Here is a 53,552-nt window from a genome sequence, read left to right on the forward strand (position 1 = left end):
AGCCAGTCACGTATCTGCTGTCGTTCAGCGATGGCTATATCCATCATAGCTTGGCGGGATGGGTGGGTCATATCGATAGGTGGCTATGATGTTGGATGACCTTTTTAATGGCTAGTAAGAATAATAAAACCAAATAGAAATTGTGCTCAAAACAAGTATGTAAAAGATTACTGCCTGGCGATTATTTCTTTTTTTTAGCGCTTCAAGAGCGGCTACCTGAGCAGCTTTCTCAGCAGCGGCTCGTTCCTGATCTAATTTATCTCTCTCGAACTTGGCAGCCTCAATATCATAGCAATAGGCTAGAGCGGCATCTAGCGTTTCAAACGTCCGGCCACCTGTTACAAACCGATCAAAGACATCATTGCGTTGAATTTGGTAACGCTCAGCTAACCAAAGACGGTAGGCATCGGACGTGAAATTTCTTTCACCACCAAAATCAACATCGTGTTCATTTCGACTATCTTCGTTAGCCGCAGAAGTGGTTACCGCTCTTGATGGATTGAGCAGCGCAACGATTATCAAGCCGATTGGTCCAAGGAATGCGCCGAGCAGAAAACCCGCTAACCCATCAACATTCTTATTGCTTGCGATAGCAACGCCGACAGCGCCAAAGATTAGCCCCATTAAAAATAGAAAGACCAAAATCTCCACAAGCACCCCCAACATACAAATTCAAACGCCGTTTCTAACAGAGGAGCCGACTGGTACAAGCCAGTGGTTGTGATTGACATTTTCTAATGCTCGTAGACACTGAGGACCACTCAGGGGAGTAAGTTATGAAGAAGATTGGCTACCTGAATTTTATTCTGATCGCCTCATTGGCATTGTCCGGTTGTCAAAGTCCCGAAGACGTAGCCGTAGAAGCTTGTTCAAATAGCATAAAAAGGGATCTCAAAGCTCCGTCAACGTTTAGCATAGCTGACCAAAGCGTTTACTATTCCCCCGCTGCTCCGCTTGGAGGTGATGCCAAAACGTCAAAGTATCAATATTTGCACCTCACAATATCGTATGATGCAGAAAATTCGTATGGGGCACCGCTGCGTTCGGAACAGAAGTGTGACTTCTTGGTAAAGGACGGGGAGATACCAGACGTTTCGAAGCTGAATTTTCAGAGGGCTCTCAACAGCGGCGTAAACGCTTTGACTTGTTCAGAAAAAACTAAGGCATCGCAATCGTCTGACCAACCAGTGGTTTGCATTGCTCCACCAGAATTGAAAAAAGAATGCTGCCTACCTTCGGAGCATTACAAAACACAAACTGGGGCTATACTCTGGAAGTAGGTTAGGAGCACCTGACTTCACCATCAGGTGGGTCATAGGTTTCCGGCATATCGGAGTATTGCCATTACGACGAGCTTATCCCTCTTGCCTCTCAGTTTCTAAATTTTATTTTGGTAATTTGGCTTAGCGATAATATGCCCGTAAGGCAGCTTAAAAGCTCATTTTCGAGGAACAAACTATGGAGCGGGGACCTAAAATATTCTTTGGCGCTACTGCTGTTGCTGCCATCTTTGTAGGCATTATCAGCGCCGTCAGCGTCACTAAGGATGACCAGTCAAAGTGTGACGATGCCATTCATAGCTGGAAGATGGCGCTTATCGATAAAGACCTCGGCATCGCAGAATTGAGAGTGGCCACGGCGCTTGGAAAGGAGCCAACCAAAGCTAGCATCACACGGGCAGCCAGCAACGATATTAGCGAGCGCAGTGAGATGATGAGGAGCTGCGATCCTGAGAGATATCTGAATGCGCTTGAGACCCAAGCTGCAGAAGAGCAAATTGACCGAATGACTGCTTTTTAAGCTACTTAAGCTACCCATCAATCCACCTTCCAAAGTGAAACATCGGTCCCATCTCCATCCAGAAACAAGCCCAATAAATCACACCAACTATCTGTAAAACCAATAGAATATGTCAATTTTTGCACGTCTAAAAAATGCACAAAACGTGCACACGAACCAGAAATACATCACAAAGTATTGATTTATAACGATTATTTTAATCATTAAGTGCCCTCCGAAGGCAGAGGCCAGAGGTTCGAATCCTCTTGGGTGCGCCATTCAAACCATTGATATATAACAATATTTAAACGCAGCGATGTGCCAGTTGCGGCTTAAATAAAGCTTTTTAGCTATGCACAAATCGTGCACAAATTTCTGTGTTCATCCGCCAACGTCCTGATTAGGCTGAGAAAGTCGGATGAAGGCAGTTTGTGGCTATGCCGGGAACGAGCAGAATATCAATTGGATCAACAGAATTTTGACAGGTGCGGCGGTGCATCGGCTGGAACGATTTCAGGATAACCCAAGGAACCGCTCACTTATGGTGCTTTAGTTACATATGGATGCGCATCGAGCCTGATTTGCTGTTCCGGTCCCCCTCAATGTCTGGCGCGTACTGCATCAAATTTCCATCAAATCACGACCAATGATCAGCTCGCCTTTAAAAAATGGTCGTACAGCGTCATACCAAATATTGTCGGCGAGGAACGGATATCCACCCGGCACGAAATGGGAGAGGACGAGCGTTTTAACACCAGCATCAGTCGCAACCTTACCGACCTGATCAGTGCTGGTATGGCTGGCGATCAAATGCTCCCGCAATGTCTTTGCATTTGGTTCGGTTGCAATGAGTTTTTCTAGCGACGGTAAATGCATGACCTCATGCACCATGATATCCGCACCTTGCGCCAATGTGACTAGATTTTCGCTTGGCGCTGTATCCCCCGAAAACACGATTGACCGGTTCGGCGTTTCGATCCGGTAGGCAAACGCGTTTACAACTGGTGGGTGATTGACCCGTGCCGCAGTCACTTTCACCAGATCGTCCTGATAGATCACTCCGGGTTTTGTAAATTCCTTCAACTGGACAATTTTCTTCAAGTCCTGCCGACCTTCGTCGGCCATACGGGTTTGGATATCAAACGCATTCATTTCAAAAAACTTCGCCATGGCATCTCGAAGCGGGGGAGGTCCGGCCACGGTTACCGGCGTTGCCAGATTCGCTGCCCAGCCGAGCAACAACACATTGCCGATATCGGCGTTATGGTCGGAATGATGGTGCGTCAGGAACAATGCCTTTAGCTTGCCGATGTCTAAGCCAGCCATCGCCAGCTGCCGCGCAACGCCATTTCCAGCATCAAAAACATACAAGCGGTCGTTGACGACAACGACTTGTGCTGGCGCTGCACGGTTCGATTTAGGCGTCGGCCCACCGGCCGTGCCTAATAAAATCAATCGCGTTTTTGCCGATAGATCCGCTGCCCCTCTCGCGGGTGATGGCACAATCTGTCCTGCTAACGCAGCAAATGCGCAAACGCCCAACAGGCATTGTCGTCGGCTATAGGCTTGATCCAGTTCTATGCTATTTTCGCAAGCAATGGATCGGTTGATATTGTGCGTTTTGGCCATGGTGTCGTTATCTTCTTCACAGTTGCAGTTACTGCTCTGCTCCTAAGAAGACCGGTGCCCGAGCCCTTGGAGCGGAATATGTGACATTGCGGCCTAACAATATATCCAGGACGTGGCTTCAATCCAGAAAAAAGTCTAATATCAGAAAGTCTTAAACAACGCGCTGTTCAGAATGATTGCGCCAAAACCAGCCATGCGTCTTATTGCTGGCGCGTTTCCCGACCATATAAACCATAAGCGGCGACCAAGCGATGCAGCCTCGGCCTTATCCCTGTCGCGTCAATCCGACCGTCAATGCCCCAAGTCAGAGACGCCTGCTGCCGATAATTGAGCCGACTATGCCTGCGTCGGTTTTCCAAAAGCGCGATACCCCAGACCAAGCAGCGCGATCATGACGGCTTCAATTATCATGGGTGGGAATGTCGTCGGCGCAATTCCATCGAACGCAATGCTCACGAAACGCCCAAGAAGCGCAAATGTGATAAGCGTCAATGGCACCAACAGGGGGGTACGGTCCGCACGCCAAGCACCGATCAACGAAAAGATAGCGCCTGTCAGAAAGAAAGCGGGGAAGTCGGCGCGCATCGTCGCCATTCCCTGCGTCCCCAGCGGCGAAAGCGCGAATTCGGCTGCCATTTTCGTCGGATTGAATAAGAAGCTCAAACCAATAACGATATTCAAAAGACCCACGAGGCCAATGAGAATTTGCATTGTTCTTTTCATATATTCTATCCCCGAAAATTGGCGAAGGGCAAACAAATGTTGGCCCTCACCACATCATATGGCATTGATAATGTCATTAGATTGCGTCAAACATCATGACAAGACAATTTAATGTAAGGACCATCTCCCATGTACGCGATTAACGGAGCACTGGGTTCACCTTATTCCATGAAGATGCGCGCGCTTATGCGGTATCGGCGCATTCCGCATATGTGGGTGCATGGTCCAGACACGCGCGATGCTCTCGGCAAGGTCAAGGCCCCTGTCATTCCAGTAATGGAATATCCCGATGGGACATTTCACAATGATTCAACGCCTTTAATCTATGATCTGGAGGCGCGGCACGCCGAACGCTCGGTTATCCCGCCCGATCCGGCGCACGCCTTTATCGCCCATTTGATTGAGGATTTTGCCGACGAATGGGTGACAAAGGCCATGTTTGGGTATCGCTGGCTGGAAGAGGTGGACCAGATCCAGATGAGCCGCTGGCTCGCGTTTGACGCGATGAATGGCGGCGGACTGGCGAGCAGTCAGGCCTTTGCCGAACAGTTCCGCGCACGCCAGGTCGGGCGCATGGCGATTGTCGGCTGCGCGGCTGAAAACTTCCCGCTGATCGAGGCCTCAACCCGCGCGATTTTAGGTGCGCTGGAGACGCATGTGGTGGACAATCACTGCTTTTTTGGTACACGGCCCAGCATGGCGGAATTCGGGATGTACGGGCAATTGTCACAACTTGGCGTTGATCCAACCGCACAGACAATGATGCGCGCAGATTATCCCTATAGTTTCCGATGGCTGCTCCATATTGACGATATGTCGGGGATCAACGGGCAATGGGACACCGAGATCGCAGGCGGGGATGCGCCCTTTGCGCCGATCATTACCGCTTGGCTGGAACAGGTGGGCGAAATCTACATGCCCTTCCTCCTCGCCAACGCCGCTGCGATTGAAGCCGGAGACGCAACATTCAGCATCACCGCCATGGGCCTGCCTTACACACAGGGTGTTTTCAAATATCAGGTAAAGTGCTTGGCTGATTTGCGTGCGCGCTACGCCGCTTTGGACAATGCAGCGCGGGCGAAGGTCGACCCGCTGTTGGCGCAAACGGGCTGCCTTAACGCCTTGCTAGACCCATGCGCCTGAAAGGAGCGGCAACCCTCCTGATGGCGCTGGCGCTGCTGAGCCCGACCACGTTGGGCGCGCAGGCGGCACCAACGAAGCGCCCCAATATTGTCATCCTTCTTGCCGATGATTGGGGCTTTAGCGATGTCGGGGCCTATGGCGGGGAGATTGCAACACCCAATATCGACGCGCTTGCCGCAAAGGGCGTGCGTTTTTCAAACTTCCATGTGGCTGGATCCTGCTCGCCAACACGGGCCATGCTGCAAACGGGCGTGATCAACCACCGCGCTGGCTTGGGCAATATGCCAGAGACCATTCCACCGGAGCATCTGGGCAAACCGGGCTATGAAGCGCGGCTCAACAACCGCGTGGTCACCATTGCTGACCAGCTTCGCAATGTTGGTTACCGCACCTATCTGACCGGAAAATGGCATTTGGGACATACGCCCGATAGCATGCCGACGGCGCGCGGCTATGATCGGGCGCTGGCGCTGGCGCAATCGGGCGCGGACAATTTTGAAGATAAGCCCAATCTGCTGATTTATGACAAGACCAAATGGAGTGAGGATGGAAAGCCTGTAAAGCTACCTAAGCGGTTTTACTCCTCAACCCTGATCGTCGACAGGATGATCCGCTATATCGACGGCGACAAGGCCAGCGGAAGGCCATTTCTGGCATCTGTCAATTTCATTGCCAATCATATTCCGGTGCAGGCAAGCGATGCTGACCTTGCCGCTTATGCCGGCCGCTACACAGATGGCTGGACGGCATTGCGCAACCAACGCCGCGCCGCCGCGATTGCCAAAGGCGTGATGCCCACAGGTGTTGCGATGGTAACCATGGACAGCAGTGGTGACTGGTCGAAATTGACGGCACAGCAGCGGCGGCAACGTGCAGGGGCCATGGCCGCTTATGCCGCCATGGGCACGGCGATGGATCGGGAAATCGGCCGATTAATCGCGCATCTAAAGGCGATAGGCGCATATGAAAATACCATCTTCGTGTTTTTGTCTGACAATGGCGCCGAAGCCACAGACCCCATGGCCATGGGCGCATTCACGCGCTGGAACGCCAATCATCTCTATGACCAAAGCATCGCCCAACAGGGACGCCCGGGTTCGCTGACCGCCCAAGGTGCGGGATTTGCAAGCGCATCAGCCTCGCCGCTGCGGGGATATAAGTTTACCGCGAGCGAAGGTGGTTTGCGTGTGCCGATGATCCTTGCCTGGCCCGGCAATCCTGCGATCAAAGGCGGCAGCGTTGCAACAGGCTTTGCCCATGTCACCGACATGCCGCTGACGTTGCTGAAACTTGCCGGGGTCATGCCACAGCAAGGCAGTTTTGCGGGCCGCCGCGTCGAACCAATGATTGGGATGGACCTATTCCCTATGCTCACCGGGGCGGCATCGTCCGTCCATTCGGCAGACAAGCCTTTGGGATATGAATTGTCCGGCAATGCGGTGTTGTTCAAAGGCGATTACAAGCTCGTCAAAAATCTGCCGCCTTATGGTGATGGCCGCTGGCGGCTTTACAACATCACTGCCGACCCCGGCGAGACCAAAGATCTATCCGTTTCCGACCCGCAACGTTTTGTTGCGATGCAAGAGGATTATGCCGCCTTTGCCAAGGCAAATAAAGTGCTGCCGATGCCCGAAGGGTACACCGCGCCCAAACAGATTTTCGCCAACGCGTTGCGCAGTTTGCTGATCCCGCGACTTATCGCGTTATGGCCAGTGGGCGTCCTATTGATAATCGCAACAGCCGCCGCGATCTGGTGGCGCAGACGGCGGCGGGGGTTCGCGAAACCTTGACGGCTATCGTATTTTTAGGATGCAGTCGACGAAGCCTTGCGGATCATTTTCCTGAATGAAGTGACCGCCCTTCAACGTGCAATGCGGCTGCCCCGCCGTACCGGGAACACGGCCGATAAAACGACTTTCGCCGCCGCGCGTGACAGGATCGCCATCGCTGAAGCAGCATAAGAACGGCTTGTCCCATTGTTCAAATACTTGCCAGGCGCGCTTCTGATCGGGGATCGCGACATTATTCTCAAATGGAACGAAGCTGGGGAATATCCGCGCTCCGGCTTTGTAGCTGCTGTTGGGGAACGGCGCGTCATAAGCGGCAATCTCGGCAGGGCTGAGCGCGCGCTTTGACCCAGCGTTGACGATTCTGCCGATTGGAAAGAAGGGGCTCCATTTGGAAAAGGCGCGCCAAATGGCAAAAGCGCGCGGTGGCGGGCCACCTTCGGGCAATCCGCCATTGGACAGTACGACGCTGGCAAACCGATCCGGCATTTCTGCGACAAGGCGCAGGCCGATCAGCGACCCCCAATCCTGACAGACGAGCGTCATATCATTCAGGTCAAGCGCCTCGATCCACTGCCGCATCCAACCAACATGGCGGGCATAGCTATAGTCGGTTTTTTTGCTTGGCTTGTCCGATTTGCCAAAGCCAATCAGGTCCGGCGCGACCACGCGAAAGCCTGCCGCGACGACTGGGCCAATCATATGGCGATATAGATAACTCCAGCTTGGCTCGCCATGCATCATCAACACGACGGGCGCATCGCGCGGTCCTTCATCGACATAATGCACACGCAAATCTGTGCCGTCCGAGGGATCGGCAATCTGCACATAATGTGGCGCAAAAGGAAAATCATGGATATCGGCAAAGGCGCTATCGGGTGTGCGAAGGACTTTCAAAGCTTAACCCCTAAGATAAATTATATTGACACTTTAAGTGTCATATTATGAATGACAGGTCAAGAAGCTGGCCCAAGCTTCTTTATATCCACCAGCCTAAAGCCGATATGGTCGGTCCCTAGCCCGCGTTCCTGAAACTGGCGCGCGGCGGGGCGATAGCGCGCGCAATAATTGGCGGCGCACAGGTAAGACCCGCCTTTTATGATGTTAACTGGTTCGCTGGCGTCGGAGCGCGATCCGCTGGCGCTCGTCCATTCCCAGACATTGCCGATCATATCATACAGACCAAATCCATTTGGTTGGAAACAGCCCACAGGCGCGCGACCGACATAGCCGTCGGTGTTCAGATTTTTCACCGGAAACACGCCTTGATAATAATTTGCTTGCGGCCGCCCCTTTTTATCAACCGGCTCGGGCAAGGCCGCCGCACCGCCGCGCGCGGCATATTCCCACTGCGCCTCACTCGGCAATTCTTTCCCCACCCATTTCGCATAGGCCTCTGCATCCTGATAGGCGATCTGGACAACCGGTTCGCGGTCCCGCCCGACGATGCTTTCTTGCAATCCAGAAGGGTGCCGCCACTGTGCGCCCGGTACCCAGCGCCACCAAGACGGGTCTGCGTCCGACGGGACATTGAACACAGCAGAGCCCGGAACCAACATTTCCGGCGGCGCATCGGGTAGCTTGGGCGGATTACGTTCCGCCATGGTTTTGTAACCAGTCGCCTGTACAAAGGCCGCGAATTGGGCGTTGGTCACTTCATGTGCATCGATCCAAAACCCCTTGACCGTCACAGTCTGCGGCGGGCCTTCCTCTGAATAATGTGGATCGTCACCCATCACAAAGCTTCCGCCGGGCACCCAAACCATATTGTCGCCGGACTGGCCCGTGCACACAGCCTCGGGCGGCCTGGATGCATCGCTACAGCCAGACAAACCCAGCGCCAGCGCCAGACCGAGAGCGAACCCAAAGCGTTGCATCAATCCTCCGGCATGCCGGCCATAGCATCGCCCAGCAAGCGCCGCACAACAGCCTTGGCATTGTCAACAGTGAGTTCCTGATCATGCCGGAGCAATCGCCATGTGTGGAAACTCAATATGACATTGAGACCATGGGTACCCACCACATCGGCCTTTACCATCACGGGCAGATAGGACTCAATGGTATCAGATTCGAGCCGCAGCATCCGGCGATAGTCCTGCATCAGATAGGGCGACTGAAAACGTTTGAGATTACCCGAAATCCGATAAGGCAAAATGGTTTCGAAAACCATCGCCCGCCGATCCGCGATGTCGAACAATTTTTCCCGCCAAGTCGCGCCCGATGGCGGCTGGAGGATGATGGGCATCACCTGCGCCTCAATCACCTCGCCCATTTCACGGTACAGTTCATCCATATCGTCAAAATGTCGGAAAACCGAGCGCAGCCCGACGCCTGCCACCTCCGCAACACGCGCCGCGCTGGGGGCCACATCGCCCTTGCCAACCAAGTCGAGCAAAGCCGCGACGATTTTCGAACGGCTAGACCGGCTGCGTTCGCGGCGGCCATCGGTGTGCTGCGCCGTCGGGCGTGCTGTCATTTTGTGCGAAATATTGGCCATGCCCCCTATTTTTGCGGCAAACCGACACGGGCGCAAGAGGCAAAAGTGATTGCAAATGTATTTTGGCACAATTAATGCCAATATAATTCTGCGGATAGGTTGGGGATGGTGAAAGATGAAGATGCTCAAAACAACACGCATTGTGGCGGCGTCTGGCCTTTTGTTTTCTGCTGCACCATTATTGGCACAGGACAATGTGCGCGAAGCGTGCATGCCGGACATCCGTAAATATTGCGCCGCCGAATTGGGCAGCTTTAGCCGTGAAAATGTCCGCGCCTGCCTCATCAAAAATATCAAAAAAACGTCACCCGCTTGTCAAAAGGCCGCAAAGGCGCGGCGCGATGCCGAGCGCGCCAAGAAGCAAGGCAGTTAAAGCTATGATGATATGGATAATCTGGGGCACGGCGTTGCTTGCCTATGGTGTATTTCGGCTTTGGTATGACAATATGTCAGGCCCACTGAAACCAGCTGAGATTGATGCGTTTCTGGCACAAGTGGCGGGTCGTTTCGAGGGCACAGGAAATAGCGCGGAGGTTATGCGGGCTTTCCTTGAAGCCGATGATGGCCGCGAATTTGTCATGCTCAATCTGGTCAAAGCGCAGATGGAGCAGGTTGAGGACCCCAAAACGGGGCAAATGGTTCAAGGCTTTGATCTGCTCAAGCGCTATTCGAAACGCTTCATGCCGACTCTGTTCCGTACAGGCGGCCACCCCGGCATGGTCGGGCGCAAGGTCGGCGGCTATATTGATGCGTGGAACACCGAGGCGGATCCCGATTGGACGATCTTTGGCCTGATGCGTTACCGCAGTCGGCGCGATATGATAAAGCTGGTGTTGGACCCCCTATTTACCGAAGGCCATCCCGATAAGCTGCTCGGCACGCTGGCGACTTTTTCTTTCCCAACGCAGCGGGTGGTGTCTTTCTATGTCAGCCCGCGCGTCACGGTGGCGCTGGTGCTGGCGCTGATTGCAGCCTTGGCGCATATCATTTTCCTCACCGTTGCAAGCTGATCAACCTCAAAGTCCGCGAAGGATGAAGCCAAAACAATGAAAAAATGGAAATGGATCGGGGCCTTGGCACTGTTAATCGGCGCGGGCTATTTGGGTTTTCAGCAGTATAAAATCTATCTGCCCGGCATCATCGGTGAATGGCGTGAACCCATTGCCGAAAACCGGCCGATTGCATGGGCGCAGGGTCCTGCGGTCGCACCATCGGGCAAACGTCCGACCAATGTCATCCTGATTGTCGTCGATGATCTAGGGGTGAACGACATTTCGTTGGACGGTGGCGGAGTAGCAGGCGGAGCCGTGCCGACCCCCAATATTGATTCAATCGCCAAGCAGGGCGTCAGCTTTGCCAATGGCTATGCCGCCAATGCCACCTGCTCGCCTTCGCGCGCAGCCTTGATGACGGGGCGTTATCCCACACGCTTCGGTTTTGAATTTACTTCTATTCCAGCCGCTTTTGCGTCGAATCTGGCGCATAATGGCGGAAATTCACCCTATCCGACCATCTATCATGAAGAACTGAACGAGAACCTGCCTGCTTATGCCGATATGGGCGTGCCCAATGCGGAAATCATGTTACCAGAGGTGCTGAAAGCCAAGGGCTATCATAATATCCACATTGGCAAATGGCATCTGGGTGAAGCAAAGCCATTGCGGCCAACGTCGCAGGGTTTTGACGAAAGCCTTGGCATGCGTGCCGGCGGGGATTTGTTCATGGCCGAAGATGACCCGCAGGTCGTCAATGCAAAGCTGCCTTGGGATCCGATTGACCGCTTTTTATGGGCAAATTTGCCATATGCCGTCTATTGGGGGGATAGTCAGCGCTTTCGCCCCAAAGGCCATTTGACCGATTATTTCACCGACAATGCATTGGCCGCGATTGACGCCAATAAGAACCGCCCCTTCTTCATGTATCTTGCGTATAATGCGCCGCACACCCCGTTGCAGGCGCTGAAATCAGATTATGACGCCCTGCCGCAAATCACGGACCATACGCAGCGCGTCTATGGCGCGATGATGCGCCAACTCGACCGGCGGATTGGCGATATCCTGCAAAAATTGAAGGACACAGGGCTCGACAACAATACTTTGGTTATCTTTACCAGCGACAATGGCGGCGCGTGGTACACAGGTATAAAGGACCACAACACACCCTATCGTGGGTATAAAGGCACCTTTTTCGAAGGCGGCATCCGCGTGCCCATGCTGATGCGCTGGCCGGGCAAAATCGCGCCGGGGACGGTTCGCAACGATGTGGCGCAGCATCTGGATATGTTTGCAACGATTGCGGCGGCAACCGGCGCAAACCTGCCCACTGATCGCAAGATGGATAGCTTCAACCTGCTGGGCGCTGGGCCAAAACGCGAAATCACCTTTTGGCGTTCGGGCCATTACCGCGTTGTCCGCGCAGGGGACTGGAAATTGCAAATTTCCAAACGTCCCGAAAAGGCATGGCTGTTCAACCTCGCCACCGACCCGACCGAGCAAATCAATTTAGCCGCTAAAGACCCCGCGCGCGTGGCGGAACTGCGCAAGTTGATTGAAGCGCAAAATGCCGGACTTCCCCAACCGCTCTGGCCCGGCTTGCTCGAAGCCGCCATCCGCATCGATGTGCCGCTCAATGCGCAATGGAAGAAGGATCAGGAATATGTCTATTGGGCCAACTGATCGCGCAGGGATGCGAAGCCTTGGCCACAATATGGCCTAGGCGCAGTTGGGAGGGGGATCACCCGATTCAATTTTATCACGCAAAGCCGCAAAGGCGCCAAGAAGGGGTTTGTTGCGCCGTCTATTCTTTACCTACCCCGTCGTCCTGAAAACCCCGTCATCCCCGAAATAGGCGTTCATCCAACATCCTCGCCCCATCGCTCGTCACCCTGAACTTGTTTCAGGATAACATGCAGCCGTAGTTCGTTATCCTGGAGCCGTAGGCTGGCAGAGCCAAAACAAGTTCAGGATGACGAAAGAGTGGCGGGGTTCATGTTATTATGACGACAGGGGCTATTGTGCATGGCAACAGCCGAAAACCCCCCAACACCCCCATCAACACAGTCTCGACTTTGCCCCTACCCAACGGCTATGGCGTTGGCATGCGTCCGCACACCAAATCTGCAATTGTCCTTTTGTCCGGCGGTATTTTTGCCAACCGGCTGACGCGCGCGCGGCATGGGGTTACGGCGGATATGGAGGCCATATATGCCCGCTCTTGAGGCCGCAGATTATATTATCGTCGGCGCAGGGTCGGCTGGGTGCGTGTTGGCGGACCGGTTAAGCGCCGATGGCGCGCATAAGGTCGCGTTGCTGGAATATGGCGGCAGTGACCGCTCGGTCTTGATTCAGATGCCCGCCGCGCTTGCCTACCCCATGAACACCAAAAGGTGGAATTGGGGTTATGAAAGCGAGCCGGAGCCGCATTTGAACAACCGACGCCTGAACTGCCCGCGCGGCAAGGGGTTGGGGGGTTCCTCCTCGATTAACGGGCTTGTCTATGTGCGCGGCAATGCGCTCGATTTTGAACATTGGAAAGAAGAGGAAGGCGCAACTGGATGGGGCTATGCCGATGTGCTGCCTTATTTCAAACGCGCCGAAGGCCGGGCCGAAGGCGGGGATGCATATCGCGGCGGCGATGGTCCCTTATCGACCAATTATGGCCCGCTCGACAATCCGCTGCATCAGGCTTGGCTCGATTCAGCGCAGCAAGCGGGCTATAGCCTGACCGAGGATTATAATGGCTATGCCCAAGAAGGCTTTGGCCGGATGGACATGACGGTACGGGACGGCACGCGCTGTTCGGCGGCGAAGGCTTATTTATATGACGCGCGCAAACGACCCAATCTGAAAGTCATAGAAAAGGCGCTTGTCACCCGCATCCTGTTTGACGGCACGCGCGCCATTGGGGTGGAGTATGAACGCGCAGGCCAATTGCATCAGGTGCACGCGGCCCGCGAAGTCATCCTGTCGGGCGGTCCTATCAATTCGGTTCAGCTGCTGAAGCTTTCTGGCATTGGCCCCGCCGAAGAGTTAAAAGCGCATGGCATAGAAGTGCGCGCCGACCGGCCGGGTGTGGGCGCGAACTTGCAGGATCATCTGGAATTCTATTTCCAAATGGCCTGCACACAGCCAATCACTTTATACGGCAAGGCCAATCTTCTTGGTAAAGCGATGGTCGGTGCGCAATGGCTATTGGGTCGGTCGGGATTGGGGGCGTCAAACCAGTTTGAAAGCTGCGGCTTTATCCGCAGCCGCGCCGGTATCAAATATCCTGATATCCAATATCATTTCTTTCCCATGGCGATCAATTATGACGGGTCGTCGCTGGCATCCGAACATGGTTTTCAAGCCCATGTCGGCCCGATGCGGTCCAAAAGCCGTGGCACGGTCACGCTCAAAAGCGCAGACCCGCATGACAAGCCCAAAATCCTGTTCAATTATATGAGCCATCCCGATGATTGGACAGACATGCGGGCCTGCGTGCGGTTGACGCGGGAGATTTTTCAACAGCCCGCCTTTGCGCCATTTCGCGGACGTGAAATAAAACCCGGCGCGGACATTGTCACCGATGCGCAGATTGACGCCTTCATTGCCGAACATGTCGAAAGCGCGCTGCACCCCAGTTGCACATGCAAGATGGGCAGCCCGCGTGACCCAATGGCCGTGGTCGACCCCGAATTGCGTGTCATCGGTGTCCAAGGGCTGCGCGTTGTGGATAGCGGCGTGATGCCGACCATCACCACGGGCAATCTGAATGCGCCGACGATCATGATCGGGGAAAAGGCGGCCGATCATATCTTGGGCAAACCCATGCTCGCCCCGTCGAATGCGCCATTTTACGTCGCGCCAAATTGGGATATTGCGCAACGATGATAGAAACCATACTCGAACCTGCCCGCAATATTGATGTGATCCGCCACACCGACGTTCTCGTCGTGGGTTCGGGCCCCGGTGGCCTTGCCGCAGCTTTGGCATCGGCGCGCGCGGGCGTCGAGACAACCTTGCTCGAACGTTATGGCTGTTTTGGCGGCAATATCACGCAGGTCGGCGTGGAGGGCTTTGCATGGTATCGGCACCCTGCGACGATCGACAGCGAGGGCATCGGGCGCGAATTTGAAGACCGCGCGAAATTGATGGGCGCAGCCATGCCAGAGCCGCAATCGATCAGCCACAGTCTGGATGCCGAAGCGTTCAAATTTGTCGCAGATACGTTGGTTGAAGAAGCAGGCGTCATCCCCATGCTGCACCGATTATGTGTGGCCCCGATCATGGATGGCAACGTGATCCGCGGCGTGATTGTGGAGAGCAAGGCGGGCCGTGAAGCGATTCTTGCCAAACGTGTGATTGACGCAACAGGGGACGCCGACATTGCCCATAGGGCTGGCGCGCCAACGCATATGCACCCTGTCGACGAAATGATGTCAGTCTCAGTCATGTTTTCAATGTGCGGCGTGAACAAAACGCGGTTCATTGATGCGGTGAAGGCCGACCCGCAAACCTATGGCGATTGGGCTGTGGGCGGGGAATGGGAAGTGATCACCAGCGGCAAAGAGGATGCGATGTTCTCGCCCTTTTTACGCAAGCCGTTTCAAAAAGCGTTGGAGGCGGGCCTGATACCGGACAGCGTCAAGACGATGGCCGGCACTTGGGGCACAGTGTCGGATCAGGGGGATTTGACCTATCTCAACATGTGTCATTTATATCTGGACGGCACCGATCCCGATGCGCTGACACATGGCGAAATGGCAGGGCGTAAGCAGGCGATGCACGCCATATCAGCATTGCAGGCGTTCATGCCGGGTTGCGAGGACGCCAAGCTGCGAAACTTTGGCATGACGCTGGGTATTCGCGATACGCGCAAGATTGATGCGGTCTACAACATGACCGCCGACGATGTGATGGAACAAGGCCGTTTTGACGATAGCATCGGCATCTTTCCGGAATTTATCGATGGCTATGGCTATCTTATTTTGCCGACCACTGGCCGCTATTTCCAATTGCCTTATCGGTCGATGTTACCCAAAAATGTGCGGCATTTGATTACCACTGGCCGTGTAATTGGCGGCGATAAGGTCAGCCATGCTGCGGTCCGCAACATGATGTGTTGCGCGGTTGCGGGGCAAGGCGCAGGCGTTGCCGCCGCGTTGGCTGTCAAATCCGACCGCGACTTTTGCGCGGTCGACATCAGCGCCGTGCAACAAGAACTCCGCCGCCAAGGCGCGCGCATTTTCTAAGGCTTAGGGTTGGTTGGCGCAGTTAAGTCGTGACATCAGATTCCAGCGCCGCTTGGAGGCGTTTGCGGAACAGCAAAATGAGAATGCCGCCTGCCAGCGCGATGGCAGAATCCATGATCCAAAAAGTCGACGGGTGCATTTGGTCAAAATAGCTGCCTATCCATCCCGCCAACACATGGCCGATAAAGGGGGAAAGGAACGCAACGCCCATCAGGAAAGAGCCCATGCCCGCAGGCGCGGCCCTGCTGACGATGGCCAAAGTCGTTGGCCAATAATATATCCAAGCCAGCCCCATGATCAGCCAGCCGGCGATGGCCCATCCGGCGTCCACACTGTCCGGCGCGCTTTGTCCCCAATTACCATACGCGAAAAGAAGGGCGGCAAAGGCAATGATGGCGGACCCAATACCGACCTTGGTCACGCTGCTGGGTTCGCTGCCGCGCTTTGCCTGCCATGCCCAAAACATCACCAACGCAGGGGCCGCCAATATCGCGCCGATGGAATCCATCGATGCAAACCAAGTCGATGGCACCTCGCCCAGCGATGTCGCCAAATTCACATATTGATCGACCCACAAGATGCCGATGCTCCACACCATCGGATAGGCGATTTCCGCAGGTATCGTCAGCGCAATAACCAATAAGAGGACCGCTAAGCGTTTCTTCTCTTGGCGTGTTAATGGCGGATTGCTCTCGCGCTTGCGTGCCACCGGACGATCATCGGGCAAATGGCGCTGCCCCAAGACATAAGCGAGCAAGGCAATCAACATCAAGGCCGCGGCAACCGCAAACCCAGCATGCCAGCCATAGATGGCAGCAACCAATCCGGTGACGAGCGGCCCGCTCGCCGCGCCGATGCAAATACCTGTCGAGAAAATGGTAAAGCCGCGTGACCGCATGGATTCATCCGATTTGGGGTATAATGCGCCGACCTGCGCAGAAATATTCCCCTTCAAAAATCCCGACCCAAGGATCAGAAGCAAGAGCGCGAACAGAAAGCTGGCATAAAAGGACATCGCCAGATGCCCCGCGCTCATCAATATGACGCCGAGCATTACCGTGCGCTTTGCCCCCAATATCCGGTCGGCAACCCATCCCCCGACAATCGGGGTAAAATAGACAAGGCCGGCATACCAACCATAAATGATCGCCGAAAAAGCAACGTCGCTCATCGCTCCGCGAAATTCGAACATATTGCGCAGTGCGGCCAGCCCAATGACCTGCGCCGCATTTTCCGGCAGCAGCAGTTCTTTCACCATATACAGCGTGAGCAGCGCAGACATGCCGTAAAAGGAAAAACGTTCCCACATCTCGGTAAAGGATAAATAATATAAGCCTTTGGGGTGACCAGATGGCTGGCCAATTGCGGTTTGTTCGATCCTACCCACGCTTATTCCCCCCCAGATATGCACCGCGCCCCTAGCCGCGCCTGTATCTATGCCCGCTTAGAACAGAGGCGCAAGGGAATGATGAGGGAGGCGATCTTTGCGCGCGAAGCATCTACAAGACACTATCAAAAATATAGTTGTTTTCGGACATATTCTCCTCGGCGCGCCATTCCACGCCATTGCGCCACTGCGGAGGATCATATATGGACCAACTATACACGCTAATTTATAAAAATAGCGTTGATGGTCAAATGTTTGACGCTAAAGATAAAATAAGGGACAAAGCATAATCGCGGTCCAGGTCGTTAGTATCTTGAAATCAAATTCGGGCGTGAGAAAATTTGATGGACGTCAGCAACGCAAACAGTGACATGGCCATTGGCAATTTATCCAAGGGTTGCACCATTCTTATCGTTGACGATGATCCGGCCTGTCTTGATGAATATTGCGATGCGATAGAAAATTTGGGGTATAAAGTGATCCCCGCCAAAAGCGCACCCGACGCATTAAAGCAAATCGCGGAATCGCCCGAAATCGGTGTTGTGATAACGGACCTTGAAATGCCAGCCATGGATGGCATCTCTTTATTGTCGGAGATTTCCAACCGCTTCTCGCCACATCGACCGATTGTTACCTTAGCATTGACGGGGCATTCGAGTTTGCAGATCGCGACCAAGGCGATGCAGTAACAAGCGATAGATTTGCTCAGTAAGCCTGTGTCGATGGAACAATTGGCCGAAGCATTGCGCCGGGCATCCGTGCATTATTTTGCGACGGCTTATCGGTTCCAGATCACAGCCCTGACCAAACGGCTTGATCCGCCCGTCTTGCACGACCCCCTGGCAAAACAAGAGGGGACACCTACAGAAGAAGAGCTGCAGGCGTTCACGCGCATGCTGTTAAAATTCCAGCATAATAGATCAAAATTTTTCGACCCAGCAGTGCTTACGGGCCCGTCTTGGGAAATATTGCTGGATATTGGGGAAGCCACTTTGCGCGGAGAATCTGTGCCGGCTTCCAGCGCGTCGGCTTCTACACATGTTCCGCTCAGCACGGCGTTGCGTCATGTCAATAATCTTGTGGATGCCGGTCTCGTCCGGCGCTGGACTGACCCAACGGACAAGCGCCGCACATTGTTAGAGCTGGAGCCCATCGCCGCTACTGCGATGCAGCGTTATTTGGAAACAGCTTGGAAATTGCACCCGCAAAGCGAATAATCATTATCCTGCCCGCTAGGAAATGATGCCGCGTTAGCCGCCTTCGGCTGCCCCATTGTCGTCCACTTGCGTCTCCAAATTCTGCAAAAGTTCGGTGGCACGGACCACCTGCTCTTCGATACGCATCACCTTAGCGATCAGATATTCTGCCTCGTCGGTCGACGCGTTTTCCATTCGCGCACGGATATTTCCACATGACAGCCGGATGATGTTCAACGGCTGCATAATGTCATGCAAAATCTTGGCGTCCACATTCTGAAGTTTCTTCATATGGACATCATAAGGATTTGCGAAAATGTGTGAACTAAATTCATGCACGTCCCATTATGATAACAACAATCGCGGCATCCTATCGCGCACGATATCCGCATAGAAGTGCATCGCCCAGTTTGGGACCGATGGTTATGAGGCAATCGCCATATCTCGAAAATCGTCGGTCAACAATGTGCGCTGGATTTCGGCACTGGCTTCTTCCGTCAGCCTTAGGAAAATACGGCGCTGATCCACTGGGTCATATTCCCGCTCGATGATTTTACGCTCTGTCAAAACCGCAAGATGCCGCAGCGCGGTTGTCACCGGGGAAAAAGACGCATGGCATGCGCTGGAAACACTCGTCTGTAGTCCGGAATGCTGGCGTACAAACAAATCGAGCAATATGAACCAAGCAGGGTCAGCGAAAAGATTGGCAACCGACACCAATCGCGATCGCCGCTTGGTAATCTCGAGAAGGTCCGCTGCCTTTTTCACCGCAAGAGCATTAAGGGCATTGCCCGTGTCTGCTGTGCCGATATGTGCTGTGCCCGTACCTGCTATGCCCATGCCTGCTATGTTCGGCCGCACTTTAACGCCGTTGGCATCCGCCTCTACTGTACGCAGCATTGTTTCCAATTGCGCCCGCGTCAGCTTAATCGGAACGTCAAAGGTGTGCATGTGATCGGTCACATCGATATCGCTCTGTGAATCAAACATATTCCCCCAGCCGCACAGTTCGCAGAACACATTGGTGCATGCGTCGGCAATGACCGCCCATGTTTTGCGTTTATCCCAAAATGAAGGAAACTAAGCATCGATGCGACCCGATACTTATACCCCATATTCAATTTGTTACGCGGGGTGTGTGCAAATGCACGGCATATCGCCGCCGGAACGAGAGCAAATACTGCCAATATGGCAGTATTTTGGAAAACTTAGCTAAAACTGGGGCTTAGGCGCATATTGTAAAAAACAGTAAATTCTTACTGTCCTACAGTCGGTATCAGCCCGCGACGCTCTTTTGACCCCTATCTCCACCGGCTAAAGGCGTTTTTGCGCCGCAACCGCGGGCGCGTCAACGGCTTTTGATCACGCCTATCCGTGTCCGTAATCAAAAAATGTCCTGAAGCTTATTCACCCGAGCAGCAAAGGGGCAAGCTTTGCGCGTTGCCATGCCGCATCCCCAAATTGCGACGCATGAAAAATCGCCGCACGGCGATGAAGCCCCGCATCGCAATCATGGGTAAAGCCAAAACCACCGTGAAACTGAATCGCCCGGTCGGCGGCAAAGCTATATGTTGCATCCGCCGCCGCCTTGGCCATGCGCACGGCGATTTCGCCAACGCCTTGGTCGCTGAAACTGTTGGCGGCGCTGTATACATGCGACCGCGCCTTTTCATATTCGACATAAGCGTCGACAATCGGGTGCTTCAGCGCCTGATATTCGCCGATTAACTTTCCAAATTGCTTGCGCGTTTGCAGATAGCTGACGGTATAATCGATCACGCTTTGCGATCCGCCGCACATTTCCGCGCTTTGTAGGAGATTGGCGGCCTGTTCGATATGCGACAAGGTGGATGTTGCGCGCGCGACTTCGAGCAATGCGGCGCGCGATACGACCAAGCCGTCGAGCGACAGAGCAAAGCTGCGTTTGGTTTCATCGATAATCGCCTCACGGCGCAGGCGACCCGAGACGTCCTGCGCGGTCAGCAAAACCAGCGCTGGCTTGCCATCCAACATGACCGATGCAATGATGATATCGGCGGTCTGTGCCCATGCAACGAAAAGCTTTTCGCCAGACAGATGCAGCTTGTCACCCTCCAGCTTTGCCGTCGCTAGGATGTTCTGAAGGTCCCAGTCGCCATGTGCTTCGGACAAGGCCAGCGTGCCGATTGCGCCTTCGGCAAGCCGAGGCAGCCATGCAGACGTTTGTGCTTCAGTGCCGCCAAAGATGAGTGCTTGCGCCGCCAAGGTCGATGACACCAAAGGCGAGGCCATCAGGTGGCGGCCCATTTGTTCCACCACCGGCACAACCTCAGCCAGCGTCAGGCCGACGCCGCCATGTGCCTCGGGAATCGATATAGCGGTCCAGCCTAAGGCGGCCATTTCGGCCCAGACATCGGCGTCATAGCCCAAATCGCTGTCCATCAGCTTGCGGACGCGGTCGATGGGCGATTTATCGCGGCAAAAGCTCGTGGCTACATCCAAAAGCTCGATCTGTTCTTCGCTATATCCAAGCCCGGCCATTTGCATGTCATTCTCTCCTCACGCTTATGCTGCATCTATGGCGCGAGGCGAGGCACAAAATCAAGGCGATTTAACTGACCAGTTAACAGCGAGACTTATGCTTGCTCCAATATCTTCCGCCCCGGCCGCACTTTCATTTTATGACTTTGCTTGGTGGCGAGCGAAACATCCTTAACCGTCTGCATAAACACCCATTCATTGGTCGCCGCCTGCGGCGTGAGCGATAAATGCATATAGCCACGATTGGATGCATCGACCCAGCGCAGTTCCTGGGTATTGCCCTCAAGCAAGCCCCGCGCAATCATTGACGGGTCAACGCCTTGCGCTGCACTTTCTAAGCCGGGGGACGACACGCTGTGGCCGCCAAATTCAACGCCGGCTGGTTTACCGCCTTCGGGCAAGTCAAACGCCCAGCCATTGTGGCTGTCACCACTGACAACGACCAAATTTGCGTCCGCGCGCTGCGCTGCTGCCAAAAGCCGAGAACGCGCCGCTGGATATCCGCCCCAATTATCCAGATTATACGGCAAGCCCGCTTTGCCAGCGGCAATGCCTTGCCGCACATAATTGCGGGTGCGTTCGGGGGCATTTGCCGGGAACCAGTCCATCGCGTTCTGCGGTGTGGAATTATAGCCCATATTGGTACCCGAACCCAGCACCGCCCATGTGGAACTGCTGCGGCCAATCGCGCGTGATAGCCACGCCTCTTGTTCGCTACCCAGCATCGTCATGGACCGATCGCGCCATGCGCCGTCGCGATATTCAAAAAGCGCCTTTGCCGGATCCGCCGCCCGCATAAAGTCGCCATAAGCATAAGGCTTGGACCGCGCCACAGCGCGCGTATCTGTGCGGTAATAAGTCGCAAGATCGCCAATTGGATATTCTTTCCACGGCTGTTCACCGACGGGCAACCATTCGCGCCATACCTGCATCGCCGCGTTGCGCCGGGAATTCCAATCGCCTTCATCCACGCTGTGGTTCTGCGCGCCGCCTTCCCAACTGTCATTGGCGGTTTCATGGTCGTCGGTATTGGCAATCATCGGGAAGTTCGCATGCAACGCCTGCAACTGCGTGTCCGAACGATAGCTGGCATAGCGCAAACGATAATCCGCCAGCGTCAGGATTTCATCCGCCGGGAAAATGCGCGCGGCAAATTTTGCGCCGCCATCATAACCGCCACGGCCATATTCATAGATATAATCGCCCATGTGGAGCACCAGATCAATGTCGTCGCGTGCGGCGGCATGGCCATAAGCGTTGAATTCGCCGAAGCCCAAATTGGAACAGGAAAATATCGCGATATTGAATTTCGCCGCCTTGCCCACAGGCAGAGTCTTGGTGCGGCCAACAGGCGAGATGCTGCCATCGGGCGCGATGAAGCGGAACCAATGCCATTTGCCGGGCGCAAGATTATCGACGGTGATTTTGACCGTATGGTCGCGCCATGGCCCTGTTACCATTTCGCCGCCGCCCGCAATTTTGATAAAATCCTGCCGTTCGGAAATCTCGACGCGCACTTTGGATGCGCCGCCGGTAGGGTTCACATAACGTGTCCATAACAGCACCGAATCCGGCCCCGGCTCTCCGCTTGCGACATTATGCGTAAATCCGGTGAGGCCAAGAAGCGTCTGCGCCATCGCAGCGCCGCCCGGCAGCATCAGCCCGCCAAGACCAAATCCAGCGGTTGCCAACAGTTGGCGGCGATTGATTATAAATGACATTATCGGCTTCCCCTTTTGCGTTTCCAGCAATCCCTACGGCGCATCGTCACAACGTTTCATCTTTGGCGTTAATCGATTGCTGTTGCAACGCTGTGACAGGCCATCACAACTGTGTGCGTAGCGACCATAATTCGGGAAACGCGCGCTTACCGACCGTGCTGCTGAGATAAGTGACGCCGGACGTACCGCCCGTGCCCGTTTTTCCCCCGATGATGCGCTCGACAGTAAGGACATGCTTATGCCGCCACGTCGCCATCGCATCGTCAAGGTCGACCAGCTTCTCGGCAAGCTGATACAATTCCCAATATTGATCGGGGTTGCGGTAGACGTGCAGAAATGCCCCCTCCACTTCGGGAGAAAAGATATGCGGCGCGCTCCAATCGCGCGCAAGTAAAGCCGACGGCAGGTCAAATCCGGCGCGCGCCAATGCTGCAATCGCATCATCCCAAATGCTTGGGCTAACAAGCGCCTCGGTCATCGCCGCATGTGCGTGGGGCCGGTCCTCCTGATATTTCAGGAAAGCCCCTGCTTTCAACCCAAGCAGATATTCCACAGTCCGGAACTGGTCGGATTGAAAGCCAGAGCTTGGCCCAAGCACATGGCGAAAGCGGGTATATTCGGACGGGGTCATCGTCGACAACACGTCCCAGCTTAAAGTCATCACCGCCTGAATACGGCTTACCCGTGCAAGCGCTTTGTACGCCGGAACGAGCGCGTCATTGCGGATTTGCGCGCGGGCCAATTGAAGCTCGCGGATGATCTGCTTAAGCCATAATTCCTTGGTTTGGTGAATGATGATGAACAGCATCTCATCATCCAGATCGGATTGCGGGTGCTGGCAATCAAGCAAGTTGTCTAGCGCAAGATAGCGCGCATAGGTCATAATGGCGGCGTCGGCAGGTGCATCATTCATGCCGCGACTTTAATGTTTCAAATGAAACTATCCAGCCATTTTTCGGCCAAAGCCTCCGCCTCACTGACGCTAAAGGGCGCGTTGCCTAAGCTGAGTTCAAGCCATAGGCCATCGACCAAGGCGGTCAGCGCCACTGCCGCCAATCTGGCGTCCGCTGGAGCCTGTGGGCAGGCAAGGATGAGCCGTTCCATATCCTGCCGGTTTTCAGCGTAGATTTCGTCATGGATTTCGCCAATGGCCGGCACCGTGCGCGACAGGCTCCAAAACGCCAGCCATGTGGCCAGCAGCTCCGGATCCGCAATCGGCGCGCGGAAACTGGCGGTGACAAAGGCCAGCAACCGGCCGCGCGGGTTGTCGGCGGGAATAGCATCAACCGCAGCGTGCAACGCCGCCGCTACGCGGGCCCCCGTCGCGCGATAGGTTGCGGCCACCAACGCATCAATTCCGTCAAAATAATACCGCAGCAACCCGGCCGACACCCCCGCCTCCAGGCAAATGGCGCGCACTGACGTCCCATGTGCACCCCGCGTCGCGAGGCAACGCGCCGTGGCCGCAATTAATGCGTCGCGGCGTGTATCGGCGCTTTTTCGGGTGAAGACTTGTCGCGGTTGCATGCGGCTGTTATACACTTGTACAACAAGGGGAGCAAGATGTCCGAATCAGGCATTCAAACACCGCATGATCATTTGGAAGGTTGGAGCCTGCCGGCGTGGACCTATGATGATCCCGAATTCGCCGCGCTGGAGGTGGACCGCATCTTCCGGCCGTCTTGGCAAGTGGTGTGCCATGTCAGCGACGTCGCGCATGTGGGCGACTGGCACAGCCTCGATTATATCAATGAAAGCGTCATTGTCGTGCGCGGCGTGGACGACAATTTGCGCGCATTCACGAATGTCTGCCGCCACCGGGGCAGCCGCTTGGTCGATGGCTCGGCTGGCTGCGCCAAGAAACTGGTCTGCCCCTATCACGCATGGACCTATGACCTTGATGGCCGATTGACTGGCGTGCCCGACAGCGCCTCTTACCCGACGCTCGACAAGGATAAGGCGGGCCTTGTGCCCGTCGATATGGAAATCTGGCGTGGATTTATCTTCGTCCGTCTGGAAAGCGGCGGTCCTTCGGTTGCCGAAATGATGACCCCGTATGAAGCGCAAGTCGCGCCTTATTGTTTTGAAGAATTACGGGCGCTTGGCCGCGTCACCATGCGCCCGCGCGACGTGAACTGGAAAAATGTCGGCGACAATTATTCCGACGGCCTGCATATCCCCGTCGCGCATCCCGGCCTCACACGCCTGTTCGGCAAAAGCTATGGTGTTGAGGCAGAGCCGCATGTCGACCGCATGTGGGGCGACCTTGTCGACCGGCCATCGTCCAACTGGTCGGAACGCGCTTATCAAAACTTACTGCCGCCCGTACCCCATTTGCCCGCCGCCAATCAAAAACGCTGGCTCTATTTCAAGCTGTGGCCGTCGGTTGCCTTCGACATTTATCCCGACCAAGTCGATTTCATGCAATGGCTGCCCACAGGGCCCGATAGCTGCGTCATCCGTGAAATCAGCTATGTCCTTCCAGACGCCCCTGATTACGCATGGCGCCGTGAAATGCGCGCGGCGCGTTACCTGAACTGGCGGATCAACCGGCAAGTCAATGCAGAGGACACTGTCCTCATCACCCGCGTGCAGCAAGGCATGGCGAGCCGCAGTTTTTCCATGGGCCCGCTGTCCGACAAGGAAGTGTGCCTGAAAAGCTTCTGCCGCCAAATCCGCAACATCATTCCAGAGGCGCGCCTCGAACAACGCCCGGCATCGGGTTGGAGCAAAAGATGACCAAGAAATATGACGCCCTCATCATTGGTGCTGGCCATAACGGCCTTGTCTGCGCCTTTTACCTCGCGCGCGCTGGCCTGAAGGTTCGCATTGTCGAGCGCCGTGATGTCGTCGGCGGCGCGGCGGTGACCGAAGAGTTCCACCCCGGTTTCCGCAACTCGGTCGCCAGCTACACCGTCAGCCTGCTTCAGCCCAAGGTGATCGCTGACATGAAGCTGGTCGACCATGGCTATCGCGTCATTGAGCGGCCCATTTCCAATTTCCTGCCACAAGAAGATGGCGGTTATCTGAAACTCGGTGGCGGGCTGGAACGCACACAGGCAGAATTTGCCCGCTTTTCAAAGCATGATGCAGCGGTCTTGCCGCAATATTATGACATGTTGGAAGGTGTTGCGGACGTCCTGCGCGATCTTGCATTGCGTTCCCCACCCAATGTCGGTGATGGTCTAAAGACCCTCATCGATGCCGCCGTGCAGGGACGCGGGCTGATGAAGCTTAACCTGTCGCAGCAGCGTGATGTGTTGGAACTGTTCACCAAATCGGCGCGCAGCTTCCTCGACAGCTGGTTCGAAAGCGAAGCGGTAAAGGCTGCATTTGGTTTTGACGCTGTCGTCGGCAATTATGCCAGCCCCGACACGCCGGGCAGCGCTTATGTCTTGCTGCACCATGTCTTTGGCGAAGTGAATGGCAATAAGGGCGCGTGGGGCCACAGCATCGGCGGCATGGGCACGATCACGCAGATCATGGCCAAGGTGTGCCGCGATTTGGGCGTCGAAATCAGCCTCGAATCGCCTGTATCACGCGTCTTAGTGGACGGCGAAAAGGTCGCGGGCGTGCGCCTTGAAAGCGGTGCGGAAATCGTTGCCGACCGCGTGATTTCGAACGTCGGGCCAAAGCTGCTGTACGAACGCATGTTTGACGATGCCGACCTGAAACCCGAATTTAAACGCCGCGTGAAGGGCTTCAAAGCCGGTAGCGGCACATTCCGGATGAACGTCGCTTTGTCCGAACTGCCCAAATTCACCTGCTTGCCCGAAGCTGGCGAGCACCATCAATCGGGCATCATCATCGCGCCCACATTGGATTATATGGACCGCGCATTTTTGGATGCGAAACGCGATGGTTGGTCGCAAAAGCCTATCGTGGAAATCCTTATCCCCTCGACCGTCGATGACAGCCTTGCGCCCGCAGGACAGCATGTGGCGAGCCTGTTCTGCCAACAATTTGCGCCTGAACTGCCCAATAATGCCGATGGCACGCCACGCGACTGGGATGCCGAAGAAGGCCAGGCCGCCGACGATATCATCAGCACAGTTGAGGCTTATGCCCCTGGCTTCCGCGCGTCGGTTCTGGGCCGCCAAATCCTCAGCCCCAAGGGGCTAGAGCGGAAATTTGGGTTGGTCAGCGGCGACATCATGCATGGCAATATGAGCCTTGACCAATTATGGTCCGCGCGCCCGATCTTGGGCCATGGCGCGTATCGCGGGCCGTTAAAGGGCCTGTATATGTGCGGCGCGGGTAGCCATCCCGGCGGCGGCGTAACCGGTGCGCCCGGCCATAATTGCGCCGCAGAGGTGCTGGCCGACCGCAGTGTGTTCAAACGCATATTTGCCTGAGATTCAGGACGTATAATATTATCACGCAAAGGCGCAAAGATAAGGAAATGGAATGATCTCCTTCTTTGTGTCTTTGTGGCTTTGCGTGATAATATTATTTGGGACTTGCGTCATAACGCCACATCGACGCGGCCTTTGGAGCCGCAAGCGAATAAATGGGTCCTGACCCTGAGAACGTAAAAAATTATCACGCAAAGCCACAAAGGCGCAGAGATAAGGAAATGGAATGATCTCCTTCTTTGTGTCTTTGCGTGATAAAAATATTTGGGGCTTGCGTCATAACGCCACATCGACGCGACCCTTGGAGCCGCAAGCGAATAAATGGGTCCTGACCCTGAGAACGTATAATATTATCACGCAAAGCCGCAAAGGCGCAAAGATAAGGAAATGGAATGATCTCCTTCTTTGTGTCTTTGTGGCTTTGCGTGATAATATTATTTGGGGCTTGCGTCATAACGACACATCGACGCGGCCTTGCCCCAAAGCGGCACAAAAAAGCCGGATCTTTTCAGATCCGGCTTCCTCCCCCTGTCGCTTTTAGCGACAAACTATGTGTCGTATGTTTCGAAACGACCTATCGTTTTTTCTTTTTGCAAATTTTCTGCGTCAAGAAAAGCAAAAAAAATCGTTAGAAATCACGCGAGAATTTCACCCCGATGATGCGGGGTTTGACGAGCACATCGTAAAACGCGCCGCCCGTTGGTGTTGACGCCGTGACACCCGTTCCGCAGGTTGTTTCAATACATTGGACGCCGGTGTTCACCACGCCGCGTGTATCGAACAAGTTTGTGGCAAATGCCTCAATCTTCCATGCGTCACTTTTCACGCCAACGGAGATGTCAGCCGTGGTGTAAGCATCCAGATTGCCCTTGATGCTATTCTGCACGGGCCGCAAATCGCTTCGGCGGCTGCCGGTGTGATTGACCGCAAACTGCACATGACCATCCCAATCAGCGACCGGGAATTCGTAACGTGCAATCGCATTGCCCTTTAACTTGGCGGTCACAGGCAGACGCGATCCCGATGGCGCAAGCAATTCATTGCCCGCCGTCGTGCAATCAAAAGTTGCGTTGGCTACCTTACAGAAATCGCGTTGGCTTTTCGCATCATTATAGCTGAAACCCGTGTTGAGGCTGAAACCGCCCGTCCGGAAGCCAGCGTCCATTTCGACACCACGAATACGGGCAACACCGGCATTTCGGATTTCGGTCAGGCCGTTCGCACCCAAGAAAGAAAGCTGGATATTGTTCCAATCTTCTTGGAACACCGCGCCGTTCCAACGGAACGCACCGAAGGTGGTTTTCCAGCCCAATTCATAATTGTCGAGCTTGTCCGAACCATAAGGCGGCAAGGTGCCGCGACGGTTGATCCCGCCCGGACGGAAGCCGCGCGACCATGTGGTATAGACCAGAATATCGTCGGTGACTTTGTATGTTGCGTTCATCTTATGGATGAAACCCGTGTCCGACGTGGATTTGTCGACATTGGTGCAAGGGCTGCCATCAACAAGGATTGGCACAGGCGTTCCCGCCGGATTGGCGCGCCGCGTTGTACCATTGGTGTTAAGGCAGGCCGATTCGCCGGTCTTGCTCGAAAATCCAGCCGCATAGCCGAAAAAGCCCTGCAACGAGTTATCGAACTTATAATAACGCAAGCCGCCGGTGAGCGAGAGCTTCTCCGTCAAATCATAGGTCAATTCACCAAAAGCCGCATAATCGCGGTCAACCCGCTGTTGCTTGGTCAACCAGATATTGCTGTCGGTTCCCTTCACAGTGATGGAATCGGCAATTTTGTCGATGATGTAATTTTGTTCGATGTTATGCGATTGGCGTTGCGCAAATACACCGCCAATGAACCGCAAGGGCGCGTCCGCAGGGCTTGCAACCCGCAATTCGCCAAAGCTTTTCTTATAACGATCAACGCCTTGAATATATTGGTTCGGGTTCACAAGCGTCCCGGCATTGTCGTAGAAATAATTGCCGTAACCGGCCAATGCGTCATAAAAATACGCATAATCCGAATAATCCGACTGCGTTTCGGTCTTGCGGCGCAAATGACCGCCCGTCGCCGTCACATCCCAGTTACCGATTGTGCCTTCAATCGTCATTGCCGCCTGAATCCATTTATCACGGCTGCCTTCGGGATTATACTGAACGGTCTGCAGTTCGGCCTTGGTTTGCCCTGAACGTTCCTGCGAGAAGCTACCTTGCGTATTTTGAACCTGCCCCATCACTGTTGGCTTAATCGTCCAATTGTCATCAAGGTCGATGCCGAGTGCCAAACGCGCACCATAGGTTTCGGCGTCGTTATAGTTTTTCTCAACCAAGGCGGTGTTGCTCTGCTTGATGCCTGACGAGGCATAAGTCCGGCTGCCCGCAATATTGTCGATATAGCCGCCATCATCGCGATACCAGCCAACCAAACGCGCGGCCGCACCTTCCGCAATCGGCACGTTCACAAAGCCTTCGTAAATCGACCCCATGTCGCCATGCGCAACAGTGTTCAATTCAACGCCAGCGCTTCCGTAGAAACCCGATGGATCCGGCGCGTTTGTCACCAGCTTCAACGTGCCGGCCATAGAGCTTGCACCATATAATGTGCCCTGCGGTCCGGCGAGCGCCTCAACACGGGCAAGGTCATAAGCATGCAGATCCAGCGCGCCTTGAATGGTGGTGATCGGCATTTCGTCGAGATACGTACCAACCGTTGGCAGCGAAGCCGAGTGGTTCGCGTTTTCACCAGAGGCCACACCACGGAAATAGACCTGCGCGAAGCCGGGTCCGCCTTGCTGAATAGTGACCGATGGCAGGAATTTCACAACATCCTGCAATTCGCTGACCTGCAATTGGTCGAGCTTTTCATTACCAATGGCGTTGATCGCGATGGGCACGTCCTGCAAATTTTGTTCGCGCTTCTGCGCGGTGACGACGATGACATTGCTATCCGCGTCAGCGGCTTCCTGCGCCATTGCAGGCACGGCAACGCCAAAAGCAGTTGATGTCAGCAATGCGGCCATGGCCGTGCGGACCTTAGTCCGATGATTTAGTTTACGCACAATTACCCCCCTTTGGTGAATGTGATGCAATTAGGCTCCTAAACGCGCAGGCGCGCAATATATTTTCGCAATCTGTGGCATTTATTTGAAACTTTAGTACGCCTTGTTGCAATGCAGCAACTATGTTGTTGTTGCAGGATAGGTTTCCCAAAACGGCCCCAGCGCGCGTTTCAGTGGCTCCAGATGCGCCGCATAAGGCTTCCATTGATCGACGCCGTCACGATTGATCGGACGCCGCACCTGCTCGCTGGACGCCGTACGCACGGCGCGCGTGCTCTGATGGAAATTCAGACAATTGTCTTCAAACGGAACGCCCAGAAAATCCAATAGCCCGCGAATTTCCCGTTCTGGATTTTCCAGCAGTTCTTCGTGAATGACGCGATAGACATGACCCGGCTCACCCGTGTCAAAATGCGCCATCAACCGCACATAATCGGCATAATATTGCCCCATATGGGCAAGGTCGTAACTAAACGCCTGCCCCTTGGCGAAATGCTGCCGGTAATTGGAAAAGCAGCAATCGAGCGGATGCCGCCGCGCGTCGATGATTTTCGCATTCGGCAGGATCAGGCGAATGAACGCGATATAATTCCAGTTGTTGGGCAACTTGTCGATGAAGAAGGGTTTCGCGGTCTTACGCTGGATCCGAGTGCGTTCGATAAACTCCGCGCCCAGCCGTTCGGCGTCCTGCGCGCTGAAACCAGACAGCGCGTCAATCCAGTCCGACCCGCGCCCCTCGCGCAGCGCCATCGCCGGAATATCGGGCAATTCCATCGTGCCTTCCACCATCGAATGGCTGGCAAGAATTTGTTCAATCAACGTTGAACCCGCGCGCGGCATGCCAAGGATGAAAATCGGGTCGGGCGCATCATGCCCCTGCCCGGCGCGCGCGCGCCAAAATTCAGGCGTGCACAGCGTGATGATTTTATCGACCTGGTCGCTTATAGATTGTGGATCATAATGCAGCTCAGCACTGCGTAACGCATTGGCTTTTGCATAATGCGCGAATGCTGCGGCATGGTCAGCACGCTCCTCCATCGCCTTGCCCAGTGCAAAATGGAGATGATAGGCATCCTCTGTGCCAAGGCCGCCAGACGCCAAAGCCGCGTCCATTGCGGCAACATCATCGTCGGAGAAGCTTACCGTTTTTAAATTGGCGAGACTCCAATAGACTTCACCCAAAGTGGGTTCGACCGCCAAAGCGCGGCGATAGGCCGCAACGCTTTCATTCTGATTACCGACGGTCTTGAGCATATGGCCATAGCTCATCCATAATTTAGCATGGTCGGGAAAGCGCGTGGTCAATTCCTGATACAGGGCAATCGCCTCTTCATAGCCGCCAATCCGGCCAAGCGCCGCCGCTTTCAGATTTTGCTGAACGGGGTTGTCGCCCCCTTCCGCCAAAACGGCATTGAGATGTTCCAACGCCTCTGGAAAGCGGTTTTGTTTATACAGCACTGTTGCCAAATTGGCCCGTGCTGCGCCAAAATCGGGCGTCAATTCCAATGCGCGGCGCAGCAACGCCTCGCTGTCTTTCAACCGGCCAACGCGCGCGGCCAGTTCGGCCATCATGCGGATCGCCGCCACATCTGTTGGCGCATCGCGCAAATGGCCACGCAAAATCGGTTCTGCATCCTCCAACCGGTTTTCCAACAACGCCGCCGCCGCCGCCATGAGGTTGGGGTTGCGTAAGGCGGCTTCAATCGCCGGGCGAGCGGAGGGCTGGTTCATATCATTGGGTCTAAGCCAAATGGCCGCGATTTTGAAGCAGCCAAATCATCTTGCGTATCGATGTCGCGCAAACTGCCTGCGGGCGCGGCCAAGCTGCGCGCGCGCGCAAGGATTTGTCGCGCGCCTGCATCGCCTTGTGTTGCCAAGAGCAAAGGCCAAGTGGCGCGCGGGAAAATAGCGGGCGGCATGGCTTGATTTCCATCCAACGATGCCATGATGTCGCCATCGCACGCCGCGATCAGCGCGTGGATGTGCGATGCCGCAATGAATGGCATATCGGCCAGCGCAATTAGCAAGGCTTGCGCCTGCGTCTTTGCAGCCGCATCGACCGCGAGATGCAGCGAAGCGGACAGGCCAACTGCTGCGCGCGGGTTATCGACAATTCTATAGCCCAAATCTGCATAATGTGGCGATATGTCTGCCTTGGGCTGACACACCGCAAAATGCGCTGCGGCGTCCACGCCGGCCAAGGTCCGCCCGGCGCAGATGCCAAGCGGCGCGCCTCCCAAATCCGCCATTAACTTATCCGAACCAAAACGGCGGGCATTTCCGGCCGCAAGCAAGACAATTGCGACCTGCTTTGCCTCCATTAACGCAGGCCTAGATTGAATGCGCGGATCATCCCGCCTGCAATCGAGAGCGCAATTTCCGGCGCGCTGATCGCGTTGATCGCAACGCCCGCTGGCCCCTCTATCCGCGCGCATTGTTCCGCGCCGACACCCGCCGCAGACAGGCGCGACAGCCGCGCCTGATGCGACCGTGATGAGCCCAAAGCCGCCACATAAGCGGCAGGGCTCGCCAATGCAGATATCAAAGCGGGATCATCAATTTTGGGATCATGGCTCAAGGTCACAATCGCGCTGCGGCTATCGGGCGCGAAGGCCTTGACCGCTTCGTCGGGCCAACGGTCATCAAGGCGCACGCCGGGGAAACGATCCGCCGTCAAAAACCGTCCGCGCGGGTCGCATAAGGTGACATCAATGCCTTGCGATACCGCAATCGCCGATAATGCCGCCGCAATCTCGACCGCGCCGACAATCAACAGGCGGCGGGGGGGATGATAGACATTGATAAAGCCATCGGCCTGCGCGCCTTCCATTACCCCACTGCGGCCAGTGGCAAGGTTTGTCACAACGGATAATGTCGCTCCGCTGCTGCGCGCGCGCACGATGTCGGCAAATAGGCTTTCGGGGAATCCTTCATCCGACACCGGTTGCACCAGCACCTGAATATCGCCGCCGCAAGGCAGGCCAACGTCCCACGCCGCATCATCGGCAACGCCGTAACGCCGCAACACCGCTGGCGCGCCAGCCAACACCATCTGCGCGCGTTCCAGAACATCAGCCTCCACACAGCCGCCGGACACTGAACCCACAAACCGCCCGTCGGCATGGACCAGCATATGCGTGCCCGTTGGACAAGGCGCAGACTTCCACGTTTCAACTACCGTCGCAATCGCCATCGGCGCGCCAGCCCAATCACGCGCGGCGGCAAGGATGCGATCATGGTTGGCACTGCCTGTTTTCATGGCTACCCGCTAGCAAAGTGAAAGAAGCGTTGCTATATGAAACGCGATATAGGTCGGGAACTTCATCACATGGCAATCGAGACGTCAATCAACGGCAAAACAGTGGCATTGTCCGCTGAACCGGACACCCCATTATTATGGGTCATCCGTGAAGAACTTGGCCTGACGGGAACAAAATTTGGTTGCGGCGTTGCGGCCTGCGGGGCGTGCACCGTGCATGTCGATGGCGAGCCCACCCGATCGTGCAGCGTGCCGGTTAGCGACGTTGCAGGCAAATCAATCACCACGATTGAAGGGCTGAAATCCGCCGATGGCACGCTGCACGCGGTGCAAAAAGCGTGGATCGCGGCGCAAGTGCCCCAATGCGGCTATTGCCAGTCCGGACAAATCATGGCCGCAGTGGCACTGATCGAAAAAACCGGTCGGCCAAGCGATGCGCAAATTGACGCAGCGATGACCAACCTCTGCCGCTGCGGCACCTATCCGCGTATTCGCAAGGCCATTCGCGCCGCCACCGGACAGGCCGCCCAAGCTGTTGAGGGAGCCGTCTGATGACCGATACCCCAACGTCCGATATTGCACCAGAAGCCCCCATCAAGCGCAAAGGCGTGAAGCGCCGTGCCTTTTTAATCGGCGGTGTCGCCATCGTCGGCGCGGGCTTGTTTGGTATCTCAATTGCCGATCGCAATGCTGCTAAAGACGCCAAGGCGCGCATAACAGGCGAAGGCGAGCATAGTTTTGCGACATGGCTGAAAATCAGCGAAGATGACGTTATCACCATTTATTCGCCGCACACCGACATTGGTCAGGGGGCAAATACGGGTCTTGCGCAAATGCTCGCCGAAGAATTGGATGCGGCATGGGACCAAGTGCGCATCGTTTCTGCGCCTGCGGAACCGGCCTTTGCCAATGTCGGCTTGGGTCGCGGATTTCTGGCCGACATGACTGGGCAGCCAGCAATCGTCAACGGCATTCCGCAATCCTTTTTGTCGTTCATCGCGCGGCAAATGAACCTGCAGATTACCGGCGGTTCAACTGCCTTGCGCTTTACCGGCCAAATGACCTTTCAAAAGGTGGGCGCGGCCACGCGGCTTGCACTGATGGAAACCGCCGCCAAGCGGTTAAATGTGCCGGTCGGCGAGCTGACGACGCAGGACAGCCGCGTCATTCACGCCAAATCAAGCCAATCGTTGCGTTATGGTGAGCTTGCGGCGCAAGCAGCGACCTTATCGCTCGATAACGAACCGACGCTGAAAGACCCCGCCCAATATCGCCTGATGCGGCAATCGATGCAGCGCCTTGATATTCCCGCCAAGGTCGACGGCACTGCGCAATATGGCATGGATTTTGCGATCCCCGACATGCGTGTGGCAACGATTCAAGCCGCCCCCGTGCGCGGTGGGAAGCTGACGTCCGTCGACACTGCACCTGCATTGGCGATCAAGGGTGTGGAGAAGGTCATCAAGCTCGAAAATGCCGTCGCCGTCGTGGCCAAGGGCTATTGGCCAGCCATTTCCGGCCTGCGCGCTTTGGCACCCAGCTTTAGCGACGGTGGCCATGCCGACATTTCCACTGCATCTATTTTTAAAGCGCATGATGATATCATCGCCAAGGGAGAAGCCGATAGCGAAGCAGGCGAAGGTGATGTGCAAGCGGGGCTTGGCACCAAACCCATTCAAGCCAAATATCAGGTGCCGTTCCTCCACCATGCGATGATGGAACCCTTTGCCCTTACCGCCCATTTCAAGGACGGTAAGCTCGACATTTGGGGCGGGATGCAAGACCCGTTGGCAACCAAAATGCTGGCGGTCGAGGTTTCCGGCCTTGATGCAGATGACGTAACGTTCCACCCCATGATCATTGGCGGCAGCTTTGGCCGCCGCTTGCCCATGTATATGGAAATTGTGGACCAAGTGACACAGCTTGCCATGCAATTGCCCTATCCGGTCAAGCTGATCTGGAGCCGGGAGGAAGAAGTTGCCCAAGGCGCCTATCGCCCGCAAAGCTCGGCCTTGCTGTCGGCGGCATTGACGGACAAGAAACGCATTGCCGCTTACCGCAATGATTATGCCCAACCCGAAAGTTCGGAAAGCGAGACCGTATTTCCATACATCTTGCCCGCCGTGTCGCGTCGGCATTTTGCGCATGTGTCGAACCAGAATACGGGCGCATGGCGGTCGGTCAATTCCACACAGCACGGCTTTTACAATGAAAGCTTCATGGATGAACTGGCGCATGCCGCAGGTGAAGACCCCGTCATTTTCCGCCGCAACCATTTGAAAGCGGATTCACGGCATTTGCGCGTTTTGGATGAAGTCGCGGCGCGCAGTGAATGGAACACGCCCTTGCCCGCCGGACGCGGACGCGGCGTGGCTTTGGTCGAAAGCTTCAAAACCATCGTCGCAATGGTCGTTGAAGCCTCAGTTGGCGAAGACGGCATGCCCAAATTGCACAAGGTCACCACGGTCGTTGACGCGGGCAGCATCGTCAACCCCGACGCCGCCATGGCGCAGATTGAGGGCGGCACGATCATGGGCCTATCATCGGCCATTGGCGAGGCAATCACGCTGGAAAAAGGCGCGACGCAGCAAAGCAACCTAAGCGATTATCTGTTGCTGACCATGGCGCAGTCACCGTTGGTGCAGGATATCCATTTCCTGAACAGCGGCGCACCGATGGGCGGCATTGGTGAGCCCGGCGTTCCGCCTGCTGCACCTGCATTGGCCAACGCCTTGTTCGCGGCAACGGGCAAGCGCATCCGCAATCTGCCAATCATGACGCAGGCAAAGGGATAATTTTGCCGGACGCGAAATTACTCAAGCCCACAGATAATCTGGAGATTGCCGAAACGCTGGCGCGGGCGTTCCAGAATGAGTCCGGTTGGAGCTATGTCATCCCCGACGCCAAATTGCGCGCACGGCGGCTGACAGGGGCGTTCCATTTGTTCTTGCGCGACGAACATCGCAAAGGCGCCGTGTTCGGAACCGATGGCATAGAAGCGGTCACCTTATGGCGCGGCCCCGGCCAAGCGCGCGATACGCTCTTCGACACGGCGCGGCTGTTCATACCCTTTGTCCAGCAATTGCGTTTCTCGATTTTGCGCGGGCTTGAAATATCCCATTTGATCGAAAAACATTTGCCGCAAGAGCCCGTCTGGTATTTGCATTTTGCCGGTTGCGACCCCGATTATCAGGGCAAGGGATTTGGCGGTGCGGCGATCCGCGCAGGGCTAGACCGGGCCGATCAAGATGGCCTGCCTGCCTATCTGGAAACCGCCGATGAACATAATATCCCTTTGTACCAAAGCTTTGGCTTTGCCATCAAACATAGTTGGCAAGTCCCCGAAGGCCCCCAATTTTGGGGCATGCAGCGCCCCGGCAAAACCCGGCATTAATCGCCCCATCGCAAAAGCCCTTGCCCTGCATCAGAAATCAGCCTAACCCGTTGAAACGTATCAGGTCTGCGTGAGAGCGTGGATAATAGGGAAGCCGGCGGAAATCCGGCGCTGTTCCCGCAACTGTAACCGGCGAGCTTTTGCTCCAAATGCCACTGGGAAAACGGGTGACCGTGAAACTGGGAAGGCGGGGCAAACGCATTGACCCGGGAGCCAGGAGACCTGCCTGATTACGGTTTGTCCTTTGTGCTTGCGGGACACTGGCGCAATCGGGGTTTTCCTCCGCGTGACGACATTTGGTTGAACGTCATGCGAAGGAGATAAAGCCATGACCTTGTTAAAATATTCGGCAGCCGCATTTGCGATGCTGCCCGTAACCGCCTTTGCGCAAACCGCAGAGGAGGACATCATTGTGACCGCCAGCGGCTTTGAACAGCCGCGATCTGAAACCGGACAGGCAATCGACATTGTTGATCGCGACCGGCTTGACCAACTACAAAGCGCGACCATATCCGAGGCCTTACAAACTGTGCCGGGCGTCAGCATCGCCACGCGCGGCGGCCTTGGCAGCCAGAGCAGCGCCTTCATTCGCGGCGGAAACAGCGCGCAGACTTTAGTGCTGATCGACGGCGTGCGGATCAACGACCTGACCAGCCCAAATGGTGCATTCGACTTTGGTGGATTGATGACGGGCAATATCGGCCGCGTCGAAATCTTGCGTGGCCCAAATTCGGTCATCTGGGGCAGCCAAGCCATTGGCGGCGTCGTGAATATCCAATCGATTGCGCCCGTCAGCGGGTTTGAGGGCCGCATTGCGGGCGAATATGGGAGCCATGACACCAAAAGGCTGAACGCCAATATTGCGGGCAGCAATGGCCTATTGGAAGGCAGCATCGGCGGTTCCTTCGTCGACACCGACGGCATTTCTGCACTTGCAGGCGGCACCGAACGCGATGGTTATGATAATAAGTCCGGCAATGCGCGGCTAAAGGCGCGTGTCAGCGACAGTTTCACGCTTGATATCCGGTCTTATTACAACCGCGCAACGGTTGCCTATGACTCGGCCTTTGGCGGCGGGGCCAATGGCTTGCCCGTGTCACGCAACCGCCAATTTGTCGGCTATGTCGGGGCGAATATCGACGCGCTCGACGGCCGGATGCAGAACCGCATTGCCTATACCCGCACCGAGATAAAGCGCATTGGCACGGACCCAGTGGTGGGCAGTTACAATAATTTCAACCTGCGCGGGTCCATTGACCGGGCCGAACTGCATAGCGCGATTGACATGCACGATGCGCTGACCTTGGTTGCGGGCGCAGAATATGAACGCAGCTTCACCAGCACGTCGTTCGAAGGCGCTAAGCCCAATGTCGCCCGCAATGACGTGGTCAGCGGCTTTGGCCAGATGATATTGCGTCCGGTCACTGGCCTGACGGTCACCGCTGGCGTCCGCCATGATGTGTATGGCGATTATGGCGGACAGACGAGCTTTGGCGGCAACGCTGCCTTTACGCCCAATGCTGGCCGGACGATGTTCCGCGCGACTTATGGCGAAGGGTTTCGCGCACCGACACTGACCGAAGGTCAGCCACCTTATGGCAATCCGGACCTCAAGCCGGAAACCGCGCGTAATTTCGACCTTGGCGTTGAACAACAATTTCTGGACGGAAAGGTCCAAATTTTCACGACATATTTCAATCGCCGCAGCAATGACCTCATCGCTTTTTCGACGGTCAGTTTTACATCGGAGAATATCGACAAAGTGACGTCAAAAGGGGTTGAGGCCGGACTTAGCCTGAACCCCACCGACCGCATCGACATCCGTGCAAGCTATACTTTAGTGGACGCCATCAACCGCACCGCAGGGGCCAATTTTGGCAATCGCCAAGCCCTGCGCCCGCAGCATAGCATGAGCCTGACTGCCGATTGGCAGACGCCCTTTGGTTTGTCGGTGGGAAGCAGCTTGTTGCGCATTGGCGACAGCTTCGACAATGCCACAAATTCCGTCCGGCTTGATGGCTATACATTGGTCGGGCTTCGGGCATCGATGCCACTGAGCGATAGGTTGGAAGTGTATGGCCGCGTCGATAATCTGTTCGATGCCAATTACATAATGGTCGCGGGCTATAACAGCTTTGGTCGCCGTGCCACCTTTGGCGTGCGGGCAAAATTCTGATGCGCTTTGGCTGGTGCCTCCTTTCGGCTTTTGCCGTGGCGGGATGCGCCAGCCAACCGGTGATTGCGCCGCATGGCATCGTGTCCAACAATCCGTGCATTGATGCCGTGCTGGCGCAGATCGCTTTGCCCGGACAAATCAGCGCGGTCAGCATCTATTCGCATGAACCGGATAGCGCGTCCGCGCCACTGGCATGGGCGCGGCAATTGCCCGCCATTGGCATAAGCGCAGAGGAAATATTGTTGGCGCGGCCCAAGATGGTGCTCACCGGAAATCTTGCAAGCGGCGGCACTAACGCCTTTCTCGCGCGCGCCGGCATTAAAACCGTGGCATTGGGGGTCGCGCCGACGGTCGCCGACGAATTGCAACAGATCCGGACAATTGCCGCCGCAATTGACAGGGTGGATGCTGGAGAAAGGCTGATTTCCGACATTCAGCAATCTCTACCCAGCACCCCCATTTCCGGACCGCCTGTATCGGCGATTATCTGGCAAAGTGGCCGGTTTGTGGCGGGCAAAGGCACGTTGCAGGACGAATTATTAATGCGCCACGGCTTTCGCAACGCCAGCGCGCAATATGGCCTTTCATCATGGGGAATATTGCCGTTAGAGACCCTAATGCGCAACCCGCCACAAGTGATCTTCATGCCAACCCGCGAGCGCCGTTTCGATGCCCTGGAAATGAGCGCCCGGTCAAAACTGCTCGCCCATTTGGGTGATCGCACCCGCATTGTCGAATTTCCTGACCAATATTGCGGCGGGCCGACGATTATCAAAGCGTCATCGATATTGGCCAAAACACGCGCTATTTTCCATCAGGACAAACCATGAATAAGCGCGCCTTAACATCGCTTCTCCTGCTCCTCACGGTTGCGGCGTTCCTGCTGTCGCTCATGGCCGGAAAGGTCTGGATTTGGCCGAGTTCATGGGCGGCGGACAATGCTGATGGCTGGATTTTCTTGGAACTGCGTTTGCCCCGCGCGCTACTTGGCCTTTGCATTGGCGCGGTGCTCGGGCTTTCGGGCGCAGTCATGCAGGGCTATCTGCGCAATCCTTTAGCTGACCCGACCGTGCTGGGCGTTTCGGCGAGCGCAGCGTTGGGCGGCGTCGGTGCGATTTACCTTGGGCTCAACATGCTGCCCTTCGGCCTGTTCGCTTGTGCGATGCTGGGCGCTGGTGCGAGCATATTGTTGTTGCTCGCCATTTCACGAGGCGGCGGCCCCATGGGCTTCATCCTTGGCGGCATGGTGCTGTCGACTTTGGCGGGCGCGCTGACCGCCTTTGTTATCAGCATCGCGCCAAACCCCTTTGCCGCCAGTGAAATCATCAATTGGTTGATGGGCGCACTGACCGACCGATTGATGACGGATGTCTGGACCGCTTTGCCCTTCATGGCGCTGGGCGTGGCTATATTGCTCTCTACGGGCCGCGCACTAGATGCGCTGACCTTAGGCGAAAATGGCGCAAAAAGCCTTGGCATCAACCTATTCCGGCTGCAGTGGATCATTGTGCTGGGCGTTGGTCTTGCTGTTGGCGCGTCCGTCGCGGTGTCCGGTGTGGTCGGCTTTGTCGGGTTGATCGTCCCGCATCTTATCCGCGCCATTTATGGCGAGCAGCCATCGAAAATATTGCTGCCGTCGGCCTTGGGCGGCGCAATCCTTACGCTGACCGCCGATAGCCTTGTCCGGTTGGTTCCCGGCCCCAGCGAAGTGCGGCTGGGCATTGCAATGGCCGTGCTTGGTGCGCCGTTTTTCCTTCTTTTGCTGCTGCGCTATCGCAAGGGTGCGGCATGACCCTGACCGTCCGCAATCTTGGTTTTGCCCATGCAGATCGGCCCACGTTGGAAGGGATTGACGCGACATTTGAAAGCGGAAAGCTCACCGTCATTCTTGGCCCCAATGGCGCAGGGAAATCTACCTTGCTGGCATGCCTTGCGGGCCTTTTGGAACCGCAAACCGGCACCGCCAGCCTGCATGACACAGACATCACCCGCATGGCCCCGACCGACCGCGCCCGGCACATCGGGCTGTTGCCTCAAGGCGCAGAAACGCATTGGGCGATCTCGTCAAAGGCTTTGGTTGCACTTGGCCGCATTCCCCATATGCGCGGTGCAGGGACATCCGCAGACGACCGCAGGGCCATAGCCGCGGCGATGTCGGCGACCGCCACCGAAGACTTCGCGCATCGTCCGGTCACACAGCTATCCGGCGGCGAACGTGCCCGTGTTCTCCTTGCGCGGGTGCTGGCGGGGGAACCTTCATGGATATTGGCGGATGAACCGCTGGCCAATCTCGACCCCGGCTTTCAACTCGACATTTTGAACTTGCTGCAACAGCAGGCCGAAGCCGGAAAAGGGGTCGTCGCGGTGCTGCACGATTTGCACCATGCGGTGCGTTTTGCCGGTCATATACTGCTGCTGCACGAAGGTAGGCTATTCGCGCAAGGCAGCGTCGAAGATGTCATCACCGCCGCCAACCTCGCGCATGTTTACGGGATTGACGCGAATCTTTTCAAGGACGAGGAAGGGGCCGTCCAGTTGTTCATCAAAGGCAAGGTCAGAACATGAAATATGCCCTCCCCATTATCGCTCTCTTGCTCTCTGGCTGCGCCATGAGCGTTACGTCGACGTCCGATATGGCCCCAATTGCCCCACAAAGCGCGCAGGAGGCGCTGCGTCCTTATTACGCGACCCTAAACGCAAAGTTGCCCAAGGCTGCTTCTAACCCCGCTCTCGCGGCAGATACGGTCATCACGCGCTTCGCCTTTGGTAGTTGCATGAACGAAAATCGCGACATGAAATTCTGGGACGTCATCGCCGCGCAGAACCCGCAGGCTTTCCTGCTGATTGGTGACAATGTCTATGGCGATACAAGGCCCACCAATGGCGCGGATATCCCGACGCTGGCGGCAAGCTATAAAAAGCTGAATAGCCGCGTGGAATTTGACCGCTTCCGTCGCAGCGTGCCGATGATGACCGCATGGGACGATCATGATTATGGCGCCAACGACGCCGGCGGCGCTTTTGCGTTTAAGGAATGGGCGGAGAAAGCCTATGAAACTTATTGGGGATCCACAGATGAGGTAAAGTCGCGCCCGGGCGTGTATGAAAGCCGCATAGTCGGGCCAGAGGGCAAGCGCGTGCAGTTCATCATGCTCGATGGCCGCTTTTTCCGTTCTGATCTTGCGACCATGCCCTATCGCGACCCCGGCCCGACGCTGGGTTGGTACATTCCCAATATGGACCCCAAAGCGACGATATTGGGCCAAGCGCAATGGGAATGGTTGGCGCAGCAGCTCGAAAAACCAGCCGAACTGCGCTTCATCATTTCATCGACTCAGGTGATTACCGACGCGCATAATTTTGAAGGCTGGTCCAATTTTCCAAAGGAACGCGAACGCCTATATGCGTTGCTCGGTCAAAAGGGCGTGAACAACGCCATTTTCCTGACCGGCGACCGACATAGCGGCGGTTTCTATAAGACCAATGCACCCGGCCTTTCCAAGCCATTATGGGATTTCACATCCAGCTCGCTCAATTTCGCCTTTGGCAGAGGCGATGGCAGCGAGCGTGAACCCGACCCACGCCGCACGGGCGGGTTCTGGGGCATTCCCAACTTTGGTCAGGTGGACATTGATTGGGCGGCGAAGAAGGTGACAATGACTTTGCGCAAAGATGATGGCAGCGTCATTGAAACACAGATGGTTAACGCGATTGATTGATCGCTGAATAATCGACCTCTGCGACCTTTTCCATAACCGCTGTGCGAATGGCCTGCGCCGTCGCCAGCGGCAGGGCCACCATTTCCAGCGAGCCGCCTGCGATCCCGAATTTGAGCGAGGCCAGCCCGTAGCGCCGCGCCAATGGCCCTTGCGCAATCTCCACGCTTTGCACCTTCACTTGTGGTGCAAGCGTCCATTGCTGCTGCCACCAGCCGCGCCGAAGGTATAATTGCTGATCATCTAACCCGAAGCGGTATTTGCGCCAGTCACACCAAAACAGCAATGCGGCCATGACCAACAACAGCAATAGCAATAATGTCGGCGCGACGGGCGTATCTGCAAATATCACCAATGCCGCCATCGCGACCAATATCGGCGGTACAAGCAGAAACCAATGCATTATCCAGTGCAAAGCTGCGCCTGTGCGCAGGCGTTCATCACCATCCGGTGCCTCAATCCCCGCGGCCTTAGATATGCGCCACACCTCATCCAAAGTGGCCAATGGTGCGGCGACATAATTGCTTTCTTGCTTGCTATCTTGTGCCAGGCTGACGAATTTCAGGCTGTGCCAGCCGCGACGTTTGCGGATGGGGCCAGTTTGCACGACGGCCGCCTGCACCCGGTGCGTAGGCATGACGACATCGGTTAGGGTGAACAGACCGCGCTGCCGCCGAAACCCCTTTGCCGTCTGGGTTAAGCGAAACCCGTGTTCGCGCAAAAATGTCCGTACAACGCCGGTGGCAAAGCCAATGAAAATCAGACTGCTGAACGCACCAAAGGCCAGGATCAATTGCGCCAGTATGCCGACGCGATTGATCGTGTTGACGTTTACGCCGCTTTCTTGGGCCAAGCCCACCCAGCGTTTGAAATCCCAATAATCAAACGGCAGCAGAAAATCAAACTGCTGGGCAAGGCCGCCAACTGCCGCGAATATGATGAGGGAAAAGGAATAGAGGCCAAGGATGAAAACGCGTTTGCCATCCATCGCGAAGATCGTTTCTATATCTTCGGCCTCGACGGTCTGTGGAACATCCTGCGTCACCGTTACGCCTGCCTTGCGGGCGCGGATCAACGCGCGCAACCGGTTCGCCTCCTCCAAAGTGACGAAGCGCAACGTCGCGTCATCGCCATCGCCGCCGCCCGTTTCAAACTTGACCTCGCTGAGCCCCATGATGCGCGCCAGCAGCTTTTGCTCAATGCTCACATCCTGAATGCGGTCATAGGGAATGGATCGAGCCGTGCGGTTCAACAGGCCTTTTTCAATGCGGATATCATCTGCCCCCACATGATAGCGAAAACGCAGCCATATGAGCCAGCGGAAGAATAGACTAAGTATCAGCACCGCCGCGATGAGGATGGGCAGGAGCGCAGGGTTATCTGCTTTGCGTACACCAAAAACCGCAGCAAGCACAGGAAACAGCAATTGTGGTAGGCCTGTGACAAAACCCACGAACAGGCCGCTGATGTGCAACCGCGCGCCGTCCTGCCCTGTCCCGTCCATAGGGTCGTCTGTGGCTGGGTTCACAGCAGTTCTTGCCGAATGGTAGCGCGAATGGCCTCCCGCATGGCCAAGGCGTCGCCATGCGCCAAGCCCGGCAGCGTTACCTTGCTGTTGTAGTTACCCGCCGTGTGCACCGTCAGCTTGGCAAGGCCATAGCGCCTGTCAATGGGCCCTTGGTCCACATCAATATGCTGTATCCGCCCAAAAGGAACAATCGTGTCGCTGTAGAACATATATCCACGCACAACGCGCAGCCGGTCCGTTCCCATATCATAGCCCCAATGCCGATATTTGCGGGCTGGCAATGTGTATGCGACAAACGCATAGGCCAAAAGCACGGGCACGAGGAAGGTGCCGGAGGGAAGCAACTGTGCAGACTCCAACACCCCTGCCCCAACAACAAATGGCAGCAAGCCAAGGGCCGTGGCAATGCGGCTTGTCGTTATAAATGCAGGGTCAAGTGGCGTCAGTTCCGGCGGGGCATCATCGGTCATGTCGCTGATATGCGCACACTGTGTTGTGTTGGCAAGACGGTTTATCTGTCCTTCACCACGGCAGGCGGCATATAGCGGACCCGTGAGACAAAATGCTTCTCCCCTCCCGCAGGCGGGAGGGGTCGGGGGAGGGTAAAGGACGAAACTCGCTGCGCTCGCCCCTCCCCTAGCCCCTCCCGCAGGCGGGAGGGGAATTTCACGACCAAATTTTCGGGACAACACTATAAATCCTCCCCATCTTTAGTCGATGGGGAGGATATTCTCATCACCTAGCCAGTGCGGCGTTGGCTTCATCCACAAGCTTCGCGATGATATCGACTACGGGCCGCTCCACATGGACCATGCCCACCGACTGCCCAGCCATGACGGAACCATATTCGACATCGCCATCAATCACCGCGCGGCGCAGTGCCCCTGCCCAATATTTTTCGATCTCAAGCTGCGCCGTTTCCATGTCGATTTCACCGCGATCAAGCATGGCCGCGACTTCGACCTGTTTCTTGGTAAACTCTTCGGTACCTTTGTTCTTCAGCGCCCGTACGGGAATGACGGGCAAGCGCGGGTCAATTTGTACGCTGGCGATCGCATCGCGGGCATTGGCGCGCAGGAACGCAGCCTTAAAATTGGGATGCGCGATGCTTTCATGTGCGCACACAAAGCGCGTGCCCAATTGCACCCCTGCTGCCCCCATTTCCAGATAGCTTGCAATCGCGCCGCCACGGGCAATGCCGCCCGCGACGAAAATCGGCAGTTGCTCGCCAAGATCGGGCAAGATTTCCTGCGCCAATACGGATGTTGACACAGGCCCAATATGCCCGCCCGCCTCACTGCCCTCAATCACGAGCGCATCGACGCCGGAGCGCGCGAATTTCTTCGCCAGCGTTAACGCAGGGGCAAAGCAAATGACCTTCGCGCCAAAATCCTTAATGGCCTCAATACTGCCCTTGGGCGGCAGTCCCCCCGCCAGAACCACATGGCTCACCTGATGCCGCGCGCATAACGCAATCAGCTCCATAATCTGCGGATGCATGGTGATGAGGTTTACGCCAAAGGGCTTGGACGTCAGAGCCTTCGTCGCTGCAATCTCCGTATCGAGCAACGCGGGCGTCATAGCGCCACAGGCAATCACGCCAAAGCCACCCGCATTGGAGATGGCCGACACAAGATTGCGCTCCGACACCCAAGACATCGCCCCGCACATAATCGCGACGTCGCAGCCCAGAAAGTCGGTGCCGCGTTGCATGAGATGTTGGAGTTTAGTCATATGTTAGCACCAATTTTTGTTCACGCAGAGGCGCGGAGATCGCAGAGGAATAGAGTGAAAAAGCTTTTCAGTCCTCATGGTTATTGACGACGCGTTTAACGCCTTCTTTCAAAGTATCGCATCCGAAATTAACGAGCAAACCGACAGGCAATTTCATCAGCCGGAGATAGGTCAATAATTGCTTGGAATGGACTGGCTGCAGACGTTCGACAGATTTCAATTCGACAACCAAGCGCTGATCAACCAGCAGATCAATCTTAAATGCTGCCGGAAAGTGCAAGTCCTCATAGACCAATGCTAAAGCCTTTTGCTGTTCAACTTCATATCCAAGACGGCTCAGTTTGCTGGCCAAAATGGTTTCATATACAGATTCTAGAAGCCCAGGACCTAATTCACGATGAATAGCCATAGCTGCGCCAATAACGTCGCCGCTAATTTCATCAATTGGCTTCACTCAACGAACTCCGCGTTCTCTGCGCCTCTGCGTGCAAAATATCTTCACTCCGCATCCAAGCCATAAGCGGTATGCAACACGCGGACGGCAAGTTCTGTCTCATCCTCATCAATCAACACCGACACCTTGATTTCGGACGTTGAAATCGCCTGAATGTTGATCTTGCGGTCGGCAAGGCTCCTAAACATCGTTGAGGCAACACCGGCATGGCTTTTCATACCCACGCCCACCACCGAGATTTTCGCGACCTTAGTGTCGGGAATAAGCCGGTTATAGCCAATGTCGTCGCGGCGGTTTTCCAATATGTCAGTGCAGCGCGCAAGATCAGCTTGCGGGCAGGTAAAGGTCACGTCGGTTTCGCCCTTATCGCGGCCAACATTTTGAATGATCATATCGACGTTGATGTTGGCGTCGGCCAAGGGCGTGAAGATATTGGCCACCGCGCCCGGACGGTCGGGGACGCGGGTGAGCGTTATTTTCGCTTCATTTTTGTCATGCGCGATGCCGGTAATCAGTTGGCGTTCCACTTGGCTATTCTCCAATTCTGCGTCGGTCAGTATCATCGTACCGGGGATGCTGTCAGCATCAGGGGCGCTGTCATCAACGAAGGAGGACAACACTTGAACCCGCACGCCTTCCTTCATCGCAAGGCCAACCGAACGGGTTTGCAATACCTTTGAGCCAACCGAGGCCAGCTCAAGCATTTCTTCGTAGGTAACCGCTTTCAGCTTGCGCGCGCGCGCAACAATGCGCGGGTCAGTGGTGTAGACGCCGTCGACATCAGTATAAATATCGCAGCGGTCGGCCTTTACCGCGGCGGCAATCGCGACGGCCGATGTATCCGACCCGCCACGGCCCAAAGTGGTGACGCGATTATCATCGGTCAGCCCCTGAAACCCCGGAATGACCGCGATATTCCCTGCCTGCATCGACGCCAGTAAATCGTCGGTATCAATCGATCCGATACGTGCCTTGGCATGGGCATTGTCGGTATGAATAGGCATTTGCCATCCCAACCAACTGCGTGCTTCGCAACCCAGAGCTTGCAAGGTGATAGCCAGCAAGCCAGCGGTAATCTGCTCGCCCGCGGCCACAACCACATCATATTCGGCCGGATCGTAGAGCGCATTGGCCTCCCGACAGAAATTGACCAACCGATCCGTGTCACCGGCCATGGCGGACACGACGACAGCCACTTCGTCGCCACGTTCGGCCTGACGTTTGACCAATTGGGCAACGCGGCGGATGCGTTCGGTACCGGCCATCGACGTACCGCCAAATTTCATTACTATGCGCGCCATGAAAACCTTCAATAATTGCTATATTACAATCGCCGGTCCTGATAGGGACAGGATATGACAAACGCAAGCTTGCCCACGACAATTAACGCTGCGGAAGCCGCACATTTTGGTGCTCTCGCCGCTGAATGGTGGGACCCAAAGGGCAGCTCTGCGATGCTGCATAAGCTAAACCCCGTTCGGTTGCGCTTTATCCGGTCTGCTATCGACGCGCATTTTGGCGGCGATGGGAAGTCGCGACACCCATTGGCAGGCAAAATGGTGCTAGATGTTGGCTGCGGCGCGGGCCTTTTGTGCGAACCGCTGGCGCGGCTTGGCGGGAATGTTACGGGCGTTGATGCCGCGCCGGAGAATATTGCGGCGGCACAGGCGCATGCGGATTTGTCCGGCCTTGCCATAAACTACCGCGCTGGCGAAATCGCTGCGCAGGGCCTTGGGCAGTTTGACGTGGTGACCTGCATGGAGGTCATTGAACATGTTATGGACCCGGCGGCATTCATCCACGAATTGGTCCGCCACCTCCGGCCCGATGGGCTATTGCTGCTCTCGACACCCAACCGCACAGCAGCGTCGCGCCTTTTTCTGGTGGAGGCCGCAGAACGGCTTGGCCAGGTCCCCCGCGGCACCCATGATTGGGACAAGTTCCTAACACCTGAAGAACTGACCGCTTTGCTTGCAGATGCAGGGTTGGACGTGATTGACATGGAAGGCATCGCCTTTTCGCCGATGTCGGGGTTGCATTTGAGTGATAATATGGCGCTGAATTATATACTGCGTGCGCGGTTGCGGGGTGGATAACCCCACTTCGGCACCCTAAATGCACTCATTCGTAATCCTGCCCCCCTACTTCGTCATCCTGAACTTGTTTCAGGGTCCATCGCGTCCAATCACCAGCGGTTGCAGCTGATACATAGACCCTGAAACGAGTTCAGGGTGACGAAGTCTTAAGCATTCCCCGCATCTCTTACACCCCTCTGTCATCCTGCCCCCCCTACTTCGTCATCCTGAACTTGTTTCAGGATAACAAACAACCGCAGTGCGTTATCCCGAAACACGTTCGGGATGACGAGGGTTTAAAGTTCGGGATGACGAAGCCTTAAATGCGCACCGCCTTAAACGCGCACCGCATCTGCTAAACTCCGCCGTCACCCTGAACTTGTTTCAGGGTGACGCGTTTTTTTTCAACTGAACCGTCGTTCCAAACGCGCCTCAATCATATCCCGCATCGGCATATTGATCATCGGCAAGGTCGCTAAACCGCGTGATCTTGGCTTCGAATTTCATCCGCACACGTCCGGTCGAACCATGGCGTTGCTTGGAGATAATCAATTCTGCAATGCCGTGAATCCGCTCCATTTTTTCGTTCCAAGCCTCAAATGCAGGCGTGCCTTCATCAGGCTTTTTCATCAATTCATAATAATCTTCGCGGTAGACGAACCATACCATATCGGCATCCTGCTCAATAGAACCGGACTCGCGCAAATCGGACAGCATCGGCGTCTTGTCTTCGCGCTGTTCGACCGCACGACTAAGCTGCGACAGAGCAATAACAGGGATGCTTAATTCTTTTGCCAAGGTCTTCAGACCCCGGCTGATTTCCGAAATTTCGTTGACGCGGTTGTCGTTCGCGCGGCTTGAGCCTTGGAGGAGCTGCAAATAGTCAACAACGATCAGGCCGATTCCGTGCCGCCGCTGCAACCGCCGCGCACGGGTGCGCAATGCCGCAATGGTGAGCGCCGGCGTATCGTCAATGTAGAGCGGCAATTCCTGCAACTCGCGCGACGCGCGCGACAACTCGCGGAAGTCGTCACGGGAAATTTTACCCATGCGCAGCAATTCAGAACTAATGCCCGATTGCTCGGCCAAGATACGTGTCGCCAACTGGTCGGCGGACATTTCAAGGCTGAAAAAGGCGACTTTGGCACCCGACCCCTTGGACTCTTCGATGCCGTCTTCACGCTCGCGTATCCAGCGCCGTGCGGCATTGAACGCGATATTGGTGGCCAATGATGTCTTACCCATGCCGGGACGTCCGGCCAAAATCACCAGGTCGGAATTGTGCAAGCCGCCGCATTTGGTGTTGATGCTGTTAAGGCCAGTGGTGATACCCGAAAGGCTGCCACCTGAATTAAGCGCCTTCTCAACATTGCGAATGGCCTCGGTCGATGCGGCCAGAAAGCTCTTCATGGAGCCGGTTTCGCCTTCACCCTCGGCAACTTTGTAGAGCGCGCTTTCCGCAGCTTCAATCTGTCCCTTTGGATCTACGCTTTCACTCGTATCGAGCGCATTGTCGACCAGGGTCCGACCTACCGTCACAAGCTCCCGCAGCAAGGCCAGATCGTAAATCTGCTGCGCAAAGTCGCGCGCGCCAATCAAGCCTGCGCCATCGGCGGTGAGTTTGATCAGATAGCCTGGCCCGCCCAGTTCTCGCATCGATTCGTCGGCTTCAAAAAACGGCTTCAACGTGACTGGCGTAACCAGCATGTTGCGGTCAATCAGGCGCAAGATATGTTCATAAATCCGGCCGTGCAGGGGTTCAAAAAAATGATCCGGTTGCAGCTTGATCGAGACATCCTCAATCACGCGGTTATCAATGAGGATAGCGCCTAAAAAAGCCGCCTCCGCCTCAATATTGCGCGGTAAGCGTTGGGGTTCAGCTTCATTTGCTGCGGCAAGTCTGATAAGTTCGGCCATGGCTTCCTATCCTTTACCATATCCCGCTGCGCAAGGGGGCAAAAAAGAAGTGCGGGGATATGGCTGTGGACAATATTTTGCACAACGCATTTGCTTGTATCGCCTTAACCCCTTGCCCCAAAAATATCTGAAGCTAACACGGCTATATGGCGGACCCGCGCATCATCAAAGTTGAACTGGACGAAGCGACGATCCTGCGGCGTAATGCCGACATTGAACAGGAACGCCGCGTCGCCATTTTCGACCTGATTGAAGATAATTTCTTCAAACCGCTGCGCGATATGGGCGACGGCTATGCAGGCCCATATCATTTGAGCATCAGCGTCGCCGAAGGCCGCCTCATCCTCGATATCCGCCGTGAAGATGGGGTGCCGCGCGAAATACTGGTGTTGGGGCTTGGCCGATTTCGACGCATAGTGAAGGATTATTTCGCCATTTGCGACAGCTATTACCAAGCCATTCGCAAGGCCAGCGCGGCGGAAATTGAAACCATCGATATGGCACGACGCGGGGTACATGATGCGGCGGCGGAGCTTTTGATGGAACGGCTTGACGGCAAAGTGGAAGTGGATTTTGCCACCGCCCGCCGCCTGTTTACGTTAATCTGCGTGTTACATATCAAAGCATAGTGTCCAGCGCGCCATAACGCCTCTCGACTTTGCGAGGCCGGAGCGCCTATTAATGACGTCGAATCAAAGGGTTTAAACGGGGCTGCATGCTAAAGCGAAATCACAAATTGATCCGCTGGGGCGTGGTCCTGCTGGCTATAGCTTTTATGGGCTATGGGCTGTGGAATTTTGTCACCGGATGGGCCCCACCGCGCAATAGCTATCCCGTACAGGGCATCGTCGCGAACGCGAGCAACGGTCAACCCCGATGGTCGGAACTGGGCGCAACGGGCGTCGATTTCGCTTATATTACTGCCGTCGATGGCGCACGCGGCCGCGATGCACAGTTTCAGGCCAATCTGGCGGCGGTGCAGGAGGCAGGCATTCGCTTTGGCGCGCTGCATCATTATGACCTGTGCCGTTCGGCGTCCGAACAAGCGACGATGTTTATCACCAGCGTGCCGCGCAACGACCGAGCGCTGCCCCCTGCGGTGCAAATGGAGTTTTCCGAAGGCTGCAACAGCCGTCCGAACCGGGCCTTGATTTTGGCGGAATTGGCAACTTTCCTTAATCAGATTGAGGCGCATAGCGGCACCCCCGCAATCCTGTTACTCACGCCCGCATTCGAGAAGGAGTATCAAGTGGGTAAGTCAATTGATCGCAACATCTGGCTTGAGGGCAACGGCATTTCACCCGATTATTCCGCGCGCCCTTGGGTCATGTGGACCGCAAATAGCCAACGTCGTGTCAGCGGCATTGACGGCGCGGTACGCTGGGTCGTGGTGCGCAAATGAGCGCGGCGACAGCACGCTTGGTCCAAGCCGCAATCGACGCGGCCAAGACCGCTTATGCGCCTTATTCCAACTTTCATGTCGGCGCGGCGTTGCTGCTCGACAATGGAGAGATTGTGACCGGCAGCAACTTTGAAAATGCCAGCTATGGCATGACATTATGCGCCGAAACCGTGGCGATTTCTAAAGCCAATAGTGATGGCCAATTGCGCGCAATTCGTGAGATTGCGGTTGCAGGTGGCTTGGCCGGACATGTTGGAACCGGCGCAGACCCCATCACACCATGCGGGCGTTGTCGTCAGATTATCAAGGAAGTGGCGGACCTGACGGACACCGACATTCCGGTGCATTGCGCACATGCAACGGGCTATGCGACATATCCTTTGTCGGAATTGCTGCCGCACGGCTTTGGTCCAGCCAGCTTGAAGTAAGCCGCTTTTGGGGCGCGCAAGATACGCACAATTTTTTCGTGACCACCTCTTGCACGCGCATCGCAGTATGGCAAAAGCGGTTCGGTTAACAAGGAGTGATTATGTCCATATTGTCCGACATCTGGATCCGCGAACAAGCGCAAGCAACGGGCATGATTGAACCCTTTGTCGAGGCGCAGCGCCGCGATGGCTGCATCAGCTATGGCCTGTCCTCTTATGGCTATGACGCCCGCGTGGCCGATGAATTCAAGATTTTCACCAATGTTGATAGTTCCATTGTCGACCCCAAGGATTTTGACCCGAAAAGCTTCGTGGATCGTAAGACCGATGTCTGCATCATTCCGCCCAACAGCTTTGCCTTGGCCCGCACCGTCGAATATTTCCGCGTGCCGCGCGATGTGCTGGTCATCTGCCTTGGCAAGAGCACTTATGCCCGTTGCGGCATCATCGTCAACGTCACGCCATTGGAACCCGGTTGGGAAGGCCATGTGACGCTGGAGTTCAGCAACACCACACCTTTGCCCGCCAAAATCTACGCCAATGAAGGCGCGTGCCAGTTCCTGTTCCTAAAAGGCGAGCAGCCCTGCGAAACCAGCTATGCCGACCGTGCAGGCAAATATATGGGCCAGCGCGGCGTGACTTTGCCGAAATTGTGATTGGGGTTGGATGGTTGAAAATAGGTAGGAAACGGCCTGTCGAGTTTCGATAAACCAAAGACAATAGCTGACCTTTAAAAATTCACTCGTGCTGCGGAAGCCCGTCGGCAATTTCGTAATAGTCACCTTTTTCGCCGACGAAGATATGCATTTTAACTGTGGTGCCAGTTGGACGGTCAAACGCCCCCATCGCGACTGCAATCCAGTCACGATGCGAAGGCTCCCAAAAAAGCGAGGAGCCGCACTCGCCGCAAAAGCCACGGCGGATTTGCTGCGAGGATTGGAACCATTTGAGCGCGTCAGTGCCAGATAATGACAGTGCTGATTTTGGAACGTCTGTGGAAGCAAAGCAGTGCCCAGATTGCTTTCTACATTTACTGCAGTGGCAAATGTCCGGCTGCGGTAGATCGCCTTCTACGGTGAATGTTATGGCACCGCACATGCATGAACCAGAATGCATAAATTATGGCCTTTCCCACGTCCGTTCATACGGCTTTCAGGGACGGCGGACAAGGACCGCTATTGGTTCGGGAGGCGACTGTCTGCTTTTGGATCGACGAAGGAGCAAAGCGGAACTTCAGCAAACGACCGATTTGTGGTCATCAGTCCCCAATGTTCCGAAAACCGGCATGCTTGTTTTTAAATTGGGGTCTGTTTAGGGACTTATACCAACCTGCATTGATCACAACTCACTGGCCCATTTACGATGGCCGATGGTCATAATGCGCCAAGGCTGATCTATGAGTTTGTTCCACGCCTCGCAGCAGAGGTCGACGATATTGTCGTGGG

The 53,552-nt window shown here is 55.6% G+C and carries 50 protein-coding genes and 1 riboswitch; of the genes, 26 read left to right on the top strand and 24 right to left on the bottom strand.

What is annotated here, in order from left to right; translation table 11 throughout:
- Window positions 1–111: 111 nt before the first annotated feature.
- On the bottom strand, window positions 112–651 hold the full coding sequence (locus ACILP3_RS05700) for a hypothetical protein (RefSeq protein WP_395615694.1): 540 nt from the start codon (window positions 649–651) through the stop codon (window positions 112–114).
- An 807-nt stretch (window positions 652–1,458) separates the two neighbouring features.
- Here ACILP3_RS05700 and ACILP3_RS05705 point away from each other — a divergent pair.
- Entirely contained in the window at window positions 1,459–1,800 is a 342-nt protein-coding gene (locus ACILP3_RS05705; RefSeq protein WP_395615695.1) for a hypothetical protein, read from the top strand.
- A 600-nt stretch (window positions 1,801–2,400) separates the two neighbouring features.
- On the opposite strand, the gene ACILP3_RS05710 is transcribed toward ACILP3_RS05705, so the two are convergent.
- Together ACILP3_RS05710 and ACILP3_RS05715 are read right to left on the bottom strand one after the other, a co-directional pair.
- Window positions 2,401–3,408 (bottom strand): MBL fold metallo-hydrolase, encoded by a 1,008-nt coding sequence (locus tag ACILP3_RS05710; RefSeq protein WP_395615696.1) that lies wholly within the window; start codon window positions 3,406–3,408, stop codon window positions 2,401–2,403.
- A gap of 336 nt (window positions 3,409–3,744) precedes the next feature.
- Complete coding sequence (locus ACILP3_RS05715; RefSeq protein ID WP_395615697.1) at window positions 3,745–4,131, bottom strand: DUF4345 family protein; 387 nt, start codon at window positions 4,129–4,131, stop codon at window positions 3,745–3,747.
- Window positions 4,132–4,260: 129 nt separating this feature from the next.
- Between ACILP3_RS05715 and ACILP3_RS05720 the strand changes: the two genes are divergently transcribed.
- On the top strand, window positions 4,261–5,274 hold the full coding sequence (locus ACILP3_RS05720; protein ID WP_395615698.1) for a glutathione S-transferase N-terminal domain-containing protein: 1,014 nt from the start codon (window positions 4,261–4,263) through the stop codon (window positions 5,272–5,274).
- Window positions 5,265–7,064 carry an arylsulfatase gene (locus tag ACILP3_RS05725; protein ID WP_395615699.1) on the top strand — a complete coding sequence of 600 codons (1,800 nt, stop codon included), beginning with the start codon at window positions 5,265–5,267 and terminating at the stop codon, window positions 7,062–7,064. Before ACILP3_RS05720 ends, ACILP3_RS05725 begins: the two co-directional genes overlap by 10 nt.
- A gap of 3 nt (window positions 7,065–7,067) precedes the next feature.
- Here ACILP3_RS05725 and ACILP3_RS05730 read toward each other — a convergent pair whose 3' ends face one another.
- Genes ACILP3_RS05730 through ACILP3_RS05740 form a run of 3 tightly spaced genes read right to left on the bottom strand, consistent with a single transcriptional unit; the run spans window position 7,068 to window position 9,537 of the window.
- Window positions 7,068–7,958: a haloalkane dehalogenase gene (locus ACILP3_RS05730; protein ID WP_395615700.1), complete on the bottom strand. Its 891-nt coding sequence runs from the start codon at window positions 7,956–7,958 to the stop codon at window positions 7,068–7,070.
- Window positions 7,959–8,017: 59 nt separating this feature from the next.
- A complete protein-coding gene (locus ACILP3_RS05735; RefSeq protein ID WP_395615701.1) occupies window positions 8,018–8,938 on the bottom strand; it encodes a formylglycine-generating enzyme family protein in 921 nt (306 codons plus the stop codon).
- A complete protein-coding gene (locus tag ACILP3_RS05740) occupies window positions 8,938–9,537 on the bottom strand; it encodes a TetR/AcrR family transcriptional regulator (protein ID WP_395615702.1) in 600 nt (199 codons plus the stop codon). Before ACILP3_RS05740 ends, ACILP3_RS05735 begins: the two co-directional genes overlap by 1 nt.
- Before the next feature lie 136 nt (window positions 9,538–9,673).
- Here ACILP3_RS05740 and ACILP3_RS05745 point away from each other — a divergent pair, with 136 nt between their 5' ends.
- From ACILP3_RS05745 to ACILP3_RS05770, 6 genes are all read left to right on the top strand, one after another.
- Complete coding sequence (locus ACILP3_RS05745) at window positions 9,674–9,931, top strand: hypothetical protein (protein ID WP_395615703.1); 258 nt, start codon at window positions 9,674–9,676, stop codon at window positions 9,929–9,931.
- A 4-nt stretch (window positions 9,932–9,935) separates the two neighbouring features.
- Window positions 9,936–10,568, top strand: a complete 633-nt coding sequence (locus ACILP3_RS05750; RefSeq protein WP_395615704.1) for a hypothetical protein — start codon at window positions 9,936–9,938, stop codon at window positions 10,566–10,568.
- A gap of 36 nt (window positions 10,569–10,604) precedes the next feature.
- Complete coding sequence (locus ACILP3_RS05755; RefSeq protein WP_395615705.1) at window positions 10,605–12,233, top strand: sulfatase-like hydrolase/transferase; 1,629 nt, start codon at window positions 10,605–10,607, stop codon at window positions 12,231–12,233.
- A gap of 320 nt (window positions 12,234–12,553) precedes the next feature.
- Window positions 12,554–12,775 carry a hypothetical protein gene (locus tag ACILP3_RS05760; RefSeq protein WP_395615706.1) on the top strand — a complete coding sequence of 74 codons (222 nt, stop codon included), beginning with the start codon at window positions 12,554–12,556 and terminating at the stop codon, window positions 12,773–12,775.
- Entirely contained in the window at window positions 12,762–14,429 is a 1,668-nt protein-coding gene (gene betA / locus ACILP3_RS05765; protein ID WP_395615707.1) for a choline dehydrogenase, read from the top strand. Before ACILP3_RS05760 ends, betA begins: the two co-directional genes overlap by 14 nt.
- Window positions 14,426–15,790, top strand: a complete 1,365-nt coding sequence (locus ACILP3_RS05770) for an FAD-dependent oxidoreductase (protein WP_395615708.1) — start codon at window positions 14,426–14,428, stop codon at window positions 15,788–15,790. The genes betA and ACILP3_RS05770 overlap by 4 nt, the downstream gene beginning before the upstream one ends.
- Before the next feature lie 22 nt (window positions 15,791–15,812).
- On the opposite strand, the gene ACILP3_RS05775 is transcribed toward ACILP3_RS05770, so the two are convergent.
- Window positions 15,813–17,177: a peptide MFS transporter gene (locus ACILP3_RS05775; protein WP_395615709.1), complete on the bottom strand. Its 1,365-nt coding sequence runs from the start codon at window positions 17,175–17,177 to the stop codon at window positions 15,813–15,815.
- A 371-nt stretch (window positions 17,178–17,548) separates the two neighbouring features.
- On the opposite strand from ACILP3_RS05775, the gene ACILP3_RS05780 reads away from it, so the two are divergent.
- Window positions 17,549–17,866, top strand: coding sequence for a response regulator (locus ACILP3_RS05780; protein ID WP_395615710.1), 318 nt, complete (start codon window positions 17,549–17,551; stop codon window positions 17,864–17,866).
- Window positions 17,867–17,878: 12 nt separating this feature from the next.
- Window positions 17,879–18,394 carry a hypothetical protein gene (locus ACILP3_RS05785; RefSeq protein ID WP_395615711.1) on the top strand — a complete coding sequence of 172 codons (516 nt, stop codon included), beginning with the start codon at window positions 17,879–17,881 and terminating at the stop codon, window positions 18,392–18,394.
- Window positions 18,395–18,427: 33 nt separating this feature from the next.
- Here ACILP3_RS05785 and ACILP3_RS05790 read toward each other — a convergent pair whose 3' ends face one another.
- The 6 genes from ACILP3_RS05790 to ACILP3_RS05815 form a co-directional block, all read right to left on the bottom strand.
- Window positions 18,428–18,664 carry a hypothetical protein gene (locus ACILP3_RS05790; RefSeq protein ID WP_395615712.1) on the bottom strand — a complete coding sequence of 79 codons (237 nt, stop codon included), beginning with the start codon at window positions 18,662–18,664 and terminating at the stop codon, window positions 18,428–18,430.
- Window positions 18,665–18,796: 132 nt separating this feature from the next.
- Window positions 18,797–19,363, bottom strand: a complete 567-nt coding sequence (locus ACILP3_RS05795; RefSeq protein WP_395615713.1) for a hypothetical protein — start codon at window positions 19,361–19,363, stop codon at window positions 18,797–18,799.
- A gap of 417 nt (window positions 19,364–19,780) precedes the next feature.
- The gene (locus tag ACILP3_RS05800; RefSeq protein WP_395615714.1) at window positions 19,781–20,899 is read right to left on the bottom strand and encodes an acyl-CoA dehydrogenase family protein; all 1,119 of its coding nucleotides are present in this window, start codon (window positions 20,897–20,899) and stop codon (window positions 19,781–19,783) included.
- Between the two features lie 89 nt (window positions 20,900–20,988).
- Window positions 20,989–22,614 (bottom strand): alkaline phosphatase D family protein, encoded by a 1,626-nt coding sequence (locus tag ACILP3_RS05805; RefSeq protein WP_395615715.1) that lies wholly within the window; start codon window positions 22,612–22,614, stop codon window positions 20,989–20,991.
- A 103-nt stretch (window positions 22,615–22,717) separates the two neighbouring features.
- On the bottom strand, window positions 22,718–23,527 hold the full coding sequence (locus tag ACILP3_RS05810; protein WP_395615716.1) for a tryptophan 2,3-dioxygenase: 810 nt from the start codon (window positions 23,525–23,527) through the stop codon (window positions 22,718–22,720).
- Between the two features lie 17 nt (window positions 23,528–23,544).
- On the bottom strand, window positions 23,545–24,141 hold the full coding sequence (locus ACILP3_RS05815; protein WP_395615717.1) for a TetR family transcriptional regulator C-terminal domain-containing protein: 597 nt from the start codon (window positions 24,139–24,141) through the stop codon (window positions 23,545–23,547).
- A 36-nt stretch (window positions 24,142–24,177) separates the two neighbouring features.
- On the opposite strand from ACILP3_RS05815, the gene ACILP3_RS05820 reads away from it, so the two are divergent.
- Together ACILP3_RS05820 and ACILP3_RS05825 are read left to right on the top strand one after the other, a co-directional pair.
- Entirely contained in the window at window positions 24,178–25,353 is a 1,176-nt protein-coding gene (locus tag ACILP3_RS05820; RefSeq protein ID WP_395615718.1) for an aromatic ring-hydroxylating dioxygenase subunit alpha, read from the top strand.
- Window positions 25,350–26,969: a phytoene desaturase family protein gene (locus ACILP3_RS05825; protein ID WP_395615719.1), complete on the top strand. Its 1,620-nt coding sequence runs from the start codon at window positions 25,350–25,352 to the stop codon at window positions 26,967–26,969. The genes ACILP3_RS05820 and ACILP3_RS05825 overlap by 4 nt, the downstream gene beginning before the upstream one ends.
- 628 nt (window positions 26,970–27,597) lie before the next feature.
- Here the strand turns inward: ACILP3_RS05825 and ACILP3_RS05830 are convergent.
- The 4 genes from ACILP3_RS05830 to ACILP3_RS05845 form a co-directional block, all read right to left on the bottom strand.
- The gene (locus ACILP3_RS05830; RefSeq protein WP_395615720.1) at window positions 27,598–30,024 is read right to left on the bottom strand and encodes a TonB-dependent receptor; all 2,427 of its coding nucleotides are present in this window, start codon (window positions 30,022–30,024) and stop codon (window positions 27,598–27,600) included.
- 120 nt (window positions 30,025–30,144) lie between these two features.
- Window positions 30,145–31,755 (bottom strand): sulfotransferase, encoded by a 1,611-nt coding sequence (locus tag ACILP3_RS05835; protein ID WP_395615721.1) that lies wholly within the window; start codon window positions 31,753–31,755, stop codon window positions 30,145–30,147.
- Window positions 31,752–32,345 (bottom strand): NTP transferase domain-containing protein, encoded by a 594-nt coding sequence (locus ACILP3_RS05840; protein ID WP_395615722.1) that lies wholly within the window; start codon window positions 32,343–32,345, stop codon window positions 31,752–31,754. The genes ACILP3_RS05835 and ACILP3_RS05840 overlap by 4 nt, the downstream gene beginning before the upstream one ends.
- Complete coding sequence (locus ACILP3_RS05845) at window positions 32,345–33,283, bottom strand: XdhC family protein (RefSeq protein ID WP_395615723.1); 939 nt, start codon at window positions 33,281–33,283, stop codon at window positions 32,345–32,347. The genes ACILP3_RS05840 and ACILP3_RS05845 overlap by 1 nt, the downstream gene beginning before the upstream one ends.
- Window positions 33,284–33,319: 36 nt before the next feature.
- On the opposite strand from ACILP3_RS05845, the gene ACILP3_RS05850 reads away from it, so the two are divergent.
- The 8 genes from ACILP3_RS05850 (at window position 33,320) to ACILP3_RS05885 (ending at window position 42,572) form a co-directional block, all read left to right on the top strand.
- A complete protein-coding gene (locus tag ACILP3_RS05850) occupies window positions 33,320–33,835 on the top strand; it encodes a (2Fe-2S)-binding protein (protein ID WP_395615724.1) in 516 nt (171 codons plus the stop codon).
- The gene (locus ACILP3_RS05855) at window positions 33,835–36,078 is read left to right on the top strand and encodes a molybdopterin cofactor-binding domain-containing protein (RefSeq protein ID WP_395615725.1); all 2,244 of its coding nucleotides are present in this window, start codon (window positions 33,835–33,837) and stop codon (window positions 36,076–36,078) included. Before ACILP3_RS05850 ends, ACILP3_RS05855 begins: the two co-directional genes overlap by 1 nt.
- 2 nt (window positions 36,079–36,080) lie before the next feature.
- Window positions 36,081–36,677 carry a GNAT family N-acetyltransferase gene (locus tag ACILP3_RS05860; RefSeq protein WP_395615726.1) on the top strand — a complete coding sequence of 199 codons (597 nt, stop codon included), beginning with the start codon at window positions 36,081–36,083 and terminating at the stop codon, window positions 36,675–36,677.
- 45 nt (window positions 36,678–36,722) lie between these two features.
- Window positions 36,723–36,922, top strand: a riboswitch (cobalamin riboswitch).
- Window positions 36,923–37,005: 83 nt separating this feature from the next.
- A complete protein-coding gene (locus ACILP3_RS05865) occupies window positions 37,006–38,853 on the top strand; it encodes a TonB-dependent receptor plug domain-containing protein (RefSeq protein WP_395615727.1) in 1,848 nt (615 codons plus the stop codon).
- Window positions 38,853–39,683, top strand: coding sequence for an ABC transporter substrate-binding protein (locus ACILP3_RS05870; RefSeq protein WP_395615728.1), 831 nt, complete (start codon window positions 38,853–38,855; stop codon window positions 39,681–39,683). The genes ACILP3_RS05865 and ACILP3_RS05870 overlap by 1 nt, the downstream gene beginning before the upstream one ends.
- Entirely contained in the window at window positions 39,680–40,645 is a 966-nt protein-coding gene (locus tag ACILP3_RS05875) for a FecCD family ABC transporter permease (RefSeq protein WP_395615729.1), read from the top strand. The genes ACILP3_RS05870 and ACILP3_RS05875 overlap by 4 nt, the downstream gene beginning before the upstream one ends.
- The gene (locus ACILP3_RS05880) at window positions 40,642–41,418 is read left to right on the top strand and encodes an ABC transporter ATP-binding protein (protein WP_395615730.1); all 777 of its coding nucleotides are present in this window, start codon (window positions 40,642–40,644) and stop codon (window positions 41,416–41,418) included. Before ACILP3_RS05875 ends, ACILP3_RS05880 begins: the two co-directional genes overlap by 4 nt.
- Entirely contained in the window at window positions 41,415–42,572 is a 1,158-nt protein-coding gene (locus ACILP3_RS05885) for an alkaline phosphatase D family protein (protein WP_395615731.1), read from the top strand. Before ACILP3_RS05880 ends, ACILP3_RS05885 begins: the two co-directional genes overlap by 4 nt.
- Here the strand turns inward: ACILP3_RS05885 and ACILP3_RS05890 are convergent.
- The 5 genes from ACILP3_RS05890 to ACILP3_RS05910 all read right to left on the bottom strand — a co-directional run bounded on the left by ACILP3_RS05890 (window position 42,556) and on the right by ACILP3_RS05910 (window position 47,586).
- Window positions 42,556–44,097, bottom strand: a complete 1,542-nt coding sequence (locus ACILP3_RS05890; protein WP_395615732.1) for a PH domain-containing protein — start codon at window positions 44,095–44,097, stop codon at window positions 42,556–42,558. The two genes, ACILP3_RS05885 and ACILP3_RS05890, sit on opposite strands and share 17 nt — an antisense overlap.
- Window positions 44,094–44,567, bottom strand: coding sequence for a PH domain-containing protein (locus tag ACILP3_RS05895; RefSeq protein WP_395615733.1), 474 nt, complete (start codon window positions 44,565–44,567; stop codon window positions 44,094–44,096). The genes ACILP3_RS05890 and ACILP3_RS05895 overlap by 4 nt, the downstream gene beginning before the upstream one ends.
- 265 nt (window positions 44,568–44,832) lie before the next feature.
- On the bottom strand, window positions 44,833–45,831 hold the full coding sequence (locus ACILP3_RS05900) for an NAD(P)H-dependent flavin oxidoreductase (protein ID WP_395615734.1): 999 nt from the start codon (window positions 45,829–45,831) through the stop codon (window positions 44,833–44,835).
- Between the two features lie 67 nt (window positions 45,832–45,898).
- Window positions 45,899–46,285, bottom strand: a complete 387-nt coding sequence (locus tag ACILP3_RS05905; RefSeq protein WP_395615735.1) for a GxxExxY protein — start codon at window positions 46,283–46,285, stop codon at window positions 45,899–45,901.
- A 44-nt stretch (window positions 46,286–46,329) separates the two neighbouring features.
- Window positions 46,330–47,586, bottom strand: coding sequence for an aspartate kinase (locus ACILP3_RS05910; RefSeq protein ID WP_395615736.1), 1,257 nt, complete (start codon window positions 47,584–47,586; stop codon window positions 46,330–46,332).
- Window positions 47,587–47,640: 54 nt separating this feature from the next.
- Between ACILP3_RS05910 and ubiG the strand changes: the two genes are divergently transcribed.
- Window positions 47,641–48,381: a bifunctional 2-polyprenyl-6-hydroxyphenol methylase/3-demethylubiquinol 3-O-methyltransferase UbiG gene (gene ubiG / locus ACILP3_RS05915; protein WP_395615737.1), complete on the top strand. Its 741-nt coding sequence runs from the start codon at window positions 47,641–47,643 to the stop codon at window positions 48,379–48,381.
- A gap of 411 nt (window positions 48,382–48,792) precedes the next feature.
- Here the strand turns inward: ubiG and ACILP3_RS05920 are convergent, their stop codons facing one another.
- Window positions 48,793–50,277: a replicative DNA helicase gene (locus ACILP3_RS05920; RefSeq protein WP_395615738.1), complete on the bottom strand. Its 1,485-nt coding sequence runs from the start codon at window positions 50,275–50,277 to the stop codon at window positions 48,793–48,795.
- 146 nt (window positions 50,278–50,423) lie between these two features.
- Here ACILP3_RS05920 and ACILP3_RS05925 point away from each other — a divergent pair, with 146 nt between their 5' ends.
- The 4 genes from ACILP3_RS05925 to dcd all read left to right on the top strand — a co-directional run bounded on the left by ACILP3_RS05925 (window position 50,424) and on the right by dcd (window position 52,763).
- Window positions 50,424–50,906: a UPF0262 family protein gene (locus tag ACILP3_RS05925; RefSeq protein ID WP_395615739.1), complete on the top strand. Its 483-nt coding sequence runs from the start codon at window positions 50,424–50,426 to the stop codon at window positions 50,904–50,906.
- Window positions 50,907–50,992: 86 nt separating this feature from the next.
- A complete protein-coding gene (locus ACILP3_RS05930) occupies window positions 50,993–51,679 on the top strand; it encodes a glycoside hydrolase family 25 protein (protein WP_395615740.1) in 687 nt (228 codons plus the stop codon).
- The gene (locus ACILP3_RS05935; RefSeq protein WP_395615741.1) at window positions 51,676–52,107 is read left to right on the top strand and encodes a cytidine deaminase; all 432 of its coding nucleotides are present in this window, start codon (window positions 51,676–51,678) and stop codon (window positions 52,105–52,107) included. Before ACILP3_RS05930 ends, ACILP3_RS05935 begins: the two co-directional genes overlap by 4 nt.
- A 101-nt stretch (window positions 52,108–52,208) precedes the next feature.
- Entirely contained in the window at window positions 52,209–52,763 is a 555-nt protein-coding gene (dcd, locus tag ACILP3_RS05940; RefSeq protein ID WP_333566736.1) for a dCTP deaminase, read from the top strand.
- 82 nt (window positions 52,764–52,845) lie between these two features.
- On the opposite strand, the gene ACILP3_RS05945 is transcribed toward dcd, so the two are convergent.
- Window positions 52,846–53,223: a GFA family protein gene (locus tag ACILP3_RS05945; protein WP_395615742.1), complete on the bottom strand. Its 378-nt coding sequence runs from the start codon at window positions 53,221–53,223 to the stop codon at window positions 52,846–52,848.
- Window positions 53,224–53,552: the final 329 nt, after the last annotated feature.

The sequence above is a fragment of the Sphingorhabdus sp. genome (assembly GCF_044239665.1).
GTDB lineage: Bacteria > Pseudomonadota > Alphaproteobacteria > Sphingomonadales > Sphingomonadaceae > Sphingorhabdus_B.

What these genes read in the sequence shown, in the direction of transcription:
- ACILP3_RS05705 (WP_395615695.1), top strand. Translation starts at nt 1,459, where the DNA reads ATGGAGCGGGGACCTAAAATATTCTTTGGCGCTACTGCTGTTGCTGCC.
- ACILP3_RS05710 (WP_395615696.1), bottom strand. Translation starts at nt 3,408, where the DNA reads ATGGCCAAAACGCACAATATCAACCGATCCATTGCTTGCGAAAATAGC.
- ACILP3_RS05715 (WP_395615697.1), bottom strand. Translation starts at nt 4,131, where the DNA reads ATGAAAAGAACAATGCAAATTCTCATTGGCCTCGTGGGTCTTTTGAAT.
- ACILP3_RS05720 (WP_395615698.1), top strand. Translation starts at nt 4,261, where the DNA reads ATGTACGCGATTAACGGAGCACTGGGTTCACCTTATTCCATGAAGATG.
- ACILP3_RS05725 (WP_395615699.1), top strand. Translation starts at nt 5,265, where the DNA reads ATGCGCCTGAAAGGAGCGGCAACCCTCCTGATGGCGCTGGCGCTGCTG.
- ACILP3_RS05735 (WP_395615701.1), bottom strand. Translation starts at nt 8,938, where the DNA reads ATGCAACGCTTTGGGTTCGCTCTCGGTCTGGCGCTGGCGCTGGGTTTG.
- ACILP3_RS05740 (WP_395615702.1), bottom strand. Translation starts at nt 9,537, where the DNA reads ATGACAGCACGCCCGACGGCGCAGCACACCGATGGCCGCCGCGAACGC.
- ACILP3_RS05745 (WP_395615703.1), top strand. Translation starts at nt 9,674, where the DNA reads ATGAAGATGCTCAAAACAACACGCATTGTGGCGGCGTCTGGCCTTTTG.
- ACILP3_RS05750 (WP_395615704.1), top strand. Translation starts at nt 9,936, where the DNA reads ATGATGATATGGATAATCTGGGGCACGGCGTTGCTTGCCTATGGTGTA.
- ACILP3_RS05755 (WP_395615705.1), top strand. Translation starts at nt 10,605, where the DNA reads ATGAAAAAATGGAAATGGATCGGGGCCTTGGCACTGTTAATCGGCGCG.
- ACILP3_RS05760 (WP_395615706.1), top strand. Translation starts at nt 12,554, where the DNA reads ATGACGACAGGGGCTATTGTGCATGGCAACAGCCGAAAACCCCCCAAC.
- betA (WP_395615707.1), top strand. Translation starts at nt 12,762, where the DNA reads ATGCCCGCTCTTGAGGCCGCAGATTATATTATCGTCGGCGCAGGGTCG.
- ACILP3_RS05770 (WP_395615708.1), top strand. Translation starts at nt 14,426, where the DNA reads ATGATAGAAACCATACTCGAACCTGCCCGCAATATTGATGTGATCCGC.
- ACILP3_RS05780 (WP_395615710.1), top strand. Translation starts at nt 17,549, where the DNA reads ATGGCCATTGGCAATTTATCCAAGGGTTGCACCATTCTTATCGTTGAC.
- ACILP3_RS05790 (WP_395615712.1), bottom strand. Translation starts at nt 18,664, where the DNA reads ATGAAGAAACTTCAGAATGTGGACGCCAAGATTTTGCATGACATTATG.
- ACILP3_RS05795 (WP_395615713.1), bottom strand. Translation starts at nt 19,363, where the DNA reads ATGTTTGATTCACAGAGCGATATCGATGTGACCGATCACATGCACACC.
- ACILP3_RS05800 (WP_395615714.1), bottom strand. Translation starts at nt 20,899, where the DNA reads ATGCAAATGGCCGGGCTTGGATATAGCGAAGAACAGATCGAGCTTTTG.
- ACILP3_RS05805 (WP_395615715.1), bottom strand. Translation starts at nt 22,614, where the DNA reads ATGTCATTTATAATCAATCGCCGCCAACTGTTGGCAACCGCTGGATTT.
- ACILP3_RS05810 (WP_395615716.1), bottom strand. Translation starts at nt 23,527, where the DNA reads ATGAATGATGCACCTGCCGACGCCGCCATTATGACCTATGCGCGCTAT.
- ACILP3_RS05815 (WP_395615717.1), bottom strand. Translation starts at nt 24,141, where the DNA reads ATGCAACCGCGACAAGTCTTCACCCGAAAAAGCGCCGATACACGCCGC.
- ACILP3_RS05820 (WP_395615718.1), top strand. Translation starts at nt 24,178, where the DNA reads ATGTCCGAATCAGGCATTCAAACACCGCATGATCATTTGGAAGGTTGG.
- ACILP3_RS05825 (WP_395615719.1), top strand. Translation starts at nt 25,350, where the DNA reads ATGACCAAGAAATATGACGCCCTCATCATTGGTGCTGGCCATAACGGC.
- ACILP3_RS05835 (WP_395615721.1), bottom strand. Translation starts at nt 31,755, where the DNA reads ATGAACCAGCCCTCCGCTCGCCCGGCGATTGAAGCCGCCTTACGCAAC.
- ACILP3_RS05840 (WP_395615722.1), bottom strand. Translation starts at nt 32,345, where the DNA reads ATGGAGGCAAAGCAGGTCGCAATTGTCTTGCTTGCGGCCGGAAATGCC.
- ACILP3_RS05845 (WP_395615723.1), bottom strand. Translation starts at nt 33,283, where the DNA reads ATGAAAACAGGCAGTGCCAACCATGATCGCATCCTTGCCGCCGCGCGT.
- ACILP3_RS05850 (WP_395615724.1), top strand. Translation starts at nt 33,320, where the DNA reads ATGAAACGCGATATAGGTCGGGAACTTCATCACATGGCAATCGAGACG.
- ACILP3_RS05855 (WP_395615725.1), top strand. Translation starts at nt 33,835, where the DNA reads ATGACCGATACCCCAACGTCCGATATTGCACCAGAAGCCCCCATCAAG.
- ACILP3_RS05865 (WP_395615727.1), top strand. Translation starts at nt 37,006, where the DNA reads ATGACCTTGTTAAAATATTCGGCAGCCGCATTTGCGATGCTGCCCGTA.
- ACILP3_RS05870 (WP_395615728.1), top strand. Translation starts at nt 38,853, where the DNA reads ATGCGCTTTGGCTGGTGCCTCCTTTCGGCTTTTGCCGTGGCGGGATGC.
- ACILP3_RS05875 (WP_395615729.1), top strand. Translation starts at nt 39,680, where the DNA reads ATGAATAAGCGCGCCTTAACATCGCTTCTCCTGCTCCTCACGGTTGCG.
- ACILP3_RS05880 (WP_395615730.1), top strand. Translation starts at nt 40,642, where the DNA reads ATGACCCTGACCGTCCGCAATCTTGGTTTTGCCCATGCAGATCGGCCC.
- ACILP3_RS05885 (WP_395615731.1), top strand. Translation starts at nt 41,415, where the DNA reads ATGAAATATGCCCTCCCCATTATCGCTCTCTTGCTCTCTGGCTGCGCC.
- ACILP3_RS05895 (WP_395615733.1), bottom strand. Translation starts at nt 44,567, where the DNA reads ATGACCGATGATGCCCCGCCGGAACTGACGCCACTTGACCCTGCATTT.
- ACILP3_RS05900 (WP_395615734.1), bottom strand. Translation starts at nt 45,831, where the DNA reads ATGACTAAACTCCAACATCTCATGCAACGCGGCACCGACTTTCTGGGC.
- ACILP3_RS05910 (WP_395615736.1), bottom strand. Translation starts at nt 47,586, where the DNA reads ATGGCGCGCATAGTAATGAAATTTGGCGGTACGTCGATGGCCGGTACC.
- ubiG (WP_395615737.1), top strand. Translation starts at nt 47,641, where the DNA reads ATGACAAACGCAAGCTTGCCCACGACAATTAACGCTGCGGAAGCCGCA.
- ACILP3_RS05920 (WP_395615738.1), bottom strand. Translation starts at nt 50,277, where the DNA reads ATGGCCGAACTTATCAGACTTGCCGCAGCAAATGAAGCTGAACCCCAA.
- ACILP3_RS05925 (WP_395615739.1), top strand. Translation starts at nt 50,424, where the DNA reads ATGGCGGACCCGCGCATCATCAAAGTTGAACTGGACGAAGCGACGATC.
- ACILP3_RS05930 (WP_395615740.1), top strand. Translation starts at nt 50,993, where the DNA reads ATGCTAAAGCGAAATCACAAATTGATCCGCTGGGGCGTGGTCCTGCTG.
- ACILP3_RS05935 (WP_395615741.1), top strand. Translation starts at nt 51,676, where the DNA reads ATGAGCGCGGCGACAGCACGCTTGGTCCAAGCCGCAATCGACGCGGCC.
- dcd (WP_333566736.1), top strand. Translation starts at nt 52,209, where the DNA reads ATGTCCATATTGTCCGACATCTGGATCCGCGAACAAGCGCAAGCAACG.
- ACILP3_RS05945 (WP_395615742.1), bottom strand. Translation starts at nt 53,223, where the DNA reads ATGCATTCTGGTTCATGCATGTGCGGTGCCATAACATTCACCGTAGAA.